This is a genomic window from Bradyrhizobium sp. SBR1B (assembly GCF_014198205.1).
Taxonomy (GTDB): Bacteria; Pseudomonadota; Alphaproteobacteria; order Rhizobiales; family Xanthobacteraceae; genus Bradyrhizobium.
In genome coordinates, this window is the sequence record NZ_JACIHC010000006.1 from 344,166 (window position 1) to 401,836 (window position 57,671).

Here is a 57,671-nt window from a genome sequence, read left to right on the forward strand (position 1 = left end):
TCAGCAAGGCCTGTTTCAGGGCAAGGTCGCGGCCGCGCGAAAAGCGCGTGACGCCAACATCGCAAAGCGTCGCGACGTGCTGACCGGCGCCAGCGAGTTTCCGAACCTGCACGAGAGCGAGACCGCGGTGCTGAAAGCGACGCCGGTCGAGCTGGCACCGTACGGCGAGCAGAAATACAAGTTCGATCCGCTGCCGCCGATCCGGCTGGCGGAACCGTTCGAGGCGCTGCGTGACAAATCCGACGCGGCGCTGAAGGCGCGGGGCTCCCGGCCGAAAGTGTTCCTGGCCAATCTCGGCACGGCCGCCGATTTCACGGCGCGCGCGACCTTTGCCAAGAGCTTCTTCGAAGCCGGCGGCATCGAAGCCCTCGATAGCGAGGGCTTTGCCGATGCGGCCAAGGTGGTGGCAGCGTTCAAGGCCTCGGGCGCCGAGCTTGCCTGTCTTTGTTCCAGCGACAAGGTCTATGCGGAACACGCCGAAGCTGCAGCGAAGGCCCTGCAAACGGCCGGCGGGCGACATATCTATCTGGCAGGCCGCCCGAGCGAGACCGAGGCGGCGCTGCGGGCCGCTGGCGTCACGGGTTTTGTCTTCGCCGGAGGCGATGCGCTTGCCACGCTACAAGACGCCTATCGACGGATGGAACAGAAATGACCGAACCAGGCAAACCAGTTCTCACCGGCGGCTGCCAATGCGGGGCCGTGCGCTTTGGCGTCACGACGGCGCCAACCAGGATTTCGATCTGCCACTGCCGCATGTGCCAGAAGGCAGCCGGCGCGCCGTTCGCGTCTTTTGCCGACATCAACAAGACGGACTTTGCCTGGACCAAGGGGCAGCCGTCGTTCTTCCGCTCCTCCACCATCGCCGAACGCGGCTTTTGCGCCGGTTGCGGCACGCCGCTGAGCTTCGGCCGCATCGGCGGCGACCGGATCGAGATCATGACCGGCGCGTTCGACCGTCCTGACCAGATCATTCCGACACGACAGTTCGGCACCGAATCCCGCCTCGGCTGGGTGGTGGGCATCGCCAATCTGCCGAGCCAGACCACGCAACAGAATTACGGACCGGAGAAGATGGCGACGATCGTCAGCCATCAGCATCCGGATCATGATTGAGGCAAAGATGCAGACAATCTTGCGAATGTCATGACAGGTCAGTTCAAGGACAGCATGCGCGCAACTGAAACTTCTGGAATGATGGGTCTCGGCGCGATCGCTACGGTAATGGCAGCGCTGACCGGGACGATGTTCGGCGTCATCGTGAGTTTCCCGTTCTCGCTGATCGCGGTGATCATCTTTCCGATCCTGCTGATTGCTCTCGTACTGGCGGCGGTGCTGGCTGCCCCAGTCACGCTAGGGCTGTTTCCGCTGGCCTATCCGTTCCTGAGGGGCCGGCCGATGCTGGCGCAGCTCGCGTTTCCGCTGATCGGCGCGGCCGGCGGGGCCGTCATCACTTGGCTCTGGATTGCGCTGGGCGTATTGCCCAATCAGCCGCATTCCCTTGAGCTTTATTCTGCTATCGGCATGATATCTGGACTGGTCGCCGGAGCGTTCTTCGGGCGAGGATTGCACGCATGAGCCGTATACCGAACTTCGCAGACGTCGCCTTCGAGCGTGCCGCCACCGCTGCACCGTCAGGCAGCGCCGAGCCTTGGCTGACGCCCGAGGGCATTCTGGTGAAGCCCGCTTATGACGAGGCCGATCTTGCCGGGCTCGATTTCCTCGAGACCTATCCCGGCATCGCGCCTTACCTGCGCGGGCCCTACCCGACCATGTATGTCAACCAGCCCTGGACTATCAGGCAATATGCCGGCTTCTCCACGGCGGAGGATTCCAACGCGTTCTACCGCCGCAACCTCGCGGCCGGCCAGAAAGGCCTTTCCGTCGCCTTCGATCTCGCCACCCATCGCGGGTATGACAGCGATCATCCGCGTGTCGGCGGCGACGTCGGCATGGCCGGTGTGGCCATCGATTCCATCTACGACATGCGCACGCTGTTCGCGGGGATTCCGCTCGACCAGATGAGCGTGTCCATGACCATGAACGGCGCGGTGCTGCCGATCCTCGCGCTCTACGTCGCCGCCGCCGAGGAACAGGGCGTGCCGCCGGAGAAACTCTCGGGCACCATTCAGAACGACATTCTGAAAGAGTTCATGGTGCGCAACACCTACATCTATCCGCCCGCGCCTTCGATGCGGATCATCTCGGACATCTTTGCGTACACCTCGCAAAAGATGCCGAAATACAATTCGATCTCGATCTCCGGCTATCACATGCAGGAGGCCGGCGCGACGCAGGATCTCGAGCTCGCCTATACGCTCGCCGACGGCGTCGAATATCTGCGCGCCGGCCTAGCTGCAGGTCTCGACGTCGACCGCTTCGCGCCGCGCCTGTCGTTCTTCTGGGCGATCGGCATGAACTTCTTCATGGAAGTCGCCAAGCTGCGCGCCGCGCGCCTGCTCTGGGCGAAGCTGCTCAAGCCCTTCAACCCCAAAGACCCACGCTCGCTGTCGCTGCGCACGCATAGCCAGACCTCGGGCTGGTCGCTGACCGCGCAGGACGTCTTCAACAATGTGATGCGCACGACGGTGGAGGCGATGGCGGCGACCCAGGGCCACACCCAGTCGCTGCACACCAATGCGCTCGACGAGGCCCTCGCCTTGCCGACCGACTTCTCGGCGCGCATCGCCCGCAACACCCAGCTGTTCCTGCAGCAGGAGAGCGGCACCACGCGGATCATCGATCCCTGGGGCGGCTCGTATTACGTCGAGCGTCTGACGCGCGACCTCGCGGCGAAGGCGTGGGGCCACATCCAGGAGGTCGAGGAGCTCGGCGGCATGGCGAAGGCCATCGAGGCCGGCCTGCCGAAGCTGCGCATCGAGGAGGCCTCCGCCAAGACGCAGGCGCGGATCGACGCCGGCAAGCAGGCGGTGATCGGCGTCAACAAGTACAAGCCGACCGACGAGGCGCCGATCGACATCCTCAAGGTCGACAACACCAATGTCCGCCGCCTGCAGATCGACAAGCTGACGCGGCTGAAATCCGAGCGCAACCAGAAGGACGTCGATGCCGCGCTCGCTGCGCTGACGCGCTCGGCCGGCGAAGGCAATGGCAATCTGCTCGCGCTCGCGATCGACGCGGCGCGCGCCAAGGCGACCGTCGGCGAAATCTCTGACGCAATGGAGAAAGTGTTCGGCCGGCACCGCGCCGAAATCAAATCCATCACCGGCGTCTACAAGCGGGAGGCGTCCAGCATGGGCAATCAGGTCGAGAAGGTTCAGGCGCTGATCGACGCCTTCGAGGAGGCCGAGGGCCGCCGCCCGCGCATCCTCGTCGCCAAGATCGGCCAGGACGGCCACGACCGCGGCCAGAAGGTGATCGCGTCCGCGTTTGCCGACATCGGCTTCGACGTCGACATCGGGCCGCTGTTTGCCACCGCCGATGAGGCCGCGCGGCAGGCGGTCGAGAACGACGTGCACATCCTCGGCGTCTCCTCGCTCGCCGCGGCCCACCTCACCGCGGTGCCGGAGCTGAAGGCGGCGCTCAAGAAGCAGGGCCGCGACGACATCATGATCATCGTCGGCGGCGTGGTGCCGCCGCAGGATTACGACGCGCTCTACGCGGCCGGCGCTGAAGCGATCTTCCCGCCGGGCACGGTGATCGCGGATGCGGCTGAAGAGCTGATCCGCAAGCTGAATGCGCGGCTCGGGCATAGCGAAGCGGCGGAGTAGCTTCGCCGTCTATTTCCCGACAAGAAGGAATTTGCGTGATGTTTTTCGCGCCAATGTTCATGCGCGCGCTCGGCGTCGCCACGGTTTGCAGCGCGCTGTTCGGTCCCGCCCACGCCGCCGACCCCAAGCCCGACGCCGCCGTCAAGACCAAGAGCATCGAGGCGCGCATGTTCCTCGACGACAGGATCAAGGCGGATACGGCGCTGGCGGCGGATTGCGTCGCGGAGGGCAAAAAATGGCTCGACAAGAATGCCGCCGAAGCTGCCGCCGCGCGCAAAGCCGATCCGCAGTCCTCTAGGGAAGGCGGCTGGGACTTCGAGCGCAAATACGAGATCCGCTCGGTGATCGCCGACCGCTACATCAGCGTGCTGCGCAACGACTACATGAACACCCGCGGCGCGCATCCCAACTCGGACGTGAACACGATCCTGTGGGACAAGTCCGAGGGCAAGCGCATCTCGATCCGCCCATTCTTCACCGGGACTGCCGATAACGGGGGGACGATGAAGGTGATGGTGAAGGCCGTGATCGCCTCGCTCCGCACCGAGAAAACGAAGCGCGGCACCAGCCAGACCGCGACCGACGAATGGTTCAAGGGCGTCGCGCCGAGCCTGCTCAAGATCGGCGCGGTGACGCTCGCGCCGTCAACCGAGGTCGGCAAGAGCTCCGGCCTCACCTTCCACTATCCGCCCTACGCCGTCGGCCCCTACGCCGAAGGCGAGTATGTCGCCTTCGTGCCGTGGGAGACGCTGAAGCCGTATCTCACCGCGGAAGGCGCGCGCATCTTCGGCGGCGCGCGGCCGAAGGGCGACGCCGGGGAGCCGTGAGCGGTCGCTAACTGGACCGCGCCAGCGTCCGCGCAAGTGAGTCCGTCCAATCGGGAATCCAGGATGCGAATAGCGCCTGCCAGCGAGCAGCATCGGCCGGCTCGGTATCGAGAGCCACCGACCATTCGATGAGGGTGCGATCGCCCTCGATGATCGGGCGCAGGTGCATGGTGCCTTGATAGCGTGTCGGCGCCGGCGTCTGGCTTCCGTCATCTTGCGGATACGGCAGCGCGTCGAGACCGGCATAGGTCAGGGTGTGCTGCCGATCCGAGTGATCGACCAGGCGCTGACGGATCCAGTTTCCGAGATGGCAGAAGCGCCTGATCGCGCCGACTTCATCCCCGCGCTTGTCGTCTTCGATCTCGCTCTCGCTCACGCCGTCGATGTAAGCGGGATAGTTGTTGAAATCGCGGATCAGCGACCAGACTTCGTCCAGCGGGCGGTCCAGCACGGCGCTATAATAGGCTTGGGTCATCGGTGGCTTGCCTTTGGCTTTCGTTACGCGCAGAGGTTGGCGAATTGCGCTAGCAAAACCCACCCGATTTCCGACCGCCCATCCGATGGGCATCATGGTTTCACACAACATGGCGATCTCGTTGGTAGCGCTACCTTGCGGCGGTGCTGCAAAGCCGACTAGAATGGCACATTGAGAAGAGCACCCGACGTCACGGGCGCCGCTGGGAGAGATTCAATGTCCAAGATTTCGCGCCGCACCTTTGCGGCTTCGACCGCCGCCGTTGCCGCGTCCGCCGCTTTCGGCTTCAAGCCCGCACGCGCACAAGCCTATCCGGCCCGGCCGGTCACCGTGATCGTGCCATGGGGCGCAGGCGGCGGAACCGACGCGACCGCGCGCATTGTCGCAGCGCTTCTGGAAAAGGACCTCGGCCAGCCCTTCAACGTGGTCAACCGCACCGGCGGCTCCGGCGTGGTCGGCCATAGCGCGATCGCGACCGCACAGCCCGACGGCTACACCATCGGCATGCTGACCGTCGAAATCTCGATGATGCACTGGCAGGGCCTCACCGAGCTGACGCCGAAGAGCTACACGCCGCTGGCGCTGATGAACGAGGATCCCCCGGGCATCCAGGTCTCCTCCTCCTCCCCTTACAAGACGGTCAAGGAGCTGGCCGACGCGATCAAGGCGGCGCCTCCCGGCAAGTTCAAGGCCTCCGGCACCGGCCAGGGCGGCATCTGGCATCTGGCGCTGGTCGGCTGGATGCAGGCGATGGGCCTGCCCGCCAACCAGGTCGCCTGGGTGCCGTCGAACGGCGCGGCCCCTGCGATGCAGGATCTCGCCGCCGGCGGCCTCGACCTCACCACCTGCTCGGTGCCGGAGGCGCGCGCCATCATCGAGGCCGGCAAGGCCAGGAGCCTCGCCATCATGGCGCCCGCGCGCAACCCGATCTTCAAGGACGTGCCGACGCTGAAGGAAGCGATGGGCATCGATTATGCGACCGGCGCCTGGCGCGGCATCGGCGCCCCGAAGAACCTGCCGCCGGAGATCGCAACCAAGCTCACCGCGGCGCTGAAGAAGGTCTACGAGTCCGCCGAGTTCAAGGACTTCATGAGCAATCGCGGCTTCGGCACCGTGTGGGGCGATGCCGGCCAGTTCGCAGGCTTCATGGACAAGGGCGACGCCCAGATGGGTGAAGCGATGAAAGCGGCGGGCTTGAGCAAGGCGTGACCTTTCACAGCTCTCGCGTGAGATGACTTTGGCTGACGTGGTTGGTTCGCTCACTGCATCACCTCTCCCCGCGTGCGGGGAGAGGTCGAATTCGAGCTTTGCTCGAATTCGGGTGAGGGGGACTCTCCACGCCTCCAACTCTCACCTCGCCCGCGGCGAGCCCCCCTCACCCCAACCCTTTCCCCGCAAGCGGGGAGAGGGAGCGCACCTCCTGTAGGACTCCTCCCCATGCGTCTTCCCGACTCCGTCACGGGATCGTTTCTCGTCGTCCTCGGCGCGGCTGCCGCCTATGGCGGCTACATCCTGCCGCCGGTGCCGGGTCAGCCGGTCGGCCCCAACGTGTTTCCGCTCGTGATCGGCAGCGGCCTTGCGCTGTGCGGGCTCGCGATCGTGTTCGGGATCGGCCACTCCTTCGAGGAGGAGGAAGAGCTGATCCCGCTGGAGGACGGCCAGGCGGCCGCTCCTCCGCCGCAGGGCAAGCTCTACGGCCTGCGCGCTTTGCTGCCGCCAGCGCTGCTGCTGTTTTACGTCGCCGCGGCCGACCGGCTCGGCTTCATCATCACCGCGGCGATCATGGTCTACGTGACCTCGACCGCGCTCGGTGCGAAGTGGAAGCTGGCGCTGCCGCTCGCCGCGCTGTCGCCGTTCGCCATCCACCTCATCTTCGGCAAGCTGCTCCATGCCGATCATCATGCTGTGCTGCGCCGTCGGCTCGTTCGCGATCGGCAACAACATGTTCGGCGTCGTCACCGTCGCCGCCTTCGGCGTGATCGGCTACGTCATGGAGGCGAACGGCTATCCCGTCGCTGCGATGGTGCTCGGCATCGTCATGGGCACCATGGTCGAGCAGGCCTTCGTGACCTCGCTGATCAAGTCGGACGGCAGTATCCTGCCGTTCTTCGAGCGCCCGGTCGCAGCGATCCTCGCCGCGATGGCGATCGGCGCGCTGCTGTGGCCGGTGATGGTGTGGGTCTGGCGCAAGGTAAAACAGCCGCAAGCCGCGGCAGCCACGAGCCGGTGATATCGGGCGGGCGGGCCTCGCCTGCCCCGCCTCGGCATTGTAAAGCAGGGGCATGACTGAGAAGAAGCCCTCGCTCGACATCAAGACCCTCGCCAAGGAGCTCCGCGGCGGCAGCCGCGCGGCGCTGGCGCGGGCCATCACGCTGGTGGAGAGCCGGCGCGCCGACCATCAGGCGCTGGCGCGGGAGCTGGTGCAGAGGCTTCTGCCGGAGACCGGCAAGGCGTTCCGCGTTGGCATCACGGGATCGCCCGGCGTCGGCAAGTCCACCACCATCGATGTGCTCGGGACCTATCTGATCGAGCAGGGCCACAAGGTCGCGGTGCTCGCGGTCGATCCGTCCTCGGCTCGCAGTGGCGGCTCGATCCTCGGCGACAAGACCCGGATGGCGCGGCTGTCGGCCTCGGACGATGCCTTCATCCGCCCGTCGCCGTCCTCGGGCACGCTCGGCGGCGTCGCCGCGAAAACGCGCGAGGCGATGCTGTTATGCGAGGCTGCCGGCTTCGGCGTCGTGCTGGTGGAAACCGTCGGCATAGGACAGTCCGAGACCGCGGTCTGCGACATGACCGATTTCTTCCTCGCGCTGATGCTGCCGGGCGGCGGCGACGAATTGCAGGGCATCAAGAAGGGCCTTGTCGAGCTCGCCGACATGATCGCGATCAACAAGGCCGATGGCGACAATCTCAAGCGCGCCAACATCACCGCTGCCGATTATCGCGGCGCGCTGCATATCCTCAGCCCCAGGTCCGAGCATTGGCACCCACCCGTCGTCACCTATTCGGCGCTGGCCGGCACCGGCATCACCGACCTCTGGCAGAAGGTTTTAGACCATCGCAAGGCGATGAATGCGTCCGGCGATTTCGCCGCGCGGCGGCGCGACCAGCAGGTGAAATGGATGTGGTCGATGCTGGAGCAGCGCATGCTGGCGCGGCTGCGCAGCGAGGCCTCGGTTCGCACCAAGGTCCGGAAGATCGAGACCGAGGTCGCCGAGGGCCATCTCACGCCGGCCCTCGCCGCCGAGCAGATCTTGGAGTTGCTGAAATGAGCGAAAAGCTCCGCATTCTCCTCTCCGGCTTCGGACCGTTTCCCGGTGCCCCCTATAACCCGACCCAGCCGCTGGTCGCGCGACTCGCCCAACTGCGCCGTCCGGCACTCGACGATGTCGCGATCTCCAGTCACATCTTCCCGGTCACCTATGCCGCGGTCGACCGGCAATTGCCTGACGTGCTCGCGAAGGTGAAGCCGGATGCGCTGTTGATGTTCGGCCTCGCCGCGCGCACGCCTTACCTGCGGATCGAGACCCGCGCGCGCAACGCCGTCACCATGCTCTGGCCCGATGCCGCCAACACCCGATCGAGCAAGCGGGGCATCGCCGGCCATGCCGACGCGATGAATTTCGGTCCGCACACGGCAAGGCTGCTGCGCGCTGCGCGCCTCACCGGCATCGATGCGCGCTCCTCGCGCGATGCCGGCGCCTATCTCTGCAACTACCTGAGCTGGCGCGCGATCGAGAACGTGAAGGCGGGCGGCCCGCAGCTCGCGGCGTTCATCCACATTCCCTCGCTCGCACGCAGCGGCGCGGTTCGGCGCAAGGGTGCGCCGCGGATCACGCTGGAAGAGCTGGTGGATGCGGGGGAAGCGATGCTGATGGAGATGGTGGCGTTGGCGAGGAAGGGGCGGAACACGCCGGCTTCGTAGAGTGGGCAAAGGCGCCCCTGCGCCGTGCCCACCATCTCGTTCCATCTCCCGTCAAATCGTGGGCACGCTACGCTTTGCCTACCCTACGGCACCGTCTCTGCGTAAACATTTAACCCTACCGCGAACAATCCCCGCGCCCTCGCCTGCCCTGCGCTACCTAGTCGGCGCGGATGCCCTCCCGCCTCCGCCGGAGGACGCGTCATGGACCTCAATCGCCGTCATCTCATCGGGGCTTCGACCGCAGGCATCGCGGGCGCGCTCGCCATGCCGGCCGACGCCGCGCGCGCGGCACCACTGACATCCCTGCTCGGCCGCGATGCCACACAATACGGCGTGCGGCCCGGCAGCAGCGAAGATCAAACCCGCGCGCTGCAGCGCGCGATCGACGAAGCTGCACGCGCACAGCTGCCGCTGGCGCTACCACCCGGCGTCTATCGCGCCGGGCTGTTGCGGCTGCCCAACGGCGCGCAATTGATCGGTGTGCGCGGGGCGACGAAACTCGTCTTCACCGGCGGCGCCTCGGCGATCCAGAGCGACGGTTCGGACTCCATCGGCCTCACCGGCATCACTTTCGACGGCGGCAGCATTCCGCTGCCGGCGCGGCGCGGGCTGATCCATGTCCTCGGTGGGCGCGACACGCGCATCACTGATTGCGAGATCACGAATTCAGGCGGCAGCGGCATCTGGCTCGAACAGGTGTCCGGCGACATCTCCGGCAACATCTTCACTGACATCATGGTGACGGCGGTGGTCTCGTTCGACGCCAGGGGCCTCAGCGTCTCGCGCAACACGATTCTCGGCACCAACGACAACGGCATCGAGATCCTGCGCACCGCGATCGGCGACGACGGCACGCTGGTTGCCGACAACCGCATCGAGAACATCAAGGCCGGCCCCGGCGGCTCCGGCCAGTACGGCAACGCCATCAACGCCTTTCGCGCCGGCAACGTGATCGTGCGCGGCAACCGCATCAGGAACTGCGATTACTCCGCAGTGCGTGGCAACTCCGCCTCCAACATCCACATCACAGGCAACAGCGTCAGCGACGTTCGCGAGGTCGCGCTCTATTCGGAGTTTTCGTTCGAGGCCGCGGTGATCGCCAACAACACGGTCGACGGCGCCGCGGTCGGCGTCTCCGTCTGCAATTTCAACGAAGGCGGCCGCATCGCGGTGGTCCAGGGCAACATCATCCGCAACCTCGTTCCGAAGCGCCCGATCGGCACCGCGCCGGACGACGATGCCGGCGTCGGCATCTACATCGAGGCGGATACCTCGGTGACCGGAAACGTGATCGAGAACGCACCGTCCTACGGCATCGTCGCCGGCTGGGGCAAATATCTGCGCGACGTCGCGATCACGGGCAACGTGATCCGCAAGGCCCTCGCCGGCGTCGGCGTCTCCGTCGTGTCGGGCGCCGGCATCGCGCTGGTCAACAACAACATGATCTCCGAGACCCCGCGCGGTGCCGTGGTCGGGCTGGACCATGCGCGTGCGGTGACGTCGGATCTGTCAGCCGACGGCGCGCAGCGGTTCGCGCAGGTGGTGCTCGGCGGCAATGCGGTGCGGCGCTAAAGCCGCCCGTCGCCTCTGGCCGCCAGACGCTAGAACGCGTTCCTGAGCAGCGGGTACTTGGCTTCGAGGCCGTCGAGGCTGAAGGTGAATTCGACGACGCGCTCGGGGGCTGCGACGATTTCCTCGGCCGGCGGGGTGAACTGCGGCAGGAGCGATGCCATTGCAGCTGGCGCAGCCGTCTGCGGCTTCGCGGCAGGGACCGCGAGTGGCGGTCTCACTTCAGGCGCCGCGCGCGGCGCCATTGCGGCGGGCCCGGCGAGCGGTGACCTCACGGCAGGTGCGGTCAGCGGCGCCTTCGCTGCTGGAGCCTTGAGCGGCGGTATCTCGGCAGGCGCGATAAACGACGCCATCGCAGCGGAGGCTGCGGGCGCGGCGAGCGGCGCGACCGGGGCTTTGGTGATCTCAGTGAGAACGTCCGGCTTCGGATCGAGCCTGACCGGCACGGCGGTCTCGGGGGCGATGTGGACGGCCTTTGGCTGCAGGGTCTTGGGCTGCACGATCTGCGCCTGTTGCTCGCGCGGAAACACGCGGGGCATGGTCGCCGGCGACCAGCCGAATGCCGGCGTCACGCTCGCGGCCGCCTCGGCGACGTCCCCACCGGTCGCGAGCGCGCGCCAGGTCTGGACCGCGCGCTTGGCTTCCTGGATGTTTTCGAGGAATGCGATCTCGGAGTGATAACGGCGCCAGCGGCCGGTCTCGAACATTTCGGAGAGATGTTGCAGCCGCTGCTCGGCGAGAGCGCACCAGCGCGCCGCGACGTCGCGGCCAGCAACCACAGCACGCGCAGACGCCCAATCGGACGTGCAGCTAGACTCTTGGCGATGTGTCATGAACCAGCCCGTCAGGGGAAAACACGGACGCGGAGGACGCAACGCACACGAATCAATTTAGACGCGACATGAATATTTTGTGGAAAAGTTTTGACTTGTCCAGCAACGACACGGCATTCGTCGTCAATCACCGTAGTCGTGCGGAGATTTGCTGTGTTTTCGAGTCAAGCCTCGCACAAGCATAGCGGAGGTGCGACGCGCCGGGCGAACAGCCGACTCGAACATGGCGGCGTCCCATCAACCGCAAGCTGAACGAACGCGACGCTTTGAAGAATCGGATGCCGAAAAGAAAAGACCCGTCCGGGGGGACAACCGGACGGGTCAAGCCATATGGGCGCTTGGGGTGGATGGGCGCTCGCGCCTGATATGACTGATGGGGAGGGATGACCGCTCCCACATAATTTGGTCGTGGCAGCTGGCTGAACGTTCAATGCGGGGTTCGATTTTTTGACCTTCGGCCCGCGCGCATCTTTGTCGCAGCCGCTATCGCGTCGCCGGCCTATCCGCCTGAGAAATCGTGGATTTATCGTCCGCACTCGACAACGAAGGTTGTTCGATCGCGCGGGTGCCAGGCTCATCGCGACGCTTGCCGGCATCTTCACGTTTTGTTGTACCGGAGGCAGCCGCAACCGGCGTCGCGCTGTCGGCGGGAACAGCCATGACCGCGGCAAACGCATCGGTCTGGCCGTCGCCGAAAAGCTCGTCACGCCCGGGGGAGCCGAGGTCGCGCGCGGTCTTCGCCAGCGTCATGCGCAGCGCTTCCGGCTTCAAGGTGTAATTGCGCTCGAGCAGCAACGCCGCGACGCCTGACACATAGGCGGCCGAGAACGAGGTTCCCGACGTCATCTGGTACTTGCCGTCCGGCGCCGGCAGGAAGATGTCGACCCCGGGCGCCGCGACGGCAATGTAATTGCCGCGGTTGGACGCGGTGAATAGCCTGTCCTGCTGGTCGGTCGCGCTGACGGCAATCACGTTGGGATTGGCGGCCGGATAGAGCGGCGGCGATTTTGCGCCGGCATTGCCGGCGGCGGCGATCAGCACGAGGCCGCGCGCGGCGGTCGCCGCGATGGCGCGCTCGATCACCGCGTCCTTCGGTCCGGCAAAGCTCATATTGACGATCTGCGCGCCGTGCTCGGCGGCGTAATTCAGCGACCGCAGGATGATGTAGGACGAGCTCTCGGCGCCGCCATTGCTGCCACCGAAGGCACGGATCGCGATGATGCGCGCCTGGGGCGCGCTGCCCATCAGCCGGTCATGCGCCACGATGGCGCCGGCGATGCCGGTGCCGTGGACGTGCGGCCCCTCCGCGCTGCCGAGCGCATCGAAATTGTCGGCGACGGAATTGGCGAGCTCGGGATGCCTTGTGTCGATGCCGGAGTCGATCACGGCAACCGTAACGTTGGCGCCGTGCGCCAGCGTATGCGCCTGCGGCAAGCGGAGCTTTGTCAGTGCATATTGCGCAGGATCGCCTTCGGTCGGGGGCGGCGATTTCTGGTCCTGCAGCACATAGCGGAAGTTCGGCTGGAGCGAGCGCACGCTGCCGTCGGCTGCGAATTCGCGCCGCACCGTCTCGTACGGCCGGCCATCCGTGATGCGGAACAGACCGAACGTAGCCCCGATCAGCGGGAAGCTCTCCGACGAGATCCGCGTCAAGCCGTGCCGGCGGGCCAACGCGTCGGCATCAGCGGGCGACAATGTGCCGTCGATCTCGGCCACGAATTCGTTGGCGAAGCTGCGAAGATTGGCGGCGGCCGGCGTGGCGTTGCCGCGGCCCTTGCCGGCGCTCTTCTTGGCGGATTTGCCCAAGCCACCGCCGCCGGCATTCGGCTGCGCCAGGCATTCGCCGTCGGCATCGCGATAGGGCGCGGTACAGGCCGGATACAGGTTCGGCGAGTAGCGCGCATAGGGCAGCACCGTCGTCGTCGGCCGCAGGCGCGACGTCGTGGTGTGGGGAATGGTCGCCATCGTCCGCGGGCCGCGGTCGACGGACACCGCCCTGGCCGAGATGGTCGGACCGATGCGCGGGGCGATGCTCGGAGAGATGGTCGGCGTTCGCGTGGGCACGCTGATCGTCGGCGTGCGCATGATCGCCTGCGCCTGCGCAACCTCGACGCCGAGACAGGCGGCGATCAAAAGCGCGGCGCCGACCGATGAAGCGTAGGCTCCGGCGCGCACCCTGCTCTCGGACTTGCCTGTCATCGGATCAGCGGCGCGCTTAAGGCGCCGCGACGGCGAGGTTGACGAACTTCTCGCGCTGCATCTTGCCGAGCAGCGAGGCGAGCTCGTCCTGGCTCATCGCCTTGTCGAACTGGAGGCGGAACATGCCGCCCTTGGCATCGCCGATGATCGAGGCCTGGTAGCTGTCGAGCAGCGCGGTGATGTCGGCGACGCGGGCCTCGGGCGTGAAGCGCACCAGCGCGCGCGCCGGCGGAACGGTGGTGCCGAGTTCGCGAGTGATCGGACCACTGGTCGAGAGCGAAGCGGTCTGGAAGGTCGCGGGCTGGTTCTTCATCAGCACGGCGCCGATGATTCCGGCTTGCAGCATCAGCGCGATGGCGCCGAGGCTCGCCGACCACGCCAGCGTGCGCGGCGACAGGCTCGCGAAGAAGGTCGAGATGCGCGCCGACAGCGGCAGCGAGCCGCTCGCCCGCGCCGGCTCGGCATCGATCGCGGCGAACAGCTTCTGCAGCGCGCGCGCCGACGGAGCGCCCAAGCTCTCGTTCAGATGAATGGTCTCTTCGTACTCGCCGCGGATTGCGGCATATTGCCTGGCAAGCTCGGGATCGCGCGCCAGCGCATCCTCGACCCGCCGCGCATCGCGCGCGTTCAGCGTGCCGGCCGCGTGCCACGGCAGCAGCAGTTCAATTTCACTGGGCTCTTGCTCCAGCATCTTCTTGCTCAAAGCCATCATGGCCAGCCTCGCTCAACGCCGGCTGCCTTCAGCAGTTCGGCCAGTTTCTTGCGCGCATAGAACAAGCGCGTCTTCACAGTGTTCTCCGGTATTCCGACGATTTCGGCCACCTCTTCCACGGACTTCTCGTGGTAGTAGACGAGATCGACGATTTCCCGATGGTCCGGCGAGAGGCCCGTCAGACACTCCCGCAACGCTTCACTGGTATCCTTCTTCTGCACCACCGTTTCCGGATTGTCGGACGTATCCTCGATCGCGTTGGCGGCGTCTTCGTCCAGTTCGAAATCCTTCCTGCGCCGGAGCGCAGACAGGGCCTTGAAACGGGTGATTGCCAGTAGCCAGGTAGAAACGGCGGATCGGCCCTCGAACTTGCCGGCTTGACGCCAGACGTCGAGAAATACCTCGCTGATGAGGTCTTCCGCCGCCTGCTCGTCCCGCACGAGCCTCAGCCCGAACCTGTAGACCCTGACATGGTGCCGCCCGTACAGCACCTGCATGGCGAGCCGGTCACCTTGGGCGATCCTGGCGATCAGGACCTCGTCCGAAGCCGCCTGTGTCACGCTCAAAGGCCGTCTCGCAAAGTTGGTCGGGTCGGCGCGGCGGACGGTTCGACCGGGGGCGCAAAATTGTTCAATCTACCGCAGTCGTACGGTCGCCTATGTGACCTACCCCACATACGCGTATTTTTCTTGTCCCACCCCCGGCCATCGGCCGTCTTCATCCAGATCGGTAACATAATACTGCGATACTTCCCTGCGGAATGCCTGTCCGGCACAGGCGGCCCGGCCTCGTTCGGTTCCATAGCAACCCTGCACGACATATGTCTCGCCAAGCCCGGCTTAGGCTCGATCGCATCGCAAACGGATGCCTGATCGCCGGCAAAATTTCCCCGCCAGCCTAGCACCTTGTTCCGCGCTGCACGGTTCGGATTCGGTTTCAAAGGATACCAAACCTAAAGGCTTGCCACGTAGATTTTTACGCTGACATCACCATTGGCGGGACCATGAGCACGGCCGCGACGTCCTTTCCCGAGAGGAATGCCGCTGAGGTCGCGGATCTCGTGCTCACGCCCGAGGCGGCGGCGTCCGAAGTGCTGGCGCGCCGAGCCCGGCAGCGCCGCCAGATGTATATCGGCCAGGTGGCGAGCTATTCGCTGGGTGCCTCGGTCCTGCTGCTCTACGCCTATGGCGGCACGGTCTCCATGGCCGTTCCGTCGCTATTCTGGCTCGGCGGCCTCCTGATCATCGGTACGTTCACCGTGCTGTCGGAAGCCGGCTTCGGCGACCGGTTTGAGGATCATTACCTCACCGTCTTCCAGATCTCGGCGCATATGGCGCTGCAGCTGCTGTTCTTGCTCGCAGTGCCGACGGCCGGGGTCGCTTTCCTCGCCGTGCTGTTCCTGATCTTCGCATTTGGCACGCTGCGCATGACCTCTCACCAGGCGATGGTCACCTGGGGCCTTGCGACTTGCGGGCTCGCTTTGGTCTTCCTGGGCTCGGACCTGCCGATCGGGCTGCCGGTTGCGACCCGGCTGGAGCGAACCGCCTCGATGCTCTGTTTCGTGCTGGTGATCGGCCAGTGCGCCTTCCTCGGCCTGTTCGGCGCCACGCTGCGCAAGATCCTGTACCGGCGCAGCATCGAGCTGAAGGCCGCCTATCAGCGCATCGAGGAGCTGGCCGAGCTCGACGAACTCACCGGCTCCTACAACCGCCGCTGCATCATGCGACTTCTCGACTCCGAGATCGAAAAGTCGCGGCAGGCATCGACGCCCTGCGCGATCGCGCTGATCGATCTCGACTGGTTCAAACGCATCAACGACGCCCACGGCCACCCCGTCGGCGACGAGGTGCTGCGCACCTTCGCGATCACCATGTTCGCCAACATCCGCCCGGCCGACTGCTTCGGCCGCTACGGCGGCGAGGAATTCCTCCTGCTGCTGCCGGACACAACGGGCGAGGCCGCACAGCGCACGCTCGAGCGCTTGCGCGGCATCGTCGCCGATCTCGACTGGAGCGCATTCTCCCTGAATTTGCGCGTGACCATTTCCGCGGGCGTCGTGACGCTGCGCGACGTCGATACTGCCGATACGTTTCTCGCGCGCGCCGATCGCGCGCTCTATTCCGCCAAGGCGCAAGGGCGCAACCGCATTGCAACGAGCTGACCAATCCATTTCTTCCCGCTGCGACAGAAGCCGCCGCCGGACCGAGCGCTCCAGGACAGGGCCATGAGATCCAGATCCGCAAAAACATCCGAGAATTTGCTCGAGGAACTGCAGGCTGCACTCTCGCACGGCACCGTCGCGCGCCGGGTCGAGACGCTGCGCCGCGTCACCGATCTGTTCGTGGGCAACGCGGTGGATTATTCCGACGACCACATCCGCGTGTTCGACGACGTGTTCCAGTGCCTGATCGAGCAGATCGAGACCTCGGCCAAGGCGCTGCTCGCCGACCGCCTCGCACCGATCGCGGCCGCGCCGCCGAAAATCATGCGCACGCTCGCGCTCGACGAGGTCATCGAGGTCTCCGGCCCCGTGCTGTCGAAATCGGAACGGCTCGACGAGACGACCCTGATTGAGATCGCGCGCACGCGAGGTCAGGCGCATCTCAAGGCGATCTCGCTGCGACGGGTGCTGTCGGAAGCGCTGACCGACGTGCTGGTGACGCGCGGCGACGAGGACGTGGTGCAATCGACCGTCAGCAATCCGGGCGCGCGGCTCTCCGAGGGAAGCCTCACCGATCTCGTCATCCGCGCCGAGCGCGACGACGACCTCGCCACTTGCATCGGGCTGCGGCCGGACCTGCCGCGCCATCACTATTTGAAGCTGGTCGCCAAGGCGTCCTTGAGCGTGCGCAGGAAGCTCGAGGCCGCGCATCCGGAACTCATGGACGAGGTGTCGAGCGTGGTGCAGGAAGTGGCCCAGAGGGTCCGCGCCGCCGCCATGACGAAGCAGACCGAGATGGCGCGCGCGCTGGTGAAGTCGCTGCACGAAGACGGCCGTCTCAACGAATTCCAGATCACCAGTTTCGCCGAGCAGGGCAAGTTCGACGAAACCAATGCGGGGCTCGCGGCGCTCGCGGGCGTCGCGGTCGAGACCGCCGAGACCATGATGATCGAAAGCCGCACCGAGGGCGTGATGATCCTCGCCAAGGTCGCGGGCATGTCCTGGCCAAGCGTGCGGGCCATCATCGCCATGCGCGAGAAGCTCTCCGGCGGCTCGCAGACCGACATGCTGACGCTGCGCGACGTTTACGAGGCGCTGCGCAGCTCGACCGCGCAGCAGGTGCTGCGTTTCCACCGCATGCAGCTGGGCACGACGCCGGCGGCGTGAGGCCGGCGCGCTAGTAACGCAAAACCCTCGCCCCGACCGCCGCGCCGATCGCGGTCACCAGCGCGGTCGCGAGCGTGTACCAGGTCGCGACGAACAGCGGCGAATCGTCAGTGCAGTGCGAGGCATAGAGGGTCGCGGCAAGGCCGGCCGACACCAGGCCGGCGAGCGCTCCGGCAAGCGCCGGCCGCGACGGCGCGCCATGGCGCAGGCCGAACAGCGCCCCCGCAAGCAGCGGCAGCGACATCGCCGGAATTGCGACCAGGCACACCCTTGAGTTCTTGCCCATCAAGCGCATCGTCATCGGCATGGCCGGCGCCATCATCGCCTCACTGCCGATCGCGACCGCGAGCAGTCCGACGGGAAGCAGCAGCAGCCAGCCCCAGCCGCGCAGCAGGGCTTCCGGACGCGACAGATGCAGGCTGACGATGATGGCGGGAATCGCGAGCGACAGCGTCACCGCGAATTTCATGTCGAAGAACGGGTTGTGCATCGCGCTCATCACGTCGTGACGCACGCCGAGGAACGTCGCGAAGATCAGGATCGACAAGGGCGCGGCCACCAGGAGCGCCGTGGTCAGCACGGTGCCGACGCGCGGCGCCCGATGGGCGTTGTCGGCTGCGAGCGAACGGATGAGTTGATCGGTGTCCATGACTACTGATCCCGCAGTTTGGTCGTCAGCGCCGCAAGTCCGCGATGCAGCGCGACCCGCACGGCACCCTCGCTCATCGAAAACTTCGCCGCCGTATCCTTGATCGAGGCGCTCTCGACCGCGATCGACTGCAGCACGTCGCGCTGGCGCTGCGGCAGGGTGTTGAGCTGGGCCGCGACCTCGCCCGCGGAGGCCGTTTCCTCGGGCGCCTCGCCCGGCAGGGTTTCGGCGAAATCGTCGATATTGACGAAGACGCGCCTGCCGCGCCGGCGCAGCGCGTCGATCAGCTTGTTGCGGCCGATGGCAAACAGCCAGGGCGCGAAGGGGGCTTCGCTGTCCCAAGTGTGCCGCTTCAGATGCACCGCCAACAGAATCTCCTGCACGATATCCTCGGCCTGGTCGGGAGGCTGGCCTGCCCGTGCCAGGCCTCGCCTCGCGGCAGCACGCAGCACCGGCGTGACCGCCCTCAACAGGCGATGATAGGCCGCATCATCGCCAGCCATGGCCGACCGCATCAGGCCGGTCCATTCGTCCTCACGTCCGCGCACGCGCGCCCCTCACCATGCAATTCGGCCGTCCGTTCAATTTGTTACGCGGGTCCGACGAGATCACGAATTCGTGATATGCCCCGGACACCGCGACCGATCCGGCCGTAAACGTCTGCGACGGCTCATAACACCGATCGGCCCGTCCCGCACCCGGCGGCTGGCTTCATGGGGTCCGGTCTGCCCCGGTTTTGCCCGGTGTAGCCCGAAGATTCCCATTTTCTGCCCCGCTGTCGTCACGCCCCGGGGTCTCTGTTCGTTTCCGGGACGGGCGGAATTGGGGAGATCATCACCATGATGAAAGCCAGCGGGCGCGCGGCCCTGATCGTTCTGGCCGGCCTATTGTTGCTGTTCGGAGGCCTTGCACAGGCGGCCCCAAGCTCAACCACAAGCAATTCGGACAGCGCGGGCAAGCAGGCCGACGCGGCCAAGCCGAGCAAGCACCGGCGCCATGAGTCACGCCGCACCACCACCAGCGGCAAGACAGCACAGAAATCCGACGACAAGACCGCCGCTCCGGCCCAGGCCGACGAGGCCAAGTCTGACAACAAGGCGGCCGACAACACGGCCGATAGTAGCGTCCCGGCCTCGAGCCAGATGCCGCCGGCGGTCGCCAACGCCAATGCGCAGGTCGCCACAACCGACACCCCGACTGCGGCAGCGGCCTCGGCGATGACGGACCGCGCCAACACCAATGTCCAGGCAGCGGCCGATAATACCAATGCCGCGAACGCCGAGAGCCAGGTCGTCGCGCCCGATCAGCTCAACGACATCGACCGCGCTGCGCAACAGGACAACCCGCCGGCGCAGAAGGCGGTGATTGCCGCAACCGAGGCCCAGCCCCGGCCGGCACCGGTGATGGCAAGCGCCCAGCAAAGCTCTGCCTGGGACCAGAGCTCCCTGATCGGCAAGATCTTCATCGGCGTCGGCACGCTGCTGACGCTGGCGTCCGCCGCGCGCATGTTCATGGCGTGATTGCGGGCCCGATCCTGGCCTGAGAAACCTCCCCGGAACGCGCATCTCGCTGCGTGTTCCGGCGGCCGTTAGCCCCTTGAAGCTCACCGCGCCAGCGGGCACATTGCCTGCCCAATCAAAAGCGTGGGTGGAGCATGAGCACGTTCGAACACATCATCGTCGAAAGCAAAGGCGCGGTCGGCATCATCAAGCTGAATCGGCCGAAGCTGCTCAACGCGCTTTCCTTCGGCGTCTTCCGCGAGGTCGCAGCTGCCGTCGACGATCTCGAGGCCGATGACGCCATCGGCTGCATCGTCGTGACCGGCAGCGAGAAGGCCTTTGCCGCCGGCGCCGACATCAAGGAGATGCAGCCGAAAGGCTTCATCGACATGTTCTCCGAGGATTTCGCCGCGATCGGCGGCGACCGGATCGCGCGTTGCCGCAAGCCGACGGTTGCCGCGGTTGCCGGTTATGCGCTCGGCGGCGGCTGCGAGCTCGCCATGATGTGCGATTTCATCATCGCCGCCGACACCGCAAAGTTCGGCCAGCCCGAGATCACGCTCGGCACCATTCCCGGCATCGGAGGTACCCAGCGTCTGACGCGCGCGATCGGCAAGTCCAAGGCGATGGACCTCTGCCTCACCGGCCGCATGATGGATGCGGCGGAAGCCGAGCGAAGCGGGCTCGTCAGCCGCATCGTGCCCGCTGACAAGCTGATGGACGAAGTGATGGCGGCGGCCGAGAAGATCGCCGCGATGTCGCGCCCTGCGGCTGCGATGGCCAAGGAAGCGGTGAACCGCGCCTTCGAGACCACGCTCGCCGAGGGCATGAGCGTCGAGCGCAACCTGTTCCACTCGACCTTCGCGCTGGAGGACCGCTCCGAGGGCATGGCGGCGTTCATCGAGAAGCGCAAGCCGGTGAACAAGAACCGGTAACGTCAGGGAACGGGTCAGGCTGGTGTAAGGCTCGGCCGCGTTCCCGTGAAACCCTGTGACGAAGCTGCAACAAGCACGGATTTCATGGGGGTTTCGCCCGCGGCAGTTTGCCTGCGGGACCTCGGCTGGTTAAACAGTTAAGAGGCCACCGTCGGCGGGGGCGGACAGCCGAGGTTGAGCGGGAATACATGATTGGGCGTACCGCCAGAGCTGGTCGCGAGTTGACGCGGCATCGATCGGGCGTGGGTCCTGTACTTGCGACATGGACCACGCTGGCGCTGTGTTGCGCCCTGCCCTCCGCCGCCTGGGCCGAAGCCCTGCCGGAGGCGCTCGCCAAGGCCTACCAGACCAATCCACAGCTCAATGCCGAACGTGCGCGACAACGCGCCACGGACGAGAACGTGCCGCAGGCCCTCGCCGGTTACCGGCCGCAGATCGTGGCGAGCCTCAGCGCCGGCCTGCAATCGGTGCGCAATCTGCTGCCCGACAACACGATCCAGACCGGCAATTTGAAGCCATGGGTCATCGGCGTCACCGTGACGCAGACCCTGTTCAATGGCTTCCGCACCGCCAACAACGTGCGGGCCGCCGAGCTCCAGGTGCAGTCGGGCCGGGAGGCACTGCGCAATGTCGGCCAGGGCGTGTTGCTCGACGCGGTCACCGCCTACACCAACGTGCTCGCCAACCAGTCGCTGGTCGAGGCGCAGCGTTCCAACGTCGCCTTCCTGCGCGAGACGCTCTCGGTCACCCAGCGACGCCTCAACGCCGGCGATGTCACGCCGACCGACAGCGCGCAGGCCGAAGCGCGCCTCAACCGCGGCCTTGCCGATCTCAACGCCGCCGAAGTCGCGCTTGCCGTCAGCCAGGCGACCTATGCGCAAGTGATCGGCAATGCGCCGTCGCAGCTTCGCCCCGCCGAGGCCGTCGATCGCTATCTGCCGAAGAGCCGCGAAGACGCCATGACGATGGCAATCCGCCAGCACCCGGCGGTGATGGCCGCCAGCTTCGACGTCGATGTCGCCTCCACAAACATCCGCATCGCCGAAGGCTCATTGCTGCCGAGCGCCACCATCCAGGGCAGCGCCAGCAAGAGCCGCAACAATGACCCGACGCTCGGCACCTTCGCCGAGGACCAGGCCTCGATCGTCGCCAATGTCACCGCGCCGATCTACGACGGCGGCCAGGCCGCGGCGCAGACCCGGCAGGCCAAGGAGATCACGGCGCAGAGCCGGCTCGTGCTCGATCAGGTCCGCAACCAGGCCCGCACGGCGGCAGTGAGCGCCTGGGTCGCCAATGAAGGCGCCAAGATCACCGTGTCGGCCTCGGAATCCGAAGTGAAGGCCGCGACCGTCGCGCTCCAGGGCGTGCAGCGCGAGGCCGCCGGCGGACAGCGCACCACGGTGGACGTGCTGAACTCACAGGCCGATCTGATCCAGGCCAAGGCCCGCCTGATCGGCGCCAACCGCGATCGCGTCATCGCCTCCTACACGCTGCTCAGCGCCATCGGCCATCTCGACGTCAAGACGCTGAGCCTGAACACGCCGGATTATCTGCCCGAGGTTCACTACCACCAGGTCCGCGACGCCTGGCACGGGCTGCGCACGCCGTCGGGGCAGTAGTTTCAATCTATCGGGCCGGTGCCCATGAAAAGCCGCCGCATCCATCTGACGGGCGCTTCGGGCTCCGGGGTGACGACGCTCGGCCGGGCGCTCGCCGGCCGACTTGCGCTGCCGCATCACGATAGCGACGACTATTTCTGGCTGCCGACCGCGCCGCCCTACCAGACGACGCGCCCGGCCGCGGATCGGCTACGCCTGATGCGCGAGATGTTCCTACCGCGGCACGACTGGGTCTTGAGCGGAACCGCCACCGGCTGGGGCGACGAACTTGTCGCGTATTTCGACCTCGTGGTCTTCGTGGTCACGCCCCGCGAACTACGGTTGACGCGGTTGCGCGCCCGCGAGGCCGCGCATTTCGGTGCTGATGCCGTCGCACCGGGCGGCTGGCGTCATGAGCAGACCGAAGCCTTCGTCGAATGGGCTTCGCATTACGAGGCCGGTGACCGCGAAGGTCGCAGTCTCGCCAAACATGAAGCATGGCTCGCGGGCCTGCCCTGCCCGGTCGTGCGCGTGGACGGCTCACGTCTGCTTGCGGACATCGTCGAGCAGCTATGCAACGAAGCGCAGCTTCGATTCGGCTGATGTGGTACCGTCCCGGCACACTGCCAAATAAAACAACCAGGGAGAGAAACCGTGCTCAATCGACGCAGCGTCCTGCTTGCCTCCCTCGCCGCCGGAGTAGCCATGACCAACAGAGCCCACGCCCGCGCGGCGCAGCCTGCGACGCCGGTCAATTTCGACGTCCCCGCGCATGCCTGCGACTGCCACACTCACATTCATGGCGACGTCGAGAAGTTTCCGTTCTTCGCCGGGCGCGTCTACACGCCCGAGCCGGCAAGCCCCGAAGAAATGGCTGCACTGCACAAGGCGCTGCATATCGAGCGCGTGGTGATCGTCACCCCCAGCGTCTACGGCACCGACAATTCGTCGACCTTGTTCGGCATGAAGGCACGCGGCGCCAATGCGCGCGGCGTCGCCGTGATCGACGACAAGACCACCGAGGCACAGCTCGATGCGATGCAGGCGGACGGTTTCCGCGGCATGCGCCTCAATCTCGCAACCGGCGGCGTCAACGATCCCAATGTCGGCAGGTCACGCTTCACCACCGCCATCGAGCGCATGAAGGCGCGCGGCTGGCACGTGCAGCTCTACACCACGCTTCCTATGATCTCGGCGATCAAGGACCTCGTCGAGACGGCGCCGGTACCTGTCGTGTTCGACCATTTCGGCGGGCTGGAAGCTTCGCTCGGCCTGGAGCAGCCGGGTTTCTCCGATCTCGCTGCGCTGGTGAAGTCCGGCAAGGCCTATGTGAAGATCTCCGGCGCCTATCGCTCGTCCAAGCTCGCGCCGGATTATCAGGACATGGTGCCGTTCGCGCAGGCGCTGATCGCGGCCAACCCGGATCGCGTCGTCTGGGGCACCGACTGGCCGCATCCGGATTCGAGCCGTGTCGAGGGACGCAAAGCCACCGACATCGCGCCGCTCTATCAGATCGACGACGGCCGCCTGCTCAACCAGCTTCCGGTGTGGGCACCGGATGCCGACGTGCGCAAGAAGATCCTGGTCGACAACCCGGCACGACTCTACGGATTTTGACGGTCAGCGCGCGCGGCGCGAGAAGAACGAGATCAGGACCGGCAGGGTCACGAGGATCACGACCGGCGCCAGCATCATGCCGGTGACGACGACGACCGCGAGCGGCTTCTGCACCTGCGAGCCGATGCCCTCGGACAGCGCTGCCGGCAGCAGCCCGACGCCGGCGACGACGCAGGTCATCAGCACCGGCCGGAGCTGCAACTCACCGGTGCGCACCACCGCGCTCGCGCGGTCCATGCCCTCTTCGATGAGCTGGTTGAACTGCGACAGAATGATGATGCCGTCCATCACGGCGATGCCGAACAGCGCGATGAACCCGATCGCCGCGGAGACGCTGAACGCAGTGCCGGTAATCAACAGGCCCAGCACGCCGCCGAAGATCGCCATCGGGATCACGCTCATCGCGAGCAGCGTGTCGGTCATCGAGCCGAAATTGAACCAGAGCAGCACGCCGATCAGCGCCAGCGAGATCGGCACCACGATCGACAACCGCCGGATCGCGTCCTGGAGATTGCCGAACTCGCCGACCCAGTCCATGTGCGAACCGGGCGGCAGCTGCACCTGCTCGGCAATCTTCTGCTGGGCCTCGCGGATCGCACTGCCGAGGTCGCGCTCGCGCACCGAGAACTTGATCGGCAGATAGCGCTCCTGCTGCTCGCGATAGATGTAGGCCGCGCCCGAGACGAGGCTGATGGTGGCGACCTCGCTCAGGGGAATCTGCGTGACGGTGCCGTTCGGCCCGGGTGCGCCGATGCGCAAATTCTGGATCGCCTCGGCACTGCGGCGGTATTCCGGCGCGAGGCGGACGATGATCGGGAAGTGGCGATCGGAGCCGGACTCGTAGAGATCGCCCGCCGTGTCGCCGCCGATCGCGACCTTGATGGTGGCGTTGATGTCGCCCGGCGCAAGGCCGTAGCGCGCGGCCTTGGCGCGGTCGATGTCGATCTGGACGGTCGGCTGCCCGAGCGAGGTGAACACCGCAAGATCGGTGACGCCCTGCACCGTGGCCAGCACCGACTTGATCTTGTTGGCGGTGTCGGTGAGCGCCTGAAGGTCGCTGCCGAACAGCTTGATCGAATTTTCGCCCTTCACGCCGGAGACGGCTTCGGAAACGTTGTCCTGGAGATATTGCGAGAAGTTGAACTCGACGCCGGGGAAGCGATCGTCGAGCTGCTTGAGCAGTTGCGCGGTCAGCTCTTCCTTGTCGCGGGTGCCGGGCCATTGGCTGATCGGCTTGAGCGGCGCGAAGAACTCGGCGTTGAAGAAGCCGGCTGCGTCCGTGCCGTCGTCGGGACGGCCGTGCTGCGACACGACGGACTCGACCTCGGGCCGGGCGCGGATCACCTTGCGCATCTCGTTGACGTAGCTGTTGCCTTCCTGGAGCGAGATGGTCGGCGGCAGCGTGGCGCGAATCCAGAGATTGCCCTCTTCCAGCTTCGGCAGGAATTCGAGGCCGAGCAGCCGGCTGAGCGCCACCGTCATCAGCACGAGGCCGACCGCACCGCCGAGCACGATGTTGCGGTTGGCGACCGCCCATCGCAGCAACGGCGAGTACAACCGGTGCAGGATCCGCATCACCCTGGTCTCGGTTTCCTCGACATGCGCGGGCAGGATGATCGCGGACAGCGCCGGCGTGACGGTGAAGGTCGCAAGCAGCCCGCCGGCCAGCGCATAGGCGTAGGTGCGAGCCATCGGCCCGAAGATGTTGCCCTCGACGCCGGACAGCGTGAACAGCGGCAGGAAGGCCGCGATGATGATCGCCGCGGCGAAGAAGATCGAGCGCGAGACGTCGGCGGCCGCGCTGAGGATGGCGTGGCTCTTCATGCCGAACAGCGTCTCATGGGACATATGCTCGGTCTCGGACATCGGCGTCGTCTGGGTCAGACGGCGGAAGATCGCCTCCACCATGATGACGGTGGCATCGACGATCAGACCGAAATCGATCGCGCCGACCGAGAGCAAATTGGCCGATTCCCCGCGCAGCACCAGGATGATGACGGCGAAGAACAGCGCGAACGGAATGGTGGCGCCGACGATCAGCGCGCTGCGCAGATCGCCGAGGAAGATCCACTGCAGCAGCACGATCAAGAGAATGCCGACCACCATATTGTGCAGCACGGTGTGGGTGGTGAGCTCGATCAGATCGCCGCGGTCGTAGATGCGCTCGATGCGCACGCCGGGCGGCAGGATGCTGGAATTGTTGATCTGCTGAACGAGCTGATGGACCCGCTTGATGGTCGGCGAGCTCTGCTCGCCGCGGCGCATCAGGACGATGCCCTGCACGATGTCGTCGGACTCGTCGAGTCCGGCAATGCCGAGGCGCGGCTTCTGACCGACGGTGACGGTGGCGACGTCCTTGACCAGCACCGGATTGCCGCCGGTCTGCGCCACCATGGTATTGGCGAGATCGTCGATCGAGCGGATCAGGCCGACGCCGCGCACCACGGCCGATTGCTGGCCGATATTGACGGTGTTGCCGCCGACATTGACGTTGGAATTGCCGACCGCCTGGAGCAATTGCGGCAGCGTCAGACCGTTGGCGACCAGCTTGTTGAAGTCGACCTGGAGCTCATAGGTCTTGCTCTTGCCGCCCCATCCCGTGACGTCGATGACGCCCGGCACGGCGCGGAAGCGGCGCTGCAGGATCCAGTCCTGGATGGTCTTGAGATCGAGCACGCTGTAGTTCGGCGGACCCACGAGACGGTAGCGGAAGATCTCGCCGATCGGGCTGAGCGGCGAGATCTGCGGCTGCACGTTGCCCGGCAGCGGCGCCAGCTGCGCCAGGCGGTTCAGCACCTGCTGCAACGCCTCTTCGTAAGTATAGGCGAAGGAGAATTGGATTTTGACGTCGGAGAGACCATAGAGCGAGATGGTGCGGATGGTCGTGATGTTCTTCAGGCCTGCGACCTGGGTCTCGATCGGGATCGTGATATAGCGCTCGATCTCCTCCGCCGACAGCCCCGGGCTCTGCGTCACGATGTCGACCATCGGCGGGGTCGGATCGGGATAGGCCTCGATGTTGAGCTGGTTGAAGGCGATGACGCCGCCGATCAGCACGGCGACGAACATCCCGACCATCAGGAAGCGCCGGTTGACGGCAAGGGCGACGAGACGATCCATTCAAGCTTCAGTTTGTCTGCAATTTTTTGGGTCGTCGATCAGCTGCCGGACGCCGCGCGGTCGATGAACAGGCTGCCTTTGGTGACGATCTGCTCGCCGGGTTTCAGATTGCTGGTGACCTCGACGAGGTTGCCGTTGATGAGGCCGATCTTGATCTGGCGCAGCTCGACCGACTTGTCCTCGCGCGCGACCCAGATGCGGACCTTGTCGGCTTCATAGATCAACGCCTGCTTCGGCACAGCGGGCGCGGCGCGATCGCCGGCCGAATAGATCGTGACGTTGGCGAACATCTCGGGCTTGAGCAGCCCGTCCTTGTTGTCGATGGTGGCGCGAACCTGCAGGCGGCGGGTGTTGGGGTCGATCGCGGCAGCGACGTAATTGATCTTGGCGCTCAAGGGGCGGCCCGGCAGCGCCATCACGTTGACCGTGATGTCCTGCCCGATGCAGATCGCGGCCGCATCGCTCTCACGCACGAAGGCGGTGAGCCAGACCGTGGAGAGATCGCCGACCACGAAGACCGGATCGCTGGCGCCGGAATTGACGTACTGGCCGGGGCCGATCTTGCGCTGCACGACCGTGCCGGAGATCGGCGAATAGATCGTGACTTCCCGATTGATCACGCCCTTGTCCTGGAACGCCTTGATGGTCTCGTCGGTGAAGCCGAGGATGCGCAGCTTGTTGCGCGCGGCTTCCAGCGCAGTCTCCGACGAGCGCATGTCGTTGCGCGCCTGAACCTGGGTCGCTTCGGCCTGCTGATAATCCTTCAGCGGAATGGCATGGCCCTCATAGAGGTCCTTGGCGCGCTTGAACTGGATGTCGGAGAGCTCGAGCGCCGACTTCGCCTTGTTCTGCGAGGTCATCGCCGCGATGAAATCGTTCTGGGCCTGCACGGTGTCGGCGGCCTCGATCGTGAACAGCGGTTGGCCCTGCTTCAGCATCTCACCCGGCTTGGCCAGCAGCTTGGTGACGCGGCCGGCATAGGGCGAGAACACCGGTGTCGAGCGGTCCTCGTCGACGGCGACCTTGCCTTCGGTGACATATTCGGCGCGGAAGGCCTTGGCCTTGACCGGCTCGATCGTCAGCGTCGCCCATTCCGACGGCGTCGGCGTGAAATTCTGCGCATTCCTGCGCGACTGGCTGGAGATCTCGGAGTGCTTCTTTTCTTTGGCGCCGACGTAGCGAAAGCCGTAGGCCCCAACGCCGGCAAGAGCTAGTAAAACTACGGATGTGATCACCCGTTGTTTCGTAAACACCTGCAATCGCTTGGTATTTTCAACTACCATGGAGCCCGGTCGTGTCTGCGACGATCTCGGCAGATGCCTGCCTTATCGGTTGCGCTAATAGTGCCGAATTGCAATTCCAAACAACCTAAAAAACGCTGCGCGCCTTTCGGTTTGCGTTAAAATTTCGCGACATGTCAGCTTCACGTCAGCTTCGCGACGGCCACTGTGCCGGATGACTGCCGAGCGGCATTGCCGGGCGGCTCCATTGCGCCGGCGTCTTCGACAGCATCGCCGCATGGCGCACCGCCTTCAACATGCCGAAGCCAGATGGCATGCTCTCGATGAACGCAGTATGTACGGCTTCGCCCGTAAGATCCGGGGTATGCAGGCCGCCATCGAGCCGGCGGAGATCCCAAAGCCAGCGCCCGGTCTGCGCCAGCGACACACGCAGGTGCCAGCTGCCGCCTTCGCGCGCCTGACGCGCCTTGGCCATCATCGCACCGAACGCCATCAGATAGCCGGTGGCGTGATCGAGCATCTGTGCCGGCAATTCCTTGGGACCATCGAGACCGGCAGCACGTCCCTCGGCATGATTGAATCCGGTCGTGGTCTGCACGAGGGAATCGAAGCCGCGCCGCTCGGCCCAGGGGCCGGCGTGGCCATAGGCCGACAGCGTCACATAGACGATGCCCGGATTGATCTGCGCTGCATCCTCGGGAGCGAAGCCGAGGGCGGCGAGCGCGCGCGGGCGATAGCCCTGCGAGAAGATGTCGGCGTTCCGCAACAGTTCGCGCATTTGCGCCCTGCCCGTCTCGCCCTTCAACTCGACGAACGTGGTGAGCTTGCCGCGGCCGGTGTCGATGGTGAGCCAGGGAATGGCGGGCAGCTCCGGCCCTGACACCAGCAGCACGTCCGCACCATGCGCAGCGAGCGTGCGGCCGGCGACGGGGCCTGCGACGACGCGGGAGAGATCAAGCACGCGCAGGCCTGACAGCGGACGATCGCCTTTTGGCCACGGCTTTGGCGGGGCATCGCCGATCTTCTCGATCGAGAGCAGCGGCAACCCGGCGAGCGCGCGCGCCTGCGGCAGAGCCGACCATTCGTCGTAGCTCCGCATCAGAGCGACCACGCCGCCCGCGGCGTATGCCGCAGTCTCGAAATCCTCGCCCTTCCATTGCATCAGCGCGGCCTGCACCTTGTCGCGCTCCGCCTCGCAGCCGAGCACCTTGCAGACGGCGTCGCGGTGATGCGGGAAATTGGTGTGGCAGCGAACGAAGCGGCCATCGCCGCTCCTGTAGACGCCGGCGATGGCGTCCCAGGCCGGCGGTGGCGGCTTGTCGTCGAGGCGCAGATAGCGCTCGGAGCGACATTCGGCGACGGCGTGGCGCATGTCGACGGAGACGTTTTGGGTTTCGCCGCTGCGTTGTCTCCATATCTCGGCCGCTGCAAGGCCCGCCGCAGCAATCGTGGTTTGGCCGGCAACAGCAACACGAAAGGAGGATGGAATCTGCGGCTCCTCTCCGGTCAAGCGCACACGTTCGAGCGCGGACGCATCGCCGCCGGCGGAGGTCCAGATATCCCTGAGAATGTCGGCGGGGCTTTGCATGACCCTTCTCTCCCTTTAGCTTTCAACATCCTATTAGCATATAAGGACATGCAATGGCCGCCATCGATCCTCTCACCGCAGGTGCCGTGTTCATCGCAACGGCGGCCACAGACGCGGTCTATGTGATGTTCACCTCGGCTGTAATCGCGCGCAAGCGCATGTCAGCTGCGAACTGGAGCGCGGTCTGGTACATGCTCTCCTCCTACGCCGTGATCAGCTACACCGAAAACGCGTTCTATGTCGCTTTCGCGGCGATCGGCTCCTGGGCCGGCGCCTACGCCTCGCTGACCTTCCTGCACCGCCCGCCCGGCGGCCCGCCGGTGGGCGCGTCGCCGGAGTGAGGACGTAAAGTGGTGGCATGTCCTCCAATGCTAATCCCGTCATCCTGAGGTGCGAGGCCTGCGATGCATCGCAAGTCGAGCCTCGAAGGAGGCACGGCCGAGTTGGCAGCCGGGCTGTCGCCCTTCGAGGCCTCCGCTACGCTCGGCACCTCAGGGTGACGGTCGAACAATGGGATTTGCGGCGATGCCGCGCACGCGACTACACTCTCACGACCAACAAAAAGGAAACCCAACAATGGATCTCGGTCTCAAAGGCAAGAACGCCATCGTGCTCGGTGGCACGCGCGGCATCGGGCGGGCGATTGCGGAGACGCTCGCCGGGGAAGGCACCAATGTCGCGGTGTGCGCGCGCAATGCCGATCAGGTCGCGACCACCGTTGCCGAGCTGAAGGCGGAGGGCGTCAACGCCACCGGCGGCCCGGTCGACGTGACTGACGGCGCGGCGCTGAAATCCTGGATCGAAGGTGCCGCAAAAGAGCTCGGCGGCATCGACATGCTGTTCTCCAATGCCGGCGCGATGGCGCAGGGCCACGATGCAGCATCCTGGCAGCAGAATTTCCAGCTCGACCTGCTCGGCGCCGTGCATGCCTTCGATGCCGCGCGGCCGTTCCTCGAAACGAGCGGCGAGAGAAGCGGCGACGCCGCCTTCGTCATCATCTCCTCGATCTCGGCGGCGCAGGCGGACACGGCCAGCTCCTACGGCCCGATCAAGGCGGCGCTGATCCACATGGCCAAGGGACTGGCGCGGCAATATGCGAAGAAGAAGATTCGCGTGAATGTGGTGTCGCCCGGCACCGTCTATTTCAAGGGCGGGGTCTGGGAGATGGTCGAGAAGAACATGCCCGAGCGTTACAACGACGCGATGAAGCGCAATCCGACCGGCCGGATGGCAACGCCGCAGGAAATCGCGAGCGCCGCGGTGTTTCTGGCAAGCCCGGTGTCGGGGTTTACGACGGGGTCCAATCTCGTCGTGGACGGCGCGATCTCGAACCGGGTGAATTTTTAGAAGGGCACACTGTCATCGCCCGACTTGATCGGGCGATCCAGTATTCCAGAGACGGCGCGGCTAGAGCCGAGAAGCCGCGGCGTACTGGATACCCCGCTTTCACGGCGTATGACGGCTGAGCGTGTGGCACGCTACTTCAACAAATTCGTCATTGCGAGCGGGAAACTCGTAGGGTGGGCAAAGCGACTTGTCCGCCGTAGCTCGAAGAGCGAAGGCGGAAGCGTGCCCACGTCTTCGCGACGAGCCGCAAAAGGAGGTGGGCACGGCGCTTAGGCGCGCCTTTGCCCACCCTACGGCAGCCGTACGTGGCAGCACTCCGCGCCACCCCTCAATGAAAATCCCGCGATGGCGGCAGGATGCGGACGTTGCGGGGGTGGCGGTGTTTTTGCGCCGGCATGTCCGTGAGCGCGCGGGAGTCTTCGTTAAGCGGCTCGACCACGGTGGCACCTGCCGGCACCGGATGCTTGCGGCTCAGGGCGTCGTTGGCGAGGCCGACCAGATCGTGCGAGCGATCGATCATGCGCTGGGCGATGAGATGCGTCACCTTCTCGGGACTGCTCTGGATATAGCCTTCGACCAGGATGAGGCGCGCGCCCATCACCTCTTTCCGGTACTGCTCCATGATCTTGGGCCACACCACGACATTGGCGATGCCGGTTTCGTCCTCCAGCGTCATGAACACGACGCCGCTGGCGCTGCCCGGCCGTTGCCGCACCAGCACCACGCCGGCGCAGCGGACGCGCCGGCGCTCGTTCGCGTGGCTGACATCCTTGCAGGCGACGACGCGCTCGCGCGAAAACATCTCGCGCAAGAATTCCATCGGGTGCCCCTTCAGCGATAGCCGGATGGTCTGGTAGTCCGCGACCACCTGCTCGGAACGCGGCATCACCGGCAGCGGTTGCGCGTGCTCGTCCGGTTGCTCGCGCGCGGTTGCGGCCTCGAACAGCGGCAGCGGCACGTCGTCGGGCAGCCGCCGCACCTGCCACAGCGCCTCGCGACGGTCGAGCCCGAGCGAGCGAAACGCGTCGGCATCGGCCAGCAGGATCAGCGCACGCTTGGGCAGGCCGGTGTCGCGGGCAAAATCCTCCAGCGAGGTGAAGGGGCGGCGGTTGCGGGCGGCGATGATGCGGTCGGCCCAGTCCTCCTGAGTGACGTAGACTTTGCCTTGCCGCTTCGCCTGCTCCTTCTTGAGGACCTCCTCATCGGAATCGAGCCAATGGAAGCCGTCGATCTGGCGAAAGCCAAGGCGGACGGCACAATACCTGCCGTCAGTATTCTCCAGCGTGTTCTGCGCAAAACTATAGGACACGTCGATATCGCGCACCTCGACGCCGTTCTTGCGGGCGTCGCTGACGATCTGTGCCGGCGCATAAAAGCCCATCGGCTGCGAGTTCAGGAGGCCACAGCAGAAGGCGTCGGGGTGATGATATTTCAGCCATGACGAGATGTAGACCAGCTGGGCGAAGCTCGCGGCGTGGCTCTCCGGGAAGCCGTAGGAGCCAAAGCCCTTGATCTGGTCAAAGCAGCTTCTGGCAAAATTGGCATCGTAGCCGCGCGCGACCATATTGCCGATCAGCTTCTCCTCGTATTGGCCAATGGTGCCGACATTGCGGAAGGTCGCCATCGAGCGGCGCAGGCCGTTGGCTTCCTCGGACGTGAATTTTGCCGCCTCGATCGCGATGCGCATAGCCTGCTCCTGGAAGAGAGGCACCCCCTTCGTCTTGTGCAGCACCTTGTAGAGCTCGTCCGCGGGGCCATGCTCGGGCGATGGTGAAGGATAGGTCACTTTCTCAAGCCCGTTCCGCCGCCGCAAATACGGATGTACCATGTCGCCCTGGATCGGACCCGGGCGCACGATGGCAACTTCGATGACGAGATCGTAGAAGGTCCGCGGCTTCAGGCGCGGCAGCATGTTCATCTGGGCGCGGCTCTCGACCTGGAACACGCCGAGCGATTCCCCGTCACACAGCATGTCGTAAACCTTGGGGTCGTCCTGGGGAACGCTCGCCAGCACAAAACGCTCGCCTTTGTGGTCTGCGATCAGATCAAAACATTTCCGGATGCAGGTCAGCATGCCCAGCGCGAGCACGTCGACCTTCATCATGTTGAGCGCGTCGACGTCGTCCTTGTCCCATTCGATGAAGGTGCGGTCGTCCATCGCCGCGTTGCCGATCGGGACATAGGTGTCGAGCCGGTCCTGCGTCAGCACATAGCCGCCGACGTGCTGGGACAGGTGGCGCGGAAATTCGATCAGCTCGGTCGCAAGCTCGACAGCAAGGTTGATCATGGGATTTTGTGGATCGAGCCCGGCCTGCCTGACCTGCATGTCGTTGAGACCCTTGCCCCAGCTGCCCCAGACGGTGTCGGCGAGCGCGGCAGTGACGTCCTCGGTCAGGCCCAGCGCCTTGCCGACGTCGCGGATGGCGCTGCGCGGGCGATAGTGGATGACCGTTGCGATGATCGCGGCACGATGGCGGCCGTAGCGGCGATAGACATATTGCATCACCTCCTCGCGCCGGGAATGCTCGAAATCGACGTCGATATCGGGCGGCTCCAGCCGCTCCTTGGAGATGAAGCGCTCGAACAGCAGATCGACCTTGGTCGGATCGACCGAGGTGATGCCGAGCACGTAGCACACGGCCGAATTCGCCGCCGATCCCCGCCCCTGGCACAGAATGTTCTGGCTGCGCGCGTAGTGCACGATGTCGTGCACGGTGAGGAAATAATGTGCGTATTTCAGCTCGGCGATCAGCGCGAGCTCTTTGTTCAACGTCGCGCGCAGCTTGTCGTCGATCTTACCTCCAAAATATTTATCGACGCCCGCCCAGGTCAAATCCTCCAGATGCCCTTGCGCGGTCTTGCCCGGCGGCACCGGCTCGTCCGGATACTGGTATTTGAGCTGGTCGAGCGAGAAGTCGATCTTCCCCGCAAAACGCATGGTCTCCGCGATCGCCTCGGGGATATCGCGGAACAGCCGCGCCATCTCCCTGGGCGTCTTCAGAAACCGCTCGGCATTGGCTTCCAGCTTCCGTCCGACTGCTTCGATCGTGGTCTTTTCCCGGATGCAGGTCAGCACGTCCTGAAGCGGACGGCGGCCGGGATCGTGATAAAGCACCTCGTTGGTCGCGAGCAGCGGCACTTTTGCTTCGGCGGCGAGGTCATCGAGCCGTGCCAGGCGGCGCCGGTCGTCGCCGCGATAGATCAGGCTCGCCGCGAGCCACACGCCTTCGGCGCGGCTCGCCTTTAGTTTTGCAAGCACATCCAGCGCCTGCGCCGGCTCGAAGCGATGCGGCAACGTCAGGACCAGGAGCTGGCCTTCCGAAAATTCCAGGAGATCGGCGAAAGTGAGACGGCACTCGCCCTTCTCGATCCGCGTGATGTCGTCGCCGCGCTTGCCTTTGGTCAGGAGCTGGCACAGCCGGCCATAGGCGGCGCGGTCGCGCGGGTAGACAAAAATGTCGGGCGTGCCGTCGATGAAGACGATGCGCGCACCGATCAGCAGTTTCGGCTTGTGCAACACCTTGTCATTGTCGAGCTCATTCCAGGCCCGCACCACGCCGGCGAGCGTGTTGTGGTCGGCGATTCCGATCGCGGGAATGCCGAGCTTGCTCGCCTGATGCACATAGGCTCGCGGATCCGAGCCACCGCGCAGGAAGGAGAAGTTCGTGGTGATGCCGATTTCGGCATAGGCGGGCGTATTCATGCGAAGAGACCGTGCACATACCAGCCGGGAGAAGCAGGCTCACCGTCGCCGTCGAACACCTCCCCCTCGTAAAGTCCGTCGCGAAAAATCCAGAAGCGCAGGCCCTCGGCGTCCTCGATGCGAAAGTAATCCCGCGTCAGCTGCTTGCCGTCCTGCCGCCACCATTCCATCGCGATACGCTCGGGTCCTTCCACCCTCACCACGGCATGCAGCGCGCGGCGCCAGGTGAACTGATGCGGCGGACCATCCGGCACGGCCGCGAACGGCACCTTGATCGGCTCCGGCTTGTCGAACAGCCTCAAGGGGCGCAGCGGCGGCTCGCTTTCGGTCCGTGCCGGCCATTCGGCCTGCATGGCGGCGGCGAGATGATGCTGCGCCGGCGCGGCCATCACCGCACATTCGGGGATATGGGTATCCTCAGGCAGGTGCACGACGACGCGCTTTCCGCCGATGCGCGCGGCGATGCGGTCGATCAGCGCGGCAAGCTCGTCATTGTCGTGGACATGGGCGTCGAGATCGCGCTGCTCCTGCACCACGATCTCGGTGCGGCTCGCCGACAGCCGAACCATGTCGAAGCCGAAACCGGGATCCAGCGGATCGGCGAGCGCGTCGAGGCGCTCGCGAAACAGCCGGTCGATCACCGCGCTTCGCGTCACCGGACGTCCGGTCTCGACCATGATCGCGCGCACCACGCCGTCGGTGCGGAAGAACGCGGCTTCCAGCCGGCGCGCGCCCTTGCCCTGCTTCTCCATGGAGGCAATCAGCGTGTCCGCCAGCCGCGACAGCGTCATTGCGATCATGGTGTCGGTCGCGATCGGCTCGGCGAAACGCTTCTCCACGATGTAATCAGGCAGCGGTTTGCGCGGGTTGATCGGCGCATCGCCCTGTCCTAGCGCATGCGCGAGCAGCGTGGAGAACCGCGCCCCGAACCGCGCCGTAATCTCGCTCGGCGAGCGCGCGGCGACGTCGCCGATGGTCTTGAGGCCGGCGCGACGCAGGCCGGTGGTGATGGCCTCGCCCGCACCGAGCGCGGACACCGGAAACCGGCTGATCGCCCTCGCCTCTTCGCCATCGGCAACGATGGTGCCCGTGGCCTGCCGCGTCAGCGTGCGCGCGCAGACCGAGGTGCCGGCGATGGCCGCGCTGACGGCAAAGCCTTGTCGGCCGAGCGCACGAACCAGCGCTTGCAGCAACGCAGCCTCGCCGCCGAACAGATGCGCACAGCCGGTGATGTCGAGGAACAGCCCATGCGGCGGGTCGAGCGCGACCAGCGGCGTGAAGCGGTCGCACCAGTCGGCGATGTCGCTAAGCGTCTTCGCATCGGCCGCGACATCGGCATCGAACACTTTCAGGTCCGGGCACATCGCCCGCGCATTGGCCAGCGGCTGACCGATGTACAGGCCGAGGCGCTCGGCAGCCTCGTCCAGCGCATGGATCACCAGCGCATTGTTGTCCTTGATGACGACGATGCTCGGCTCATGATTGGTTTTACCCAGCCCGGCGCTGTTGAAGAAACGCTGGATCCGGTCGATGGGCAGGCGCGGCAGCCACAGGCTGAGAATACGTCGACGGTTCACTGAACTGGCACTCATCACAATTCCATTCCATGATCCACCGGCCGCAGGGGCCATGACGATTACGCAAGAGTTCGGCATCGAAGCGCGGCGCGCCCCATGCGTCCCACACCGATCCCGGCGGCGAATGCGCCGCGCGCAGCATCCACCGTGTCTCCGCGGTCGAAGGCAGCGGCTGCGCCGCCATCCGCAGCATCAGGCCGGTGACGCCGGAGCCTTGCGCGGCCAGCGTCAGCTTGCGGCTCGCCACGAGATCGAACTGCTTGGTCTCGCCCCAGAGCTCGAGCACGACGGCGCCGAGCGCATCGCAAGCGAGCGCATCGGCCGAGGTACGCAGCGCGCTCTCGACATCGGCGGCGCGCACCATCACCACGCGGCGCGGATCGAGGCCGAGCTCGGCGAGCCCGCTCATCGACAGCGCGCCTGCCTCTATCTCCAAGAAATCCTGCCGTACCCACAGCAACGGCCGCTGCGCCGAGACGCGCCCGGCAAGCCCCATGACGAAGCCGGTCGCGGCCGTCCCCTGCCGTCCCTCACAAAACACCTCGTGAATCGCCGCGCGCGCGAGCCCGCCCTTCAGCGCGTTGTCGGCTTCGCTATGACCGAGTGCGACGCGATCGTGCGGATGCACGACCGTCGCCGTCTCGATACGCTCGATCTGGCCGCGCAAGGTCGCAAGCGCGCTTTGACGTGCGCCGCTCATGCTCGCCGCTCCTTCAGAGGTGATTGCCGATGGCTCTCAAAAAGAGAACCAGCGGCTGGCTCATTTGTTCATGATATGTTCTAATATAAAGCTAACGGCGCATAGAGAGTCAATCGAATTGGCGCGCAAGCGGATTCATGAGCTGAATCAAAGGGATTCCAAGATGGACGTACAACGCAAGCTGGAAATCCTGGCGGACGCCGCCAAATACGACGCGTCCTGCGCCTCCAGCGGCACCGAGAAGCGGGATTCCAGCGACGGCAAGGGCATGGGTTCGACCGCGCCCGGCATGGGCATCTGCCATTCCTACGCGCCGGATGGACGCTGCATCTCGCTGCTCAAGGTGCTGCTGACCAACGCCTGCAATTACGATTGCCTCTATTGCGTCAACCGCGCCTCCTCGAACGTGCCGCGCGCCCGCTTCACCGTCGACGAATTGGTCAAGCTCACGCTCGACTTCTACCGTCGCAACTACATCGAGGGCCTGTTTCTCTCCTCCGGCATCATCCGCAGCCCCGACTACACTATGGAGCAGGTGGTGAGCGTCGCGCGAAAGCTGCGCGAGGAGCATCACTTCCGCGGCTATATCCATCTCAAGACCATTCCCGAGGCCGACGATGCGCTGATCGCGGAAGCCGGCAAATATGCCGATCGTCTCTCCATCAACATCGAGATGCCCGAGGAGACGAGCCTGCAGCAATTCGCGCCGGAGAAGGACGTGCGCGCGATCCGCCGCACCATGGGCCGGCTGCGGCTGAAGCTCGACGAGGCCGAGGAAGGCCGCAGTGCGAAGACCAGGGCCAAGCCGCAGCGCTTCGCGCCGGCGGGCCAAAGCACGCAGATGATCGTCGGCGCTGATGCTGCCTCCGACCACACCATTCTCCACACCAGCGCCAATCTCTACGGCGCCTACCGCCTGCGGCGCGTCTACTACTCCGCCTTCAGCCCGATCCCCGACGCCAGCCGCGCCTTGCCTCTGGTGCAGCCGCCGCTGCTGCGCGAGCACCGGCTCTACCAGGCCGACTGGCTGATGCGGTTCTACGGTTTCGATGTCGGCGAGATCGTCGACGACAGCGCGATGCTGCCGCTCGACATCGATCCAAAACTCGCCTGGGCGCTGCGCCATCGCGACCGCTTCCCGCTCGACGTCAACCGCGCCAGCCGCGAGGAGCTGCTGCGCGTGCCGGGCTTCGGCACCAAAACGGTCGAGCGCATCATTACGACGCGGCGCACCACCACGATCCGTCTCTCCGATCTCGCGCGGCTGCACGTGCCCAAGCACAAGGCCCTGCCATTCATCGTCCTCAGCGATCACCGCCCCTCGCCGCATCGTCTCGATGCCGCCGGGCTGATCGAGCGCTTCAAGCCGAAAGCAACACAATTGGGATTTGGCTTCTGATGCAGTACATCACCCTCGACAACGAAACCGATTTCGACGGCTGGCGCAAAGCCGCGCGCAGCCTCGTGCTTCATCATGTGCAGCCGACCGATGTCAGCTGGACCGTGCGGGGCGGCGAAGCCGAGCTGTTCGCGCCGCAAGCGCCGTCTCCGATCCTCGAGGTGAACGACGGCACCTTCAATGTCTCCGCAAAATTTGTCGAACTCGCCCAGGCTGCAATCCTGCACCGCGATATCAAGCGCTTTGCGATCCTCTATCGCCTGCTGTTTCGGCTGAAGGACAACCACGACCTCATCGAGGTCGCGACCGACCCTGACGTCGCGCAAGTCACGGCGATGGCGCGAGCGGTCCATCGCGACGAGCACAAGATGCACGCCTTCGTCCGCTTCCGCGAGGTCGGACGCGAGCGCGCAGCGCATTACGTTGCCTGGTTCGAGCCGGAGCATCACATCGTCGAGCTTGCAGCCCCATTCTTCGCAAAACGCTTTGCCGACATGCCCTGGTCGATCCTGACGCCGGGCCTCTGCGCGCATTGGGACGGCCACGCGCTCGCGTTCACGCCGGGCGTCAGCAAGAGCGAAGCGCCGGGCGAAGACCGGCTGGAGGAAACCTGGCGGCGCTATTACGCCAGCATCTTCAATCCAGCCCGGCTCAAGGTGAAGGCGATGCAGGCCGAGATGCCGAAGAAATATTGGAGGAACCTGCCCGAGGCTTCGATCATTAAGCCCTTGATCGAGGACGCCGAACGCATGACCGGCGCCATGATCGCCAATGCCGCAACCGAGCCGCACAAGCCTCAGAAGCGGCCGGAGGCTCCGATGAAACGCAAGCGAGCTGCCGACGATCTCGAAGCGCTCCGCGAGGAGGCCGCGCATTGCCGCGCCTGCCATCTCTACAAGGACGCGACCCAGACCGTGTTCGGCGAGGGCCCGAGATCCGCCAATATCATGCTGGTCGGCGAGCAGCCCGGCGACAAGGAAGATCTCGCCGGCCATCCGTTCGTCGGTCCGGCCGGCCAGATGCTCGACCGTGCGCTGGAGGAGGCCGGTGTCGATCGCAAGAAGGTCTATGTCACCAATGCGGTGAAGCACTTCAAATTCGTGCCGCGCGGAAAGATCCGCCTGCACCAGAAGCCGAATACGCCGGAGATCCGGGCCTGCCGGCAATGGTATGAGCGGGAAGTCTTGGCAATTCAGCCTGATCTGATCGTGGCGATGGGTGCCACCGCCGCGCAAAGCGTGTTCGGCAAGATCACCCCCATCGGCAAGACCCGCGGCCGGCTCATCGACCTTCCCGACGGACGCAAAGCGCTGGTGACGGTGCACCCGTCCTATCTGCTGCGGCTGCCCGATCCGGAAGCCAAGGTGCAGGAATATCAGCGTTTTGTCGACGATTTGAAGATCGCTGCCGGCTTGCAGAAGAGAGCCGCGCGGGCCGCCTAAATACTGGCAGGAAAACGGTTTTCAACCGCCGCTTGTCATCCAGCCTTCAAATCCATCGCGGACAATACCCTTACTTCAAAGTTAAGGGGCGTCCAGACATGACCGATGTAGCATTCGACCGCGCGGTAGCCGATCCCGCGCCGATCCAGCCGGCCTCGCGGCCAAATCTCGACAAGGGCTTCAATCCGCTGACGATGATCCTGTTCTTCGGTATCCTCGCCGCGGGCCTGCTGTTCGTCGCCTACAGCATCTATGTCGACGTCAACGCAACCGGCGCACGCGTGACGAGCTACCTGCCCTACATCCTGTTGTTCGTCGCGCTCCTGATCGCGCTCGGCTTCGAATTCGTCAACGGCTTCCACGACACCGCCAATGCGGTGGCGACCGTGATCTACACCCATTCGCTGCCGGCCGAAGTCGCGGTGATGTGGTCGGGCTTCTTCAACTTCCTCGGCGTGCTCATGTCCTCCGGCGCGGTCGCCTTCGGCATCGTCTCGCTGCTGCCGGTCGAGCTGATCCTGCAGGTCGGCTCCAGCGCCGGCTTCGCGATGGTGTTCGCGTTGCTGATCGCCGCGATCCTGTGGAATCTCGGCACCTGGTTCTTCGGCCTGCCCGCCTCCTCGTCGCACACGCTGATCGGCTCGATCATCGGCGTCGGCGTCGCCAACGCCGTCATGCGCGGTCGCGACGGCACCTCGGGCGTGGACTGGACCAAGGCGACCGAGATCGGCTACGCGCTGCTGCTGTCGCCGCTGTTCGGCTTCATCTGCGCTGCGACGCTGCTGCTGCTGCTCAAGTTCATCGTGCGCAACCCGGCCCTGTATGCCGCGCCCGAGGGCAACAAGGCGCCGCCGCTCTGGATCCGCGGCCTCTTGATCGCGACCTGCACCGGCGTCAGTTTCGCGCACGGCTCGAACGACGGCCAGAAGGGCATGGGCCTGATCATGCTGATCCTGATTGGCACCGTGCCGACCGCCTATGCGCTCAACCGCGCACTGCCGGAATCCCAGGTCGCCCAGTTCCAGAAGGTCTCGGATGCTGCTTCCAAGGTGATCGCGGCCAAGGGTGCCGGTCACTCGATCATCGGCGATCCCCGTCCTGCGGTGACGCAGTACATCACCTCGCACCACATCAGCGAAGGCACCTACCCCTCGCTGTCGGTGCTGGTGAAGGATGTCGGCGACCAGGTCGCGAAATACGGCTCGCTCAACAAGGTGCCGGCGGAAGTCGTCGGCAACACCCGTAACGACATGTACCTGACCTCGGAAGCGATCCGCTTCCTGATGAAGGACAAGGAAAACGACCTCAACAAGGAAGAGGTCGCGACCTTGAACGCCTACAAGGGCGGGCTCGACAGCGCCACGAAGTTCATCCCGACCTGGGTGAAGGTCGCCGTCGCCATCGCTCTCGGCCTCGGCACCATGATCGGCTGGAAGCGCATCGTCATCACGGTCGGCGAGAAGATCGGCAAGAGCCATCTGACCTACGCGCAAGGCGCCTCGGCCGAGCTGGTGGCCGCCGCTACGATCGGCGCCGCCGACGTGTTCGGCCTGCCGGTCTCCACCACCCATGTGCTGTCATCCGGCGTCGCCGGCACCATGGCCGCGAACGGTTCGGGCCTGCAAATGGCGACCATCCGCAATCTGTTGATGGCCTGGGTCCTGACGCTGCCCTGCGCGATCATGCTGTCGGCCACGCTCTACGTGATCTTCTCGCGGATCTTCTGAGCAATCACGCTCCTCAAAGACAAAGGGCCCGTGCGATGCACGGGCCCTTTTCATTTGCGCTTGAAGCTCGGCGTTACGACGCCGCCAGCGATTCCTCGACCAGCTTGACCCAGTAGGACGTGCCGAACACGATCGCCTCGTCGTTGAAATTGTAGGCGGGGTGATGCAGGCCGGCGCTGTCGCCGTTGCCGCAGAAGATGAAGGCCCCGGGGCGCGCTTCCAGCATGTAGGCGAAATCCTCGCCGCCCATCAGCGGCGGCATCTCGTGCACGTTGGCATCGCCGGCAACCTGCTTTGCAATGCGCCGCGCCACCTCGGTCTCCGCGGCGTGGTTGTTCACGACGGGATAGTTGCGCTGGTAGCGCAAGTCGATCTTCGCGCCGGTGATCTGTGCGACGCCCGCCACCACCTCATGCACGCGCTTCTCGACCAGCTTGCGCACCTCGGGCGAGAGCGTGCGGATGGTGCCCTTCAGCGTCGCGGTCTGCGGAATGACGTTGCGGGCGTTGCCGGCGTGGAATTCGCAGATCGAGATCACGGCCGATTCCAGCGGATCGACGCTGCGCGCGACGATCGACTGCAGCGCGGTGATCACCTGCGCGCCGACCAGCACGGAATCGACGCATTTGTGCGGACGCGCGGCATGACCGCCGAGGCCCTCGATCATGATATCGACCTCGTCGGTCGCCGCCATGATCGGGCCCGGCCGGATCGCGAACGAGCCGATCGGAATACCGGGGCCGTTGTGCATACCGTAGACCTGCTCGATGCCGAAGCGCTCCATCAGGCCGTCCTTGACCATGGCCGCGCCGCCGGCGCCGCCCTCCTCTGCGGGCTGGAAGATCACGACCGCATCGCCGGCGAAATTGCGGGTTTCGGCGAGGTAGCGGGCGGCCCCGAGCAGCATCGCGGTGTGGCCGTCATGGCCGCAGGCGTGCATCTTGCCGGGGGTCTTGGAGGCGTAAGGCAGGTTGGTCTGCTCCTCGACCGGCAGCGCATCCATGTCGGCGCGCAGGCCGATCGTCTTGAGCCCCTCGCCAGCCGGCTTGTTGCCCTTGATCACACCGACCACGCCGGTCTGGCCGAGCCCGGTGACGACCTCGTCGCAACCGAACTCGCGCAACCGGTCCGCGACGAATGCTGCAGTGCGATGAACATCGTACAGCAGCTCGGGATGCTCGTGGATGTCCCGGCGCCAGGCCTGAATATCGGGTTGAAGGTCGGCGACGCGGTTCACGATGGGCATGGAAGGTCTCAAGCTTTGTTGAAAATGCAGGAATGTCTACCATGCAAGCGCCAGTCCACCCAACTGCCGCGCGCCGAGGGTAACCCTGTCCTCTCGTCATGGCCGGGCTTGTCCCGGCCATCCACGTCTGACTATTAGAACAGAAAGTGCGTGGATGCCGGGACAAGCCCGGGCATGACGCCGGTTGGGTGGAAGCAGAATGCCGAGGCGGCTCGAAGGTGAATTTGATTACATTGTCGTCGGGGCCGGTACGGCGGGCTGCATCGTCGCCAACCGGCTGTCGGCCGATCCCGGCAATCGCGTCCTCGTCCTCGAAGCCGGCGGCGACGACAACTGGATCTGGTTCCACATCCCGGTCGGCTATCTCTTCGCGATCGGCAATCCGCGCTCGGACTGGATGTTCAAGACCGAGGCCGAGCCTGGCCTGAACGGCCGTTCGCTCGCCTATCCCCGCGGCAAGGTCATCGGCGGCTGCTCGGCGATCAATGCCATGATCTCGATGCGCGGCCAGGCCGCGGACTATGACCATTGGCGCCAGCTCGGCATGACCGGCTGGGGCTATGACGATGTGCTGCCGCTGTTCAAGAAGCTCGAAGACCACTTCCTCGGCGCCAGCGAGCATCACGGCGCCGGGGGCGGCTGGCGCATCGAGGCGCCGCGGCTGTCATGGGACGTCCTCGATGCCGTCGGCGATGCCGCCGAGGAGATGGGCATCAAGCGCATCCCGGATTTCAACACCGGCGACAACGAGGGCACCAGCTATTTCCACGTCAACCAGAAGCGCGGTCGGCGCTGGTCCTCAGCGCGCGGCTTCCTCAAGCCCGCCTTGAGGCGCCCCAATTTGCGGCTCGAGAAGCACGTGCTGGTCGACCGCCTGATCATCGAGCAGGGCCGCGCCGTCGGCGTGCGTTTCATCCAGAACGGCGAGATGATCGAAGCGCGAGCGAAACGCGAGGTGGTCCTGTCGGCCGGCTCGATCGGCTCGGTGCAGGTGCTGCATCGCTCCGGCATCGGCCCCGCCGACTGGCTGTCGCCCCTCGGCATCGACATTGTCATGGACAAGCCCGGCGTCGGCCGCAATCTGCAGGATCACCTGCAGCAGCGTGCGATCTACAAGGTCGAGGGCGTGCGCACGCTGAACGAGACCTATTACAATCTGTTTCGCCGCGGATTGATGGGCCTCGACTACGCCTTCCGCCGCCGCGGTCCCCTGACCATGGCGCCCTCGCAGCTCGGCATCTTCACGCGCTCCGACGCGACGCGCGCACGCGCGAACATCCAATTCCACGTGCAACCGCTGTCGCTCGACAAGTTCGGCGATCCCCTGCACCGTTTCCCCGCCATCACGGTCAGCGCCTGCAATCTCCAGCCGACCTCGCGCGGCACCGTGCGGCTGCGTTCGGCGAGCCCTGACGAGAAGCCGATCATCGCGCCGAATTATCTGTCGACCGACGACGACCGCCAGGTCGGCGCCGACGCCATCCGCACCACGCGCCGCCTGATGCAGCAGAAAGCGCTGGCACGATACCGCCCGAGCGAATATCTGCCCGGCCCCTCCGTCGGCGACGACGATGCATCGCTCGCAAAGGCTGCCGGCGATATCGGCACCACCATCTTCCATCCCGTCGGCACGGCGAAGATGGGCGCGGTGAGCGATCCCATGGCGGTGGTCGACGAACGCCTGCGATTCTACGGGCTCGAAGGCCTGCGCATTGTCGATGCTTCGATCATGCCGACCATCACCTCCGGCAACACGAATACGCCGACGGCGATGATCGCCGAGAAGGGCGCGACGATGATTTTGGAGGATGCGAAGTAGCATCCTGTCGCATGATCAATCCTAACCGCTTTTCAATCGGCCCCGCCGACGCAGCGATCGCCATGCTGCAATGGGGTGAAAGCGGCAAGCCGCCTGCTCTGCTCGTGCATGGCACCGGTTTCGTCGCCGACGTCTGGGACGAAGTCGCGCGCGAGCTAGCATCGACCTATACGGTCTATGCGCTCGACCGCCGCGGCCATGGCGCCAGCCACAAGCCCGGCGCCTATCACTTCCTGGACTATGCCGAGGATGTCTGCCGGGTGATCGATGCACTCGAGCTGCGCGACGTCTACGGCATCGGCCACAGCGCCGGCGCGACCGACCTTCTGCTGGCGGCAAAGCTCTTGCCCGGACGCTTCACACGTCTGTTCGTGATGGAGCCGACCATCATGGACCCGCGCGCGGCGCGCCCCGGAGGGTTGGGCGAGGAATCCCTGTCGCGAGTCCAGGGCACGCTGCGCCGGCGCGCCGTGTTCGACAGTGCCGAGGCCGTCTTCGAACGCTACCGCACAGCGCCGGCGTTTGCGGATTGGACCGAGATCTCGCTTCGAGCCTATGTACGCCACGGCTTCGTGCCGCTCGACGATGGCCGGGTGCGACTCTGCTGCACGCCGGAGATCGAGTGCGCAATCCTGCGTCCGATCTACGAGGCGATGGAGCAGGTCTATGTCGGCGATGCCCGCGGTAATCCGTTTGCCTCGCTCACCGAAATCGACTGCCCGGTGCGCGTCACGACCGCGGCGAAGTCCGGTCCGATCTACTGGGAGATGGCGCGACGCGCGGTGTCGCTGATTCCGCGCGTCAGCACGCTGGTGTTCGAGAACGCCGGGCATTGCGTGGCGCAAGAAGTGCCGGAGCGTGCGGCCGAGGCCGTGAGAGAGTTCACAAAATAGTCTCGTGCCCCGACGCAGCGCAGCACGCAGTGATGCGCTGCTGAGCCGGGGCCCATCTCACCGCGTGCCGTGCCGCCTTCTTGGGTCCCGGCTCTGCAACGCATCACCAAGAGGTGCTGCGTTGCGCCCGGGACACGAGACTTCCCCTCACGAAATCGTCATCACCTCCCGCGAATAAGCCTCCCCCTCCCCCGATCACCTCCTCTGAAAGCCCAATTCCGGGCGACGTGGAGAGATGCGATGAGCGGACATGATCACGGCGGCGACGGCGTCAGCCGCCGCAAGGTGCTGGAATGCATGACCTGGGCCGGCACCGGGGTGCTCTGGACCGTCACCGGCGGTGTGCCGCGCTCACTCGGCATCATCGATTCCGCACAGGCTGCGACCGCAGCCGCGCCCGGCATGAGCTTCCTCCAGATCAGCGACAGCCATGTCGGCTTCGACAAGCCGGCCAATCCCAACGCACTCGGCACGCTGGAGGAGGCTGTGGGCAAGATCAACGCGATGCCGGCCAAACCGTCCTTCATGATCCATACCGGCGACATCACGCATCTGTCCAAGGCCGCCGAATTCGACAATGCCGAGCGCATCATCTCGCAGAGCAAGCTCGATGTGCACTACGTGCCCGGCGAGCATGACTTCCTCGACGAGGAGGTGAAGTTGTATCGCGAGCGCTATGGCCGCGGCACCAAGGGCCAGGGCTGGTATTCCTTCGATGCCGGCGGCGTGCACTTCATCGGCCTCGTCAACGTCGTCGACCTCAAGGCCGGCGGCCTCGGCAATCTCGGCGCCGAGCAACTTGCCTGGCTCCAGGACGATCTGCGCGGCAAGTCGAAATCGACGCCGATCGTGCTGTTCGCCCACATCCCGCTCTGGACCGTCTATCCGGAATGGGGCTGGGGCACCGAGGACGGCGGCCGCGCGCTGGAACAGGTGAAGGGTTTTGGCTCGGTCACCGTGCTGAACGGACACATTCACCAGGTGATGCAGAAGGTCGAGGGTAACGTCACCTTCCACACCGCGCGCTCCACCGCCTTCCCGCAGCCGGCGCCGGGAGCCGCCGCCTCGCCCGGACCGATGAAGGTCGAGGACGCCAGGCTCCGCGGCATGCTCGGCGTTGCCAGCATCAACTTCAAGCAGAACGAGCAGCGGCTCGCGATCATCGACACGCCGCTCCAGGGCTAAGGTGGAAGCTGACAATGAAGACCCTCAACCGCCGCGCCTTCGGCGTCGATCTCGGCCTCGCTCTGGCCGCGGCCATCCTGCTGCCCGCAACAAGCGCTCGTGCCGACGACATGGAGATCCATATCGACAATTTCGTCTTCCAGCCGGCCGAGCTCAAGATCAAGGCCGGCACCACCGTGACCTGGACCAACCGGGACGACATCCCCCACACCGTGGTGTCGGCCGGCAAGTTCAGGTCCAAGACCCTGGACACTGACGACAAGTTCTCTTTCACCTTCACCAACGCGGGCGATTACAAGTATTTTTGTTCGCTGCACCCGCACATGACGGGGATGATCAAGGTTGAGTAACGTCTCCAACCAAGGCATCAACGTCTTGCCCGGCCGGTGGTCCCACGCCGGCCGGGCTCCTGCGTCTCCGGCGACATCAGGCGAAGCGGCAAAGCGAGCGGCGATGCCACCGACAAATGACGATCCAGACAAGGCGCAACGCTTCCGCGAGGCGGCGCTGCCCCATCTCGACGACGTCTACACGCTCGCGCGCTATCTGCTGCGCGACGCCTCCGACGCGGAAGATGCGGTGCAGGAGTGCTATCTGCGCGCGTTGAAGCACTTCGACAGCTATCGCGGGCCGGCGATGAAGCCATGGCTGTTCGCGATCCTGCGCAATGTCTGCAACGCCGAATATGCGCGGCGCGCGCATCGGCCCAGCGCGATCGAGGACACGCCCGGCGCCAACGAGCAGACGCCGATATGGCAGGAGAGCGAGGCAAGTCCCGAGACCGAAGTGCTGCGCAGCCGCGATGCTGGCGCCATCCGCAGGCTGATCGACGCGCTCGCCGAACCGTTCAGGGAAGCCTTCGTGCTGCGCGAGATCAACAACCTTTCCTATCGTGAAATCGCAGAAGCCGTCGGCGCGCCCATCGGCACCGTGATGTCCCGCCTCGCTCGCGCCCGTACCCTGCTGCGCGCGGCCTGGACGGCGGAAGAGGAGCAAGCGAAATGACCTGCGACGAAGCAAGGATCCTGCTTCACGCGCTGCTCGACAACGAGCTCGATGCCGGCCACGCGCGCGAGGTCGAAGCCCATATCGCCAGCTGCCCGGACTGCGCGGCGGAGCTTGCCGCACAGCGCGAGATGCAGCGCGTGCTGGCCAATACCAGTCTGGGCTACAGCGCGCCCGCAAGCCTGCGCACCAGGATCGAGGCCTCGCTGCCGCAACTGCAGCGCCAGCAGCCAACCCGCCGCTCCGTGCTGCGTGGCTTTGCGATGGGCTCGGCGGTCTCCGCGCTCGCCGCAACCGGAATCGTCGCCATCGTGCTGCGCCAGGACGACCAGCAGCGCATCCTCTCGGAGGTCGTCTCCGCGCATCTGCGCTCGCTGCAGGCTGGCCACCTCACCGACGTGATCTCGACCGACCAGCACACGGTCAAGCCGTGGTTCAACGGCAAGCTCGATGTCGCCCCGCCCGTGATCGATCTTACCGCGCAGGGTTTTACCCTGGTCGGCGGCCGGCTCGACTATATCGACGCCCGCGCCATTGGCGCCGTCGTCTACAAGCGTCGCCAGCACGTCATCAATTTGTTCGTGGCGCAGACCGCGAGCACCGAGCATCGGCCGCCGAAGACCCAGACCATGCAGGGCTTCAACTGCCGCCGCTGGGGCGAGCGCGGCCTGAACTTCTGGGCCGTCAGCGACATCGGCGCCGATGAGCTCGCCGAGTTCGTCGACAAGTTCGAGACAGCCATGAAGGCGAATGTGGAGGGGTAGATCTTGCTACACCATCATTGCGAGGAGCTCGCGATAAAATTGCGAAGCAACTTTGCGCTAGCGACGAAGCCCCAGGTTGCCTCCGCAGAGACAGTCTGGATTGCTTCGCTTCGCTCGCAATGACGGTTGCCGGGATAGCTCGGCCGAATTCAGGCCGACCTTCTCACCGCGTTGTCCACCAGCGTCTTGCCGAGCGACCAGATCGCGCCGGGGACCTTATGGCTGCCGGCGATGACGTCGTCGAACGCCTTTTCGATCCAGCTGCAATCTTCCTCGGTGATGGTGAGCGGCGGCAGCAGCTTGATGGTGTGGCTGCCGTGACCGGCCACTTGCGTGAGGATCTTGTGATCCTTGAACAGCGGCACGGTGATGAGCTGGCAGAACAGGCCCTTGTTGGCTGTCTCCAGCACGTTCCAGGAGGCGCGCAGCCGCAGCGATTTCGGCGGGCCGAACTCGACGCCGATCATCAGGCCCTTGCCGCGCACTTCCTTCATCAGCTCGTAGCCGGGCACCATGCGCGTCAGCGCGAGGCGCAGCTCGGCGCCGCGCTTGGCGGCGGACTCGATCAGCTTCTCTGACTCCATCACGTCCAGCGTGGCGATGCCTGCGGCCATCGCGAGGTCGTTCTTGGAGAAGGTGGAGCCGTGCACGACGGCGCGGTCCATCTGGTTGAAGATCTTGTCGAAGATGGCCTTGCGCGTCAGCACCGCGCCGACCGGCACGTGGCCGCCAGATAGCGACTTCGACAGCAGCACCATGTCGGGCTCGACGTTCCAATGCTCGACCGCGAGGAAGCGGCCGGTGCGGCCCATGCCGGTCTGGATTTCGTCGGCGACGAACAGCGTGCCGTACTTCTTGCAGAGCGCAGCCGCGCCCGGCAGGAACTCGTCGGTGGGCATGTTGACGCCCTTGCCCTGGATCGGCTCGACCACGAACGCCGCGACCTCGCGCGAGGCCAGCGCCTTTTCCAGCGCGGCCAGATCGTTGAACGGGATCGAGGTGCAGCCCGGCAGCAGCGGCTCGAAGCCGGTGCGGAAGTTCGAATCACCCGTCAGCGACAGCGCGCCATAGGTCAGGCCATGATAGCCGTGGGCGCAGTAGACGATGCCGGGGCGGCCGGTGGCGCCGCGCGCGAACTTGATCGCGGCTTCGACGCATTCGGCGCCGGAATTGGCGAAGAACGCCTTGTCCAGATAGGGGACATATTTCAGCAGCCGCTCGGCGAGCACTCCGGCAAGCACGGAAACGTCGAACTGGACGAGGTTGGGCAGGTCGGCATCGAGCACGCTCTTGAGCGCGTCGCGCATGACCGGATGATTGCGCCCGATCGCAAACACACCAAAGCCGGACAGCAGGTCGAGATAGCGCGCGCCGTCGCGATCGTAGAGATACTGCCCCTGCCCCTTCTGGAAGCCGACATCGTAGCCGATGGTCTTGAGAACCCGAACGAACTGCTCGTTCAGATACCGATTATGCAGGGTGCTGCGCTGGGCCTGACGGTCCGCGAAAAGCTCAGACATGTCTGGATTTGGGCTGTGCATCCGTTACATACTTCGGTTGAGGGCCGTCTCGTCAACTGAAAAGGGACCGTTACTGAAAACGGTCTGTGCGGCCTTTTGCCCTTTTTCGGACCATCTTCGCAAGCACAGCTTTAGCCCATGTTGCACTGCCAAGGAACTATCATGCGTTTAGCCCTTTACACCGGACTAATACTGGTTGGCGGTTACACCTGCCTGACCCCGGCGCTCGCCGCGGATCCCACCGGCGACTGGCGGGTTGCCGACGGCGTCGCCAACATTCGCGTCGCCCAATGCAATGGCAGCATGTGGGGCGCGGTTTCCTGGGAAAAGCAGCCCGGCGGCCGTGACGAGAACAATCCGGATGCCTCGAAAAAGACCAGGCCGACGCTGGGCATGGCGACGCTGATCGACATGAAGAAGAAGCCCGGCGCCGATCAATGGGAAGGGCAGGTCTACAACGCCAAGGACGGCCAGCTCTATAGCGCGACCATCACGCCGGCCGGCGCCGACCAGCTCGAAATCAAGGGCTGCGTGATGGGCTTCCTCTGCGGCGGCGAGACCTGGACCCGGGTCGGCCCGCCGATCCCCTTGAGCACCGCCAATGCCATGGCCAAGGGCGCGCCCAAGTCCACCGGCGCGGCGCCGAAGGCTCAGGGCACGATGGGCGCGACAGCGGCGCCTGCGCCGGCGGCGGGGGTCCCGAAGAGCGCCACCGCCCCCGCCAAGCCGGGTCAGAAAGGTGCCGCCGACCCGGTCGGCGACATCTGCCTACTCCCTGAGATTGCGGGGTTTGCCCATTAGGGCCGGCTGGAACAGCAGCACGGCGGCGAGCGTCGTCACCAGCGAGAGTGCCAGCAGCTTGCCCATGCTGGACGTGCCGGGATGGCTCGACAGCCACAGGCTGCCGAATGCGGTTGCGGTCGTCAGTGCGCTGAAAAAGATCGCGCGCGTCAGGCTGGTCTGGAGCAGGTTTGTCCTGCCCGAGCGCCAGGCCACGACATAGTAGATCTTGAAGGCGACGCCGACGCCGAGCAGCAGCGGGAACGCGACGATGTTGGCGAAGTTGAGCGGCAGGCCGATCAACACGCAGATCTCGAGCGTCACCGCGCCGGCAACCAGCAGCGGCACCAGCGTCATCAGCACGTCGACGAACCGCCGCAACGTGATCCACAGCAAGAGGCCGATCACCAGCAGCGCGTAAATGCCGGCGTGGATGAACGCCCGCACCACGGTGTCGCCGGATTTCAGGATCGAGACCGGCCCGCCGATCGCGGTCGGCTCGGCAACGAGCACCGCCGCTGCAAATCTGCGCAGCGTGTCGTTGTCGTTGGGATCGCCCTTGGGCAGCGCCTCGACGCGGATGATGCCGTCCTTGCTCTTCCAGGCACTGACGAGATCGGGCGGCAGTGAGCTCAGGGTGACGGGCCCGGCCTGCATCGCGTTCCTGAGCTGGTCGAACACGATCTTCATCGGCGTGACGAACACGTCTTGCGCCTTGTTGCGCGTGGCCTCGTCGCCATTGGCGAGCTTTTCGAGCGCGTCTGCCAGACGGCGCGAGGCGATCGAGCCCGGCCCCTTCGCATCGCCCGCGGTCCGGCGCAGATTGTCGATCGAGGATTTCAGCGCCTCGACGTTTTCCTTGTCGGTCGGCGCCGCATCGATCTGATCAGGGTTGAGTGCGGGGTTCAGCACCTTGGCGCCCTGCGCGAGCAGCTTCAGCTTCGGCGGCTGATCCTCCGGCACGAAGCTGTTGAGCGACATCACCCGCAGCACCTCGGGCACCTTTTCGAGCTTCGCCTCGACCTGCTTTGCCTGCTCCTCGGACGTGGTCATCACGTTGATGGCATTGGCGCCGGTGTTGGGATCCTTGCGCAGATCGAGGAAGGTCGCGATCGATTCGGCCCTCGGGTTGCGCAGGTTCATCGGGTTGAAGTCGAACTTCATGAAATAGAGTAGCGGCAGGCCGGCGAGCGCCAGCATCAGCGTGCCGCCCACGACCAGCACGCGGTGCTTCTCCAGAAAGTGATCGAGCGGCGCCAGGAAGGCGTAACCGACCGGCTCCTTTTCGCCGGGCGGATTCAGCAGCTTCAGCATGGCCGGCAGAACGGTGATCGAGGAAAGGAACGCCACCAGCATGCCGACGCCCGCGATCTGGCCCAGCTCCGCGATGCCCTTGTAGTCGGTCGGCATGAAGCAAAGGAAGCCAGCCGCGGTCGCCATCGCCGCGAGCGACAGCGGCACCGCCGATCGCTTCGCCGCCAGCACCAGCGCGCCCGTGAGATCGTTGTGCTTGTAGCGCTCGGAGCGGTAGCGGACGCTGTACTGGATGCCGAAATCGACGCCGAGGCCGACGAAGAGCACCGCGAATGCGATCGACAGCAGGTTGAACGATCCGACCATCATCAGGCCGGCGGCGGTCGTCAGCGCGAGGCCGACGAAGAGATTGACGAACACCGCGAAGATGATCTTCGACGAGTGCAGCGCCAGCCACAGGATCAGCAGCACGACGAGGACCGTGCCGACGCCGTTGACGACGGCGCCTTCCTGGACGGTCGCATATTCCTCGTTGGCGATCGGGACCGGACCGGTCAGCCGCACCCGGGCCTGGTATTTGGTCGCAAAATCCAGATCCACTGCGGCCTTGCGGATCGCGTCGGTGGCATCCTTGCCGGGCTCCAGCGCGTTGTAGTCGAGGATCGGCTTGAACTCGATGAAGGCGCGCTTGTCCGAATCCTTCAGCGGCTCGTCACTGACGAGCTCGCGCCAGGAGAAGCTCGCATTGCCCTTGTTGAGCACGGTCTCGACCGTCTGCGCGATCAGGTTGAACGGACGCTCGGTGTTGTCGAGCTTGACCTGGCCGCGCTTGACGCCGGCGAGTCCCGTCTCCAGCGCGCCGGTCAGGCCGCGGATCGAGGGATCGCCAGCCATGATCTCGATCAGGGGCGCTGCAGATTCGAATTGGCTGGTGATCTTGCCGACCTCTTCGGTCGGCAGGAACAACAGTCCGTTCTTTTCGAAGAACTCCCCGCTGCCGAGCTGCTGCAGGGACTGGAAGTTGGTCTTGTCGTCCCTCAGCCTGGCATAGAGCGCGTCCGCCGCGGCGCTCGTCATCTCCGGGGTCCTGGCCTCGATCACAGCGAGGATCGTTTCGTTTTGATCGAACGCCTTGTCGAACTGCTGGTCACGCTTGCGCCAGTCGAGGTTCTGGGAAATCAGCGAATTGATGTCGGTGTTGATGGCGAAGTGGCGCGCAGCGTAATAGCCCGCTCCCACCGACAGCAGGAGCCCGAGAACGACGACGAGGGAGGCAAACCGGGTGCAGGCCCTGACGATGGCAACGACTACGCTTTGCAGCACTTCTTTTCTTTCTGCGGTTAACAGCTTGCCGGAAACGCCCGCTGTTTATCGGAGTTCCCGGGCGAAACCTATTGCTGTTTTGAGAGGCTCTCGCCGCCAGAAGGTTCGAGGTAAACGGCGGCAGACCGTGGCAAAATCATGCGGGGCGGTCGGTATAGCCGGGGAGTTGAGGCGGGAACGTGACGAAGGGCTGGTCACTGATGTCGCTGGCTTGCATACACCCACGTCTCTACTATAATACCGTAAAATCGGCTCGGCAGGGAACCCAGGTCCATTCGAGCTTTCCTTACCGCCGATTTTTTGACACAAAGTATTGCGCCTCCATGCGCCGGAGCCCCGACGGGGGTGGGTGGCTACCGCGTGCGCGGACCAATGGTGCGGATATTGCAACGCATTGGTCAGTATCGAGGTGCCGCCGGGACTTACGAAGCGGATTGGTGCAACTTGCGTGATGGGCGACCAATGGAAGTTTATCTGGCGCAACCGCGCGGCTTCTGCGCGGGCGTGGTGCGTGCGATCGAGATCGTGGAACGGGCGCTGGAGAAGTACGGCCCGCCCGTCTACGTGCGCCATGAGATCGTGCACAACAAATACGTCGTCGAGAGCCTGAAGAACAAAGGCGCCATCTTCGTCGAGGAGTTGTCCGAGGTACCGCCGAAGGCGGTGACGGTCTTCAGCGCTCACGGAGTCGCCCGCAGCGTCGAGGAAGAGGCCGCCGCGCGCGACCTTCCCGTGCTCAATGCCACCTGCCCGCTGGTCACGAAAGTTCACAATCAGGGGAAGCGCTACATCACCAAAGGCCGCACGCTGATCCTGATCGGCCATGCCGGCCACCCCGAGGTCGAGGGCACGATGGGCCAGGTTCCCGCCCCCGTGCTGCTTGTCCAAAGCGTTCAAGAGGTTACGGCCCTGACGCTGCCGGCGGATACGCCAGTGGCCTACATCACCCAGACCACCCTGTCGGTCGACGACACCAAGGATATCATCGCGGCCCTTCAGACCCGCTTTACAGATATTCAAGGTCCGGATATCCGGGATATCTGCTATGCGACACAGAACCGCCAATCTGCGGTAAGGGACTTGAGCAAGCTGGTCGACGTGATCTTGGTGGTGGGCGCTGCCAATAGCTCGAATTCGAACCGGCTTCGCGAAATCGGCACCGAAGCCGGCGTTGCGAGTTATTTGATTGCCGACGGCAGCGAGCTCAATCCGGAGTGGTTGAAAAATGCCAGGACCGTCGGCATCACGGCCGGCGCTTCGGCGCCCGAGGTACTCGTGGATGACGTGATCGAAGCGATGCGGCGAATCGGACCGGTCAAGGTCCAGGTGTTGCCGGGCCGCGAGGAAAACATCGAATTCCGGCTTCCGGCCCAACTGGCTGCGAGCTGACCCACCCGAATTGAAAAGCCCAGAAAGAAACTTGTAATGGCCATCCCCTTCTTCAAGGAAATGCGTATCGGCGGCTATTTGCTCAAGCAGAAATTGCTTGGCCGCAAGCGCTATCCGCTCGTGCTGATGCTGGAGCCGCTGTTTCGCTGCAACCTCGCCTGCGTCGGCTGCGGCAAGATCGATTATCCGGATGCGATCCTCAACCGCCGCATGACCGCGCAGGAGTGCTGGGACGCGGCCGACGAGTGCGGCGCGCCGATGGTCGCCATTCCCGGCGGCGAGCCGCTGATCCACAAGGAGATCGGCGAGATCGTGCGCGGCCTCGTTGAGCGCAAGAAGTTCGTCTCGCTCTGCACCAACGCGCTGCTGCTCGAGAAGAAGCTCGATCTGTTCGAGCCCTCCCCGTATCTGTTCTTCTCCGTGCATCTCGACGGCCTGAAGGACCATCACGACAAGGCGGTGTCGCAGAAGGGCGTGTTCGACCGCGCCGTCTCCGCAATCAAGGCGGCCAAGGCGCGCGGCTTCACCGTCAACGTCAACGCCACCATCTTCGACGGCCATCCGGCCGAGGAGATCGCGAAGTTCCTCGATCTCACCGTCGAGCTCGGTGTCGGCGTCTCGATGTCGCCCGGCTACGCCTATGAGCGCGCGCCGGACCAGGAGCACTTCCTCAACCGCACCAAGACCAAGAAGCTGTTCCGCGACGTCTTTGCGATGGGCAAGGGCAAGAAGTGGAATTTCATGCATTCCGGCCTGTTCCTGGACTTCCTCGCCGGTAACCAGGAATACGAGTGCACGCCCTGGGGCATGCCCGCGCGCAATATCTTCGGCTGGCAGAAGCCCTGCTATCTGCTCGGTGAAGGCTACGCCAAGACCTTCAAGGAGCTGATGGACACCACCGACTGGGAGACCTACGGCACCGGCAAGTACGAGAAGTGCGCCGACTGTATGGCCCATTGCGGCTACGAGCCGACCGCGGCGACCGCAGCCCTCAACAACCCGCTGAAGGCGATGTGGGTGTCGCTGCGCGGCATCAGGACCTCTGGTCCCATGGCGCCGGAGATCGACATGAGCAAGCAGCGCCCGGCGCAGTACATTTTCTCGGCGGAAGTGCAGAAGCGCCTGTCGGAGATCCGCAAGGACGAGGCCGAGGCCGCGCAGGCGAAGGCCGCGCAGAAGGCTTCGACCGCGGCGTAAAGCGGCAATCATATTTGCAACTGAGAAAGGCCCGATCGCGAACGCGAACGGGCCTTTGTCTTGTGCGCCGTCAGACGAGCGGCCCGTGTCCCGGACGCGCTACAGCGCTCTTGCCCGCTCTCTCCATGCCGTCATTGCGAGGAGCTCTTGCGACGAAGCAATCCAGAATCCTTCCGCGGAAGGATTCTGGATTGCTTCCGCCTTCGCCAAAGGCTTCGGCGGACAAGTCGCTGCGCTCGCAATGACGGCGTATGTGGCACCGGCTCGCTTTCACCATCAGCGCTCTTCCTCGCAGACACACCTGCGCACTCTCGCGGCTTCTTTCGCCCGAGCTTTGCTGTTCGTTCACGCCCATGAAAGCCAGAGGGCGCAGGGAAGACCGGGCGCCGGCGGCACCCGCGGTCCGCGTGCATGGAAAAACGCACACGGGGTGGACTACAGGTGTTGCCGGTCGCCCGGCCTTCCCTGCGCGGATGGTTTTAACGGTGTCCTTCGTGCTCTCCTCGGGGAGCGATGCACTGTTGCCCCCGTCGCGTTGCGGCTGGTCGATGCACGCGCCCGGTCGGGCCGCCGCATCACCGCAAGGCTTGACGCCAGCCTGCGGGCGTCAGGACCACACGACTTCTCCGTCCGCGGACGGTCTGGCCTGATCGCCGAGAGCTAGCGTGTGCTCGCCCCCGGACGACGACCAAAACCGCTGTGACCACGCCGTTCGTCCCGCGATGCTTATGACTCGCGGTTGCCCGCCCTGTCATCGCCTCTCGCGCCGGCGCTGCCGCGTCCACCGCACCCCGACCCGCATCTCGTGACGATCGCGAAGCGCCCCTCTGGGAGGGCCGGGATAAGCGCTCTATGCCATAAATCCGAAATTCGGGAAAGTGGAATATTTTTGTGGGAGTGGGTTGACGGATTACGGATGTTTTGCCCGACGGGTCGTTTTGCAGCTTGCCGCATCGCTCCCCATCGGTCGAAGACAGCGGTCGTCTCATTGTCCCCGCCTTCAATCCTACGGAAGGAGGGAAGAATGCACGATGAACGATCTCGCGTGCTTCGACCTAAAGCTGTATATTCGCGTCAGCGTCTACAGGAGGCTGACCTGCCCCACATCACCAGGATCTTCAAGTCCGGCAGCTCTCAGTTCGTCCGATTGCCGACGCAGTTTCATTTGCCGTGCGATGAGATCGAGGTGGCGCGGCACGGTGACGCCGTCATTTTACGCCCCCAGCGGGAGACCACCGGAACTTGGGCATCGCTTCAAGCTGCCGTCGCGCGCGGCTTCAGCCCTGACTTCACAACTGAGAAACAGGCGGCTAGGGCGTGGGATCCATGAGCTCTTCGCGAAACCCATCGTTGCACCTTCCGCAATCGATGGGTTTCGTTTCGCTCTACCCATCCTACGAGCCAAGAGTTTGCCGATGTTAGTAGCCAACCATGAATTTGCTGAGAGGCGCTTGCCAGCGTCGCGTTTTCGAAGCGCAGCAAGAGCATTTTTCGCAATCTTGCCGGGGCCAATTGGAGCGGTCGTTACCGCCCGATCGAATGCTTCCCCCCTTCCCGT

46 protein-coding genes and 2 pseudogenes (1 of these 48 only partly in view) are annotated in these 57,671 nt (G+C 65.0%); 32 read left to right on the forward strand and 16 right to left on the reverse strand.

Features of this window, described 5'->3' with window-relative positions; translation table 11 throughout:
- The 5 genes in view from GGD61_RS18795 to GGD61_RS18815 are tightly spaced (at most 38 nt apart) and all read left to right on the forward strand, a layout consistent with a single transcriptional unit that may run on beyond the window.
- Positions 1–652, forward strand: the 3' portion of a protein-coding gene (locus GGD61_RS18795) for a methylmalonyl-CoA mutase family protein (RefSeq protein ID WP_092256649.1). It extends 1,220 nt beyond the left edge of the window; the window shows 652 of its 1,872 coding nt (coding positions 1,221–1,872); its start codon lies off the left edge, out of view; its stop codon occupies positions 650–652.
- Entirely contained in the window at positions 649–1,113 is a 465-nt protein-coding gene (locus GGD61_RS18800) for a GFA family protein (protein WP_092256652.1), read from the forward strand. Before GGD61_RS18795 ends, GGD61_RS18800 begins: the two co-directional genes overlap by 4 nt.
- A 30-nt stretch (positions 1,114–1,143) precedes the next feature.
- Complete coding sequence (locus GGD61_RS18805) at positions 1,144–1,575, forward strand: hypothetical protein (RefSeq protein ID WP_143109051.1); 432 nt, start codon at positions 1,144–1,146, stop codon at positions 1,573–1,575.
- Positions 1,572–3,728 (forward strand): methylmalonyl-CoA mutase, encoded by a 2,157-nt coding sequence (gene scpA, locus GGD61_RS18810; protein WP_092256658.1) that lies wholly within the window; start codon positions 1,572–1,574, stop codon positions 3,726–3,728. The genes GGD61_RS18805 and scpA overlap by 4 nt, the downstream gene beginning before the upstream one ends.
- Before the next feature lie 38 nt (positions 3,729–3,766).
- Entirely contained in the window at positions 3,767–4,555 is a 789-nt protein-coding gene (locus GGD61_RS18815; RefSeq protein ID WP_177237108.1) for an RsiV family protein, read from the forward strand.
- Between the two features lie 7 nt (positions 4,556–4,562).
- On the opposite strand, the gene GGD61_RS18820 is transcribed toward GGD61_RS18815, so the two are convergent.
- Entirely contained in the window at positions 4,563–5,126 is a 564-nt protein-coding gene (locus GGD61_RS18820) for an SRPBCC family protein (protein ID WP_246785953.1), read from the reverse strand.
- Positions 5,127–5,246: 120 nt separating this feature from the next.
- Here GGD61_RS18820 and GGD61_RS18825 point away from each other — a divergent pair, with 120 nt between their 5' ends.
- The 6 genes and pseudogenes from GGD61_RS18825 (at position 5,247) to GGD61_RS18850 (ending at position 10,527) form a co-directional block, all read left to right on the forward strand.
- On the forward strand, positions 5,247–6,239 hold the full coding sequence (locus GGD61_RS18825) for a tripartite tricarboxylate transporter substrate binding protein (RefSeq protein ID WP_092256664.1): 993 nt from the start codon (positions 5,247–5,249) through the stop codon (positions 6,237–6,239).
- A 228-nt stretch (positions 6,240–6,467) separates the two neighbouring features.
- Positions 6,468–6,860 (forward strand): annotated as a pseudogene (locus GGD61_RS18830) (tripartite tricarboxylate transporter TctB family protein); the annotation flags it as partial.
- Positions 6,861–6,909: 49 nt separating this feature from the next.
- A pseudogene (locus GGD61_RS18835) lies at positions 6,910–7,260 on the forward strand (tripartite tricarboxylate transporter permease); the annotation flags it as partial.
- A gap of 52 nt (positions 7,261–7,312) precedes the next feature.
- Positions 7,313–8,302 carry a methylmalonyl Co-A mutase-associated GTPase MeaB gene (meaB, locus tag GGD61_RS18840; RefSeq protein WP_092256670.1) on the forward strand — a complete coding sequence of 330 codons (990 nt, stop codon included), beginning with the start codon at positions 7,313–7,315 and terminating at the stop codon, positions 8,300–8,302.
- A complete protein-coding gene (locus tag GGD61_RS18845; RefSeq protein WP_092256673.1) occupies positions 8,299–8,955 on the forward strand; it encodes a pyroglutamyl-peptidase I in 657 nt (218 codons plus the stop codon). The genes meaB and GGD61_RS18845 overlap by 4 nt, the downstream gene beginning before the upstream one ends.
- Before the next feature lie 201 nt (positions 8,956–9,156).
- Positions 9,157–10,527, forward strand: coding sequence for a TIGR03808 family TAT-translocated repetitive protein (locus GGD61_RS18850; protein ID WP_092256676.1), 1,371 nt, complete (start codon positions 9,157–9,159; stop codon positions 10,525–10,527).
- Between the two features lie 29 nt (positions 10,528–10,556).
- On the opposite strand, the gene GGD61_RS18855 is transcribed toward GGD61_RS18850, so the two are convergent.
- From GGD61_RS18855 to GGD61_RS18870, 4 genes are all read right to left on the reverse strand, one after another.
- Positions 10,557–11,303, reverse strand: a complete 747-nt coding sequence (locus GGD61_RS18855) for a TIGR03809 family protein (RefSeq protein ID WP_177237118.1) — start codon at positions 11,301–11,303, stop codon at positions 10,557–10,559.
- 537 nt (positions 11,304–11,840) lie between these two features.
- Positions 11,841–13,556 (reverse strand): S8 family serine peptidase, encoded by a 1,716-nt coding sequence (locus GGD61_RS18860; protein WP_183230989.1) that lies wholly within the window; start codon positions 13,554–13,556, stop codon positions 11,841–11,843.
- Positions 13,557–13,572: 16 nt separating this feature from the next.
- Positions 13,573–14,268, reverse strand: coding sequence for a hypothetical protein (locus tag GGD61_RS18865; protein WP_018315734.1), 696 nt, complete (start codon positions 14,266–14,268; stop codon positions 13,573–13,575).
- On the reverse strand, positions 14,265–14,834 hold the full coding sequence (locus GGD61_RS18870) for a sigma-70 family RNA polymerase sigma factor (RefSeq protein WP_018315733.1): 570 nt from the start codon (positions 14,832–14,834) through the stop codon (positions 14,265–14,267). Before GGD61_RS18870 ends, GGD61_RS18865 begins: the two co-directional genes overlap by 4 nt.
- Before the next feature lie 437 nt (positions 14,835–15,271).
- On the opposite strand from GGD61_RS18870, the gene GGD61_RS18875 reads away from it, so the two are divergent.
- Both GGD61_RS18875 and GGD61_RS18880 read left to right on the forward strand, forming a co-directional pair.
- Positions 15,272–16,429 carry a GGDEF domain-containing protein gene (locus GGD61_RS18875; RefSeq protein WP_092256684.1) on the forward strand — a complete coding sequence of 386 codons (1,158 nt, stop codon included), beginning with the start codon at positions 15,272–15,274 and terminating at the stop codon, positions 16,427–16,429.
- A gap of 63 nt (positions 16,430–16,492) precedes the next feature.
- Positions 16,493–17,596 carry a DUF2336 domain-containing protein gene (locus GGD61_RS18880; protein ID WP_092256687.1) on the forward strand — a complete coding sequence of 368 codons (1,104 nt, stop codon included), beginning with the start codon at positions 16,493–16,495 and terminating at the stop codon, positions 17,594–17,596.
- A gap of 10 nt (positions 17,597–17,606) precedes the next feature.
- Here the strand turns inward: GGD61_RS18880 and GGD61_RS18885 are convergent, their stop codons facing one another.
- Both GGD61_RS18885 and GGD61_RS18890 read right to left on the reverse strand, forming a co-directional pair.
- The gene (locus tag GGD61_RS18885) at positions 17,607–18,245 is read right to left on the reverse strand and encodes an NrsF family protein (protein WP_018315730.1); all 639 of its coding nucleotides are present in this window, start codon (positions 18,243–18,245) and stop codon (positions 17,607–17,609) included.
- A gap of 2 nt (positions 18,246–18,247) precedes the next feature.
- Positions 18,248–18,793 carry a sigma-70 family RNA polymerase sigma factor gene (locus tag GGD61_RS18890; RefSeq protein ID WP_092256690.1) on the reverse strand — a complete coding sequence of 182 codons (546 nt, stop codon included), beginning with the start codon at positions 18,791–18,793 and terminating at the stop codon, positions 18,248–18,250.
- A gap of 291 nt (positions 18,794–19,084) precedes the next feature.
- Between GGD61_RS18890 and GGD61_RS18895 the strand changes: the two genes are divergently transcribed.
- The 5 genes from GGD61_RS18895 to GGD61_RS18915 all read left to right on the forward strand — a co-directional run bounded on the left by GGD61_RS18895 (position 19,085) and on the right by GGD61_RS18915 (position 23,894).
- Positions 19,085–19,765, forward strand: coding sequence for a hypothetical protein (locus tag GGD61_RS18895; protein WP_092256694.1), 681 nt, complete (start codon positions 19,085–19,087; stop codon positions 19,763–19,765).
- A 134-nt stretch (positions 19,766–19,899) separates the two neighbouring features.
- Positions 19,900–20,679 carry an enoyl-CoA hydratase gene (locus tag GGD61_RS18900; RefSeq protein ID WP_092256698.1) on the forward strand — a complete coding sequence of 260 codons (780 nt, stop codon included), beginning with the start codon at positions 19,900–19,902 and terminating at the stop codon, positions 20,677–20,679.
- Between the two features lie 188 nt (positions 20,680–20,867).
- Positions 20,868–22,298, forward strand: coding sequence for a TolC family outer membrane protein (locus GGD61_RS18905; RefSeq protein ID WP_092256701.1), 1,431 nt, complete (start codon positions 20,868–20,870; stop codon positions 22,296–22,298).
- A 24-nt stretch (positions 22,299–22,322) separates the two neighbouring features.
- Positions 22,323–22,880, forward strand: a complete 558-nt coding sequence (locus GGD61_RS18910) for a hypothetical protein (protein ID WP_092256703.1) — start codon at positions 22,323–22,325, stop codon at positions 22,878–22,880.
- Between the two features lie 51 nt (positions 22,881–22,931).
- Positions 22,932–23,894 (forward strand): amidohydrolase family protein, encoded by a 963-nt coding sequence (locus tag GGD61_RS18915; protein WP_092256706.1) that lies wholly within the window; start codon positions 22,932–22,934, stop codon positions 23,892–23,894.
- A gap of 3 nt (positions 23,895–23,897) precedes the next feature.
- Here GGD61_RS18915 and GGD61_RS18920 read toward each other — a convergent pair whose 3' ends face one another.
- The 3 genes from GGD61_RS18920 to GGD61_RS18930 all read right to left on the reverse strand — a co-directional run bounded on the left by GGD61_RS18920 (position 23,898) and on the right by GGD61_RS18930 (position 29,843).
- Entirely contained in the window at positions 23,898–27,014 is a 3,117-nt protein-coding gene (locus tag GGD61_RS18920; protein ID WP_092256709.1) for an efflux RND transporter permease subunit, read from the reverse strand.
- A 38-nt stretch (positions 27,015–27,052) separates the two neighbouring features.
- Positions 27,053–28,297, reverse strand: a complete 1,245-nt coding sequence (locus GGD61_RS18925; RefSeq protein WP_092256713.1) for an efflux RND transporter periplasmic adaptor subunit — start codon at positions 28,295–28,297, stop codon at positions 27,053–27,055.
- Positions 28,298–28,442: 145 nt separating this feature from the next.
- Positions 28,443–29,843, reverse strand: a complete 1,401-nt coding sequence (locus GGD61_RS18930; RefSeq protein WP_092256716.1) for a CoA transferase — start codon at positions 29,841–29,843, stop codon at positions 28,443–28,445.
- A 53-nt stretch (positions 29,844–29,896) separates the two neighbouring features.
- Between GGD61_RS18930 and GGD61_RS18935 the strand changes: the two genes are divergently transcribed.
- Together GGD61_RS18935 and GGD61_RS18940 are read left to right on the forward strand one after the other, a co-directional pair.
- Positions 29,897–30,184 carry a hypothetical protein gene (locus GGD61_RS18935; protein ID WP_092256720.1) on the forward strand — a complete coding sequence of 96 codons (288 nt, stop codon included), beginning with the start codon at positions 29,897–29,899 and terminating at the stop codon, positions 30,182–30,184.
- Positions 30,185–30,419: 235 nt separating this feature from the next.
- On the forward strand, positions 30,420–31,190 hold the full coding sequence (locus GGD61_RS18940; protein ID WP_092256723.1) for an SDR family NAD(P)-dependent oxidoreductase: 771 nt from the start codon (positions 30,420–30,422) through the stop codon (positions 31,188–31,190).
- A 328-nt stretch (positions 31,191–31,518) separates the two neighbouring features.
- Here GGD61_RS18940 and GGD61_RS18945 read toward each other — a convergent pair whose 3' ends face one another.
- Genes GGD61_RS18945 through GGD61_RS18955 form a run of 3 tightly spaced genes read right to left on the reverse strand, consistent with a single transcriptional unit; the run spans position 31,519 to position 37,170 of the window.
- Complete coding sequence (locus tag GGD61_RS18945; RefSeq protein ID WP_092256726.1) at positions 31,519–34,893, reverse strand: error-prone DNA polymerase; 3,375 nt, start codon at positions 34,891–34,893, stop codon at positions 31,519–31,521.
- Positions 34,890–36,485, reverse strand: a complete 1,596-nt coding sequence (locus GGD61_RS18950; RefSeq protein WP_183230990.1) for a DNA polymerase Y family protein — start codon at positions 36,483–36,485, stop codon at positions 34,890–34,892. Before GGD61_RS18950 ends, GGD61_RS18945 begins: the two co-directional genes overlap by 4 nt.
- Positions 36,382–37,170 (reverse strand): ImuA family protein, encoded by a 789-nt coding sequence (locus tag GGD61_RS18955; RefSeq protein WP_092256729.1) that lies wholly within the window; start codon positions 37,168–37,170, stop codon positions 36,382–36,384. Before GGD61_RS18955 ends, GGD61_RS18950 begins: the two co-directional genes overlap by 104 nt.
- Positions 37,171–37,333: 163 nt before the next feature.
- Between GGD61_RS18955 and GGD61_RS18960 the strand changes: the two genes are divergently transcribed.
- From GGD61_RS18960 to GGD61_RS18970, 3 genes are all read left to right on the forward strand, one after another.
- The gene (locus GGD61_RS18960; protein WP_026201542.1) at positions 37,334–38,569 is read left to right on the forward strand and encodes a putative DNA modification/repair radical SAM protein; all 1,236 of its coding nucleotides are present in this window, start codon (positions 37,334–37,336) and stop codon (positions 38,567–38,569) included.
- Positions 38,569–40,011, forward strand: coding sequence for a UdgX family uracil-DNA binding protein (locus tag GGD61_RS18965; protein WP_092256732.1), 1,443 nt, complete (start codon positions 38,569–38,571; stop codon positions 40,009–40,011). Before GGD61_RS18960 ends, GGD61_RS18965 begins: the two co-directional genes overlap by 1 nt.
- A 98-nt stretch (positions 40,012–40,109) precedes the next feature.
- Entirely contained in the window at positions 40,110–41,738 is a 1,629-nt protein-coding gene (locus GGD61_RS18970; protein WP_091953325.1) for an inorganic phosphate transporter, read from the forward strand.
- A gap of 73 nt (positions 41,739–41,811) precedes the next feature.
- Here the strand turns inward: GGD61_RS18970 and GGD61_RS18975 are convergent, their stop codons facing one another.
- The gene (locus GGD61_RS18975) at positions 41,812–42,984 is read right to left on the reverse strand and encodes a M20 aminoacylase family protein (protein ID WP_018315712.1); all 1,173 of its coding nucleotides are present in this window, start codon (positions 42,982–42,984) and stop codon (positions 41,812–41,814) included.
- Positions 42,985–43,183: 199 nt separating this feature from the next.
- On the opposite strand from GGD61_RS18975, the gene GGD61_RS18980 reads away from it, so the two are divergent.
- The 6 genes from GGD61_RS18980 (at position 43,184) to GGD61_RS19005 (ending at position 48,650) form a co-directional block, all read left to right on the forward strand.
- Positions 43,184–44,803 (forward strand): GMC family oxidoreductase, encoded by a 1,620-nt coding sequence (locus tag GGD61_RS18980; RefSeq protein WP_092256735.1) that lies wholly within the window; start codon positions 43,184–43,186, stop codon positions 44,801–44,803.
- 11 nt (positions 44,804–44,814) lie between these two features.
- Complete coding sequence (locus tag GGD61_RS18985; protein WP_183230991.1) at positions 44,815–45,696, forward strand: alpha/beta fold hydrolase; 882 nt, start codon at positions 44,815–44,817, stop codon at positions 45,694–45,696.
- Between the two features lie 240 nt (positions 45,697–45,936).
- Positions 45,937–46,881, forward strand: coding sequence for a metallophosphoesterase (locus tag GGD61_RS18990; protein ID WP_018315709.1), 945 nt, complete (start codon positions 45,937–45,939; stop codon positions 46,879–46,881).
- Positions 46,882–46,895: 14 nt separating this feature from the next.
- Complete coding sequence (locus GGD61_RS18995; RefSeq protein ID WP_018315708.1) at positions 46,896–47,231, forward strand: cupredoxin family copper-binding protein; 336 nt, start codon at positions 46,896–46,898, stop codon at positions 47,229–47,231.
- A gap of 103 nt (positions 47,232–47,334) precedes the next feature.
- The gene (locus GGD61_RS19000; RefSeq protein WP_092256741.1) at positions 47,335–47,886 is read left to right on the forward strand and encodes a sigma-70 family RNA polymerase sigma factor; all 552 of its coding nucleotides are present in this window, start codon (positions 47,335–47,337) and stop codon (positions 47,884–47,886) included.
- Entirely contained in the window at positions 47,883–48,650 is a 768-nt protein-coding gene (locus GGD61_RS19005) for an anti-sigma factor (RefSeq protein WP_092256744.1), read from the forward strand. The genes GGD61_RS19000 and GGD61_RS19005 overlap by 4 nt, the downstream gene beginning before the upstream one ends.
- Before the next feature lie 149 nt (positions 48,651–48,799).
- Here the strand turns inward: GGD61_RS19005 and hpnO are convergent, their stop codons facing one another.
- A complete protein-coding gene (hpnO, locus tag GGD61_RS19010) occupies positions 48,800–50,191 on the reverse strand; it encodes an aminobacteriohopanetriol synthase HpnO (protein WP_018315705.1) in 1,392 nt (463 codons plus the stop codon).
- 141 nt (positions 50,192–50,332) lie between these two features.
- On the opposite strand from hpnO, the gene GGD61_RS19015 reads away from it, so the two are divergent.
- Entirely contained in the window at positions 50,333–50,971 is a 639-nt protein-coding gene (locus GGD61_RS19015) for a DUF2147 domain-containing protein (protein WP_177237110.1), read from the forward strand.
- Here the strand turns inward: GGD61_RS19015 and GGD61_RS19020 are convergent.
- Positions 50,939–53,527 (reverse strand): MMPL family transporter, encoded by a 2,589-nt coding sequence (locus tag GGD61_RS19020; protein ID WP_092256750.1) that lies wholly within the window; start codon positions 53,525–53,527, stop codon positions 50,939–50,941. The two genes, GGD61_RS19015 and GGD61_RS19020, sit on opposite strands and share 33 nt — an antisense overlap.
- Positions 53,528–53,989: 462 nt before the next feature.
- Here GGD61_RS19020 and ispH point away from each other — a divergent pair, with 462 nt between their 5' ends.
- Positions 53,990–54,916: a 4-hydroxy-3-methylbut-2-enyl diphosphate reductase gene (gene ispH / locus GGD61_RS19025; protein WP_018315702.1), complete on the forward strand. Its 927-nt coding sequence runs from the start codon at positions 53,990–53,992 to the stop codon at positions 54,914–54,916.
- 36 nt (positions 54,917–54,952) lie between these two features.
- The gene (hpnH, locus tag GGD61_RS19030; RefSeq protein ID WP_018315701.1) at positions 54,953–56,113 is read left to right on the forward strand and encodes an adenosyl-hopene transferase HpnH; all 1,161 of its coding nucleotides are present in this window, start codon (positions 54,953–54,955) and stop codon (positions 56,111–56,113) included.
- The last annotated feature ends 1,558 nt before the right edge of the window (positions 56,114–57,671 follow it).

What these genes read in the sequence shown, in the direction of transcription:
- GGD61_RS18800 (WP_092256652.1), top strand. Translation starts at nt 649, where the DNA reads ATGACCGAACCAGGCAAACCAGTTCTCACCGGCGGCTGCCAATGCGGG.
- GGD61_RS18805 (WP_143109051.1), top strand. Translation starts at nt 1,144, where the DNA reads ATGACAGGTCAGTTCAAGGACAGCATGCGCGCAACTGAAACTTCTGGA.
- scpA (WP_092256658.1), top strand. Translation starts at nt 1,572, where the DNA reads ATGAGCCGTATACCGAACTTCGCAGACGTCGCCTTCGAGCGTGCCGCC.
- GGD61_RS18815 (WP_177237108.1), top strand. Translation starts at nt 3,767, where the DNA reads ATGTTTTTCGCGCCAATGTTCATGCGCGCGCTCGGCGTCGCCACGGTT.
- GGD61_RS18820 (WP_246785953.1), bottom strand. Translation starts at nt 5,126, where the DNA reads ATGATGCCCATCGGATGGGCGGTCGGAAATCGGGTGGGTTTTGCTAGC.
- GGD61_RS18825 (WP_092256664.1), top strand. Translation starts at nt 5,247, where the DNA reads ATGTCCAAGATTTCGCGCCGCACCTTTGCGGCTTCGACCGCCGCCGTT.
- meaB (WP_092256670.1), top strand. Translation starts at nt 7,313, where the DNA reads ATGACTGAGAAGAAGCCCTCGCTCGACATCAAGACCCTCGCCAAGGAG.
- GGD61_RS18845 (WP_092256673.1), top strand. Translation starts at nt 8,299, where the DNA reads ATGAGCGAAAAGCTCCGCATTCTCCTCTCCGGCTTCGGACCGTTTCCC.
- GGD61_RS18850 (WP_092256676.1), top strand. Translation starts at nt 9,157, where the DNA reads ATGGACCTCAATCGCCGTCATCTCATCGGGGCTTCGACCGCAGGCATC.
- GGD61_RS18860 (WP_183230989.1), bottom strand. Translation starts at nt 13,556, where the DNA reads ATGACAGGCAAGTCCGAGAGCAGGGTGCGCGCCGGAGCCTACGCTTCA.
- GGD61_RS18865 (WP_018315734.1), bottom strand. Translation starts at nt 14,268, where the DNA reads ATGATGGCTTTGAGCAAGAAGATGCTGGAGCAAGAGCCCAGTGAAATT.
- GGD61_RS18875 (WP_092256684.1), top strand. Translation starts at nt 15,272, where the DNA reads ATGAGCACGGCCGCGACGTCCTTTCCCGAGAGGAATGCCGCTGAGGTC.
- GGD61_RS18880 (WP_092256687.1), top strand. Translation starts at nt 16,493, where the DNA reads ATGAGATCCAGATCCGCAAAAACATCCGAGAATTTGCTCGAGGAACTG.
- GGD61_RS18885 (WP_018315730.1), bottom strand. Translation starts at nt 18,245, where the DNA reads ATGGACACCGATCAACTCATCCGTTCGCTCGCAGCCGACAACGCCCAT.
- GGD61_RS18895 (WP_092256694.1), top strand. Translation starts at nt 19,085, where the DNA reads ATGATGAAAGCCAGCGGGCGCGCGGCCCTGATCGTTCTGGCCGGCCTA.
- GGD61_RS18900 (WP_092256698.1), top strand. Translation starts at nt 19,900, where the DNA reads ATGAGCACGTTCGAACACATCATCGTCGAAAGCAAAGGCGCGGTCGGC.
- GGD61_RS18905 (WP_092256701.1), top strand. Translation starts at nt 20,868, where the DNA reads ATGATTGGGCGTACCGCCAGAGCTGGTCGCGAGTTGACGCGGCATCGA.
- GGD61_RS18910 (WP_092256703.1), top strand. Translation starts at nt 22,323, where the DNA reads ATGAAAAGCCGCCGCATCCATCTGACGGGCGCTTCGGGCTCCGGGGTG.
- GGD61_RS18920 (WP_092256709.1), bottom strand. Translation starts at nt 27,014, where the DNA reads ATGGATCGTCTCGTCGCCCTTGCCGTCAACCGGCGCTTCCTGATGGTC.
- GGD61_RS18925 (WP_092256713.1), bottom strand. Translation starts at nt 28,297, where the DNA reads ATGGTAGTTGAAAATACCAAGCGATTGCAGGTGTTTACGAAACAACGG.
- GGD61_RS18930 (WP_092256716.1), bottom strand. Translation starts at nt 29,843, where the DNA reads ATGCAAAGCCCCGCCGACATTCTCAGGGATATCTGGACCTCCGCCGGC.
- GGD61_RS18935 (WP_092256720.1), top strand. Translation starts at nt 29,897, where the DNA reads ATGGCCGCCATCGATCCTCTCACCGCAGGTGCCGTGTTCATCGCAACG.
- GGD61_RS18940 (WP_092256723.1), top strand. Translation starts at nt 30,420, where the DNA reads ATGGATCTCGGTCTCAAAGGCAAGAACGCCATCGTGCTCGGTGGCACG.
- GGD61_RS18945 (WP_092256726.1), bottom strand. Translation starts at nt 34,893, where the DNA reads ATGAATACGCCCGCCTATGCCGAAATCGGCATCACCACGAACTTCTCC.
- GGD61_RS18950 (WP_183230990.1), bottom strand. Translation starts at nt 36,485, where the DNA reads ATGAGTGCCAGTTCAGTGAACCGTCGACGTATTCTCAGCCTGTGGCTG.
- GGD61_RS18955 (WP_092256729.1), bottom strand. Translation starts at nt 37,170, where the DNA reads ATGAGCGGCGCACGTCAAAGCGCGCTTGCGACCTTGCGCGGCCAGATC.
- GGD61_RS18960 (WP_026201542.1), top strand. Translation starts at nt 37,334, where the DNA reads ATGGACGTACAACGCAAGCTGGAAATCCTGGCGGACGCCGCCAAATAC.
- GGD61_RS18965 (WP_092256732.1), top strand. Translation starts at nt 38,569, where the DNA reads ATGCAGTACATCACCCTCGACAACGAAACCGATTTCGACGGCTGGCGC.
- GGD61_RS18970 (WP_091953325.1), top strand. Translation starts at nt 40,110, where the DNA reads ATGACCGATGTAGCATTCGACCGCGCGGTAGCCGATCCCGCGCCGATC.
- GGD61_RS18975 (WP_018315712.1), bottom strand. Translation starts at nt 42,984, where the DNA reads ATGCCCATCGTGAACCGCGTCGCCGACCTTCAACCCGATATTCAGGCC.
- GGD61_RS18980 (WP_092256735.1), top strand. Translation starts at nt 43,184, where the DNA reads ATGCCGAGGCGGCTCGAAGGTGAATTTGATTACATTGTCGTCGGGGCC.
- GGD61_RS18985 (WP_183230991.1), top strand. Translation starts at nt 44,815, where the DNA reads ATGATCAATCCTAACCGCTTTTCAATCGGCCCCGCCGACGCAGCGATC.
- GGD61_RS18990 (WP_018315709.1), top strand. Translation starts at nt 45,937, where the DNA reads ATGAGCGGACATGATCACGGCGGCGACGGCGTCAGCCGCCGCAAGGTG.
- GGD61_RS18995 (WP_018315708.1), top strand. Translation starts at nt 46,896, where the DNA reads ATGAAGACCCTCAACCGCCGCGCCTTCGGCGTCGATCTCGGCCTCGCT.
- GGD61_RS19000 (WP_092256741.1), top strand. Translation starts at nt 47,335, where the DNA reads ATGCCACCGACAAATGACGATCCAGACAAGGCGCAACGCTTCCGCGAG.
- GGD61_RS19005 (WP_092256744.1), top strand. Translation starts at nt 47,883, where the DNA reads ATGACCTGCGACGAAGCAAGGATCCTGCTTCACGCGCTGCTCGACAAC.
- hpnO (WP_018315705.1), bottom strand. Translation starts at nt 50,191, where the DNA reads ATGCACAGCCCAAATCCAGACATGTCTGAGCTTTTCGCGGACCGTCAG.
- GGD61_RS19015 (WP_177237110.1), top strand. Translation starts at nt 50,333, where the DNA reads ATGCGTTTAGCCCTTTACACCGGACTAATACTGGTTGGCGGTTACACC.
- ispH (WP_018315702.1), top strand. Translation starts at nt 53,990, where the DNA reads ATGGAAGTTTATCTGGCGCAACCGCGCGGCTTCTGCGCGGGCGTGGTG.
- hpnH (WP_018315701.1), top strand. Translation starts at nt 54,953, where the DNA reads ATGGCCATCCCCTTCTTCAAGGAAATGCGTATCGGCGGCTATTTGCTC.